Here is a 57671-nt window from a genome sequence, read left to right on the forward strand (position 1 = left end):
AGACGACGCGGCTGCTGCGCGACAGGCTCGGCTGGGACGATAGAAAACTGATCACCACCTTCCAATCACGCTTCGGGGCGCAAGAATGGCTGCAGCCCTACACCGATAAGACCGTGGAGAAACTGGCCAAGGACGGCGCCAAGTCGATCGCCATCGTCAATCCGGGGTTTTCCGTCGACTGCATCGAGACGCTGGATGAGATTGGCCGCGAAGCGGCCGAGACCTTCCACCACGCCGGCGGCAAGAACTTCGCCCACATACCATGCCTCAACGACAGCCCGGAAGGCATGGCGGTGATCGAAGCGATGGTACGGCGCGAACTGTCTGGCTGGGTCTGACACCGGAACAACACCAGCTCCGGAGCGTTGAGCAGCGCCTCCGGGGAATCCGATGCTCCGCAAACTTGACCTCAGCACTGGCCGGCCCGTCTGGTCCGCCTATCGGGCGCCCGCGGTGCCGACTGGCAGTTTGACCCGGGACGTCAAGACCGATGTGCTGATCGTCGGCATGGGCATCAGCGGCGCCATGATGGCCGAGGCGCTGACAGCCGACGCTCACGCGGTGATCTGCATCGACCGGCGTGGGCCGCTGAAAGGATCGACGGCGGCAACCACCGCGCTTGTGCAATTCGAGATCGACCAGCCGCTTTCAACCCTCTCGGGGATGATCGGCAAGAGCCAGGCACGGCAGGCCTGGCGACGCTCGCGGCTGGCCGTTTCCAATCTTGCCGCCCGCATCGCCGAACTCGGTATCAACTGCGGCATGAGCCGCACCCAATCGCTCTATCTGGCTGGCACCGTGCTCGGCCCATCGGAACTCCGGGAGGAAGCCGAGGCGCGGCAGATGGCCGGCATCGGCGCGACCTATCTTACATCGGCGCCACTGGCGGAAGCATTCGGCATCGACCGCGGTGGCGCCATCCTGAGCCATGGCAACATCGCGCTCGACCCGCGCAAGCTGACGGCAGGGCTGCTGCTCAAGGCGCTGGAGCGCAAGGCACGCTTTTACGCTCCCGTAGAAGCGACGGCGATCGAGGGCAGCGCCGATGAGGTGGTCGTGGCAACCACGGGCGGGCCCACCATCACGGCACGGCATGTTGTCCTGGCCACCGGTTACGAGCTGATCGACATCGTGCCGGCGGCCGCTCACCGGGTCATCTCGACATGGGCGATTGCGACATGTCCACAACCACGGAAGCTCTGGCCGGGCGCGGCGTTCATCTGGGAGGCGTCGGATCCCTACCTCTATGTCAGGGCAACCGCCGATGGCCGGGTCATCTGCGGCGGCGAGGACGAGGAATTCCTCGACGAGACGCGGCGCGATAAACTGATCGCCGACAAGAGCGCCTGCATTGCCGCAAAACTCGACCTGATGTTTCCGCACCTCGACGTCAGGCCCGAATTTGCCTGGACCGGCTCCTTCGGCACCACGACCACCGGCCTTCCCTACATCGGCGCTCTTCCCAGGCACCCGCGCATCCACGCCGTGATGGGTTATGGCGGCAACGGCATCACCTTCTCGCGGATCGCCGCCGAGATCGTCTCGGCTTCGATCGACGGGCTTGAAGACACGGATGCAAGCATGTTTGCCTTCAACCGCTGAGTGCATACCCACAAACAATCCCTCATCACCTGATTGTAACGCTCCTGAAACACACTTAAGTCTTTGGTGAAGCCGGTTGCGCGGGAATGGCTCGCGCGGCCTGCTTCTGAGGGAGGGCCAGATGGATTTCAGTGGTTTCGATATTGCGGTCGTTGTTCTGGTGGCGCTTGTCGTACTGGTGCTGTTCAAGGGCATCAAGACAATCCCACAAGGATACAACTATACCGTCGAACGCTTTGGTCGTTACACCAAGACACTGAGCCCCGGCCTGAACCTCATCTTTCCGTTCGTCGATCGCATCGGCGCCAAGATGAACATGATGGAACAGGTGCTCGACGTTCCGAGCCAGGAGATCATCACCCGCGACAATGCCATTGTCGGTGTCGACGGCATCGCTTTCTACCAGATCCTCAATGCGGCACAGGCCGCCTATCAGGTTGCCGGCCTGCAGAACGCCATCCTCAACCTGACGATGACCAACATCCGTACCGTCATGGGTTCGATGGACCTCGATGAGCTGTTGTCGAACCGCGACGCCATCAACGAGCGCTTGCTGCGCGTCGTCGACGAGGCCGCGCATCCGTGGGGCATCAAGATCACCCGCGTCGAGATCAAGGACATCAACCCGCCCGCCAACCTGATCGAATCGATGGGCCGCCAGATGACCGCCGAGCGCAACAAGCGCGCGCAGATCCTGGCCGCCGAAGGCCTCAAGCAGTCGCAGATCCTCGAAGCCGAGGGCCGCAAGGAAGCCGCCTTCCGCGACGCCGAGGCGCGCGAACGCTCCGCCGAGGCGGAAGCCCGCGCCACCCAGGTGGTGTCGGAAGCGATCTCCAAGGGCGACGTCCAGGCACTGAACTACTTCGTCGCCCAGAAATATACCGAAGCGCTGGGCAAGATCGGCACCGCCACCAACAGCAAGATCGTGCTGATGCCCTTCGAGGCGTCGGCGCTGATCGGCTCACTCGGCGGTATCGGCGAAATCGCCAAGGAAGTCTTTCGCAGCGAAGGCACGACCGGCGCGCAAAGGCAGGCAGCACGTCCGCCTGTCGTCAGGCCCTCCGACAACTGAGATAGGCCACTCTCATGATCGACCGCATCGTTTCTGAACTCGGGCCGTGGAACTGGATGGTTCTGGGCTTCGTGCTCCTGGTGGTAGAGGTCATCGCACCGGGTTTCTTCATGCTTTGGATCGGGATCGCCGCTCTGATCGTCGGCGCGGTGTCGCTGCTGATCTGGGATGTCGCTATCTGGACATGGCAGGTCCAGGTGTTGCTATTCCTCGTGCTGTCGCTGGTTTCAGCCTTTGTCGGCAAGAAACTCATGGGCGGACACGACCAGCCAACCGATCAGCCGCTGCTCAATCGCCGTGGCGCCCAGATGGTCGGCAGGATGGCGACGCTCGCCGAACCGATCCGCGACGGCCGTGGCCGCATCAAGCTAGGCGACACGCTGTGGCGTGTCTCCGGCCCCGATCTGCCCGCCGGCACTCAGGTGCGTGTGACAAGCGCTGCGGACACGGACCTGGAACTGACGGTGGAACAGGTCCGAGCCTCCTGATGGCGCAAGCGCACAAGGCGTTGAGATTCAGGTCAGGCCGAGGCTAGAATGATGCATTTCCGGGTCGCTCTTGCGACGAGCGGGCGGACATTGAGTCCCTGAGCATCGGGCTACGTCGGCCGAAGCCTTCGCTACCACGATCCTTCATGAGTGCTTCGGCCCGCGCAGGCCGGAAGCGCAGAAAGCCTTCGTTCGCAGGTCGGCCCCACCTGAAGATCACTACCTTAGGCAGCGCCGATGCGCAGCAGGTCGTGAAAATGCACCACGCCCAGCGGCATGTTGTTCCTGGTCACCACCAGCGCACCGACATTGTACTCGTTGAGCAGCGCGATCGCAGTGCCTGCAAGCGTCTGCGGGTCGACGGTCTTGGGTGTGCGGGTCATCACCTCGTCGACGATGACGTCGGCCAGGTTGCGGTGCAGGTTACGCGCGACATCGCCGTCGGTGATGATCCCGGCCAGTTCGCCTTTAGCGTCGACGATCAGCACGCAGCCGACCTTCTTCTGCGACAGTGTCATCACCGCTTCCGGCATCTTGGTGCCGAGCGAAGCCAGCGGCATCTGCTCGCCGACACGCATGATCTCGGAGACCATGGTCAGGTTGGCGCCGAGCTGGCCGCCGGGATGGAAGGTGCGGAAATGGTCCGGCGTGAAGCCGCGCGCCTCGAGCAGCGCTATCGCCAGTGCATCGCCGATGACCAGTTGCAGCAGCGTCGACGTCGTCGGCGCCAGGCCATGCGGGCAGGCTTCCGGGGTGCGCGGCAAAAGCAGCACGACGTCGGCCGCGCGCGCCAGCGCCGAGGTTTCGCCGGAGGTGATGGCAATGAGCGGAATGGAGAAGCGCCTGGAATAGGCGACGATGCCCATCATCTCCTTGCTCTCGCCCGACCACGAGATCGCGATGATGGCGTCGTCCCTGGCGATCATGCCGAGATCGCCATGATTGGCCTCGACGGGATGGACGAAGAAGGCCGGCGTGCCGGTCGAGGCCAGCGTCGCGGCGATCTTCGAACCGATATGGCCGCTTTTGCCGACACCGGTGACGATGAGCCGGCCCTCGATCTTCGAGATCATCTCGACGGCCTGGGCAAAGGGTGCCGCCAGTCCGTTCTCAAGCGCCTCGGCAAGGGCCGCAATCCCCGCCTGTTCGGTTGTTACCGTTCTCAGAGCCGATTCGATCGACGCTTGCCTGTCCAGAGGCTTCTTATCGAGAGAGCTCGCATGCATGGATGATGCGATTAGCGCTTTGCCGCCCGCCTGTCCAACGGAAATGGCCTCTGCATGACGGCCGGATGTGCGCGGTCGTCGGGGACGACGACAAGGATCAAAATAGAAGGCAGGATGCGGACCCGCATTGTCGCCCGCGGAAATACGCGTTTGGAGCCAGTGGCGCGCGCGGCCTCAACCCTCCGTTAACCATCCCCATTTACGGTTCGGTAAGTATGGCGCGCGTGCGCCGCGCAAGCAGTGGTGGCGATGTCCGGGGTCCAGCCAGAAAAATTGAGAGGGCGACAGGGCAACGCGATCTGCGCCTTGCTGCTGGCGACCAGCGTCCTTGCCTTGCTGCGCCCTGCGCCACTCCATGCCCAGGAAACGGAACTGCGCGGAGAAGTGTCGGAATCGGCGATCCTGTCCGACCAGCAGCGCAAGGCGAGAAACCTGGTTCTTGCCCAGCAAGCGGCGGCCAACGCTGCCGCGCAGGACAATGCGCCGGCGCGAACGTATCTGCCGGCCAGCGCCGGCGCCGTTCCTGACGACGCGGACGCCGCGAACTCGACCACCAGCGTCTTCGACCCGCCCCAGGCCAGCGACGACGCCTCCGCCGACGCACCCACGCCACCCAAGCCACGCCGCGCTTCGGCCGCCAGGCAGAATGCGGCCGACAAGGCAAAGGACAAGGTCGCCGACAGAAAGAAGAAGAAAAAGAGCACCACGGCGGCTACGGACCCAACCACCACCGCCACGACGGCCGCGACGGACGACACCGGCGATAACGCGGCGGTTCAGGAAGCGGCCAATCGCCGTGCACTCACCATCGACAGTGTGGACAAGCAGAAACTCGACGCTGGCGCCGAGCGCACGGCTGCAATCGAGGGCCTGAACAAGAAACCCGAGGACGATCCGTTCGCCGCCACCGGCGTCAAATGGGGCTCCTTCATCATCCGGCCGACCATCGAACAGGGGCTGACGGCGACGACGAACGGCGATTCGAGCAGTGTGGGCACATCGGCTCTGCTGTCCGAGACGGCGCTGCGCTTTACCGCCGCTTCCGACTGGCGTGAAAACTCCGCGACCATCGACGGCTACGGAATTTTCCGTGAAACCGTGTCGGGCTACCCGGTTCACGATGCCCAAGGCCGCATCGAAGGCCAGCTCGATGTCGACCTCGACCATGAATTGCGCGCCATCGCCAAGCTCGGCTACGAAGCCGTGCCGGAATCCGCGTCCTCGCCCGATGCCATCGCCGGCGTCAGTACCCAGCCGCTGCGGCAGACCATCGACGGCAGCATCGGCGTCGAAAAGGCCGTCGGCAAGATGCAGTACACGTTGACCGGGGCGGTCTCGCACGACTTCTACGGTGACGCCAAGCTCTCTGACGGCACTTCGCTGTCGCAGAAAGATCAGGACAACACGCTCTACACTGCAACCTTGCGCACCGGCTACGAGATTTCCCCGGCGCTCACGCCCTTCACCGAGATCGAGGTCGGCCGCCGGGCGTACGACCAGCGCATCGACAATGAAGGCTTCGAGCGCTCCTCGACGCGTCTTGGCGCCCGCGCCGGCCTTGAACTCGAACTAGGTGAGAAGCTGTCGGGCGAATTCTCGGCCGGTTGGCTCAGGGAGGCGATCGACGATAACAGCCTGGAAGCGATTTCGGGGGCCACTCTCAATGCCGACCTCAAATGGTCGCCGCAGCGCGGCACCACTATCGGCTTGACCGGCAAGACCACCGTCGAGACCACGACCACATCGGGCGAAAGCGGCGATATCCTCTACTCCGGACGCTTGACGGGCGAGCGCGTGATCCGATCCGATCTTACCGCGAATGCGGCCTTGGGCCTGGATTGGCGCGACTATGTCGGCATTGACGGCCACGACAGGATCTTGAGCGCCGAGGCCGGGCTGACCTGGTGGCTGAACCGCTATGCGGGCCTCACCAGCCGGGTAAGGACCGAAAAGCTGACCAGCAATCTGCCCGGCCGCGACTACACCGCCAACAGCATCTTCGTCGGGGTGAAAGTGCAGCGTTGAAGGCGTGCGCCAAGGCATGTCGAGGTTCAGGTCAGGCCGAGTCGAGAATGGCTGATACCGAGAACCGGAGCGGAGCGTACTTTGAGTACGTGAGCACAGTTGTACTGCGACGCAGTAGAACTGGGAATCGTACGAGCGGCCATTCGCAGGCCGGCATCACCTGAATATCGGCATACTCTAAAAGGCTGCCCCGCGCCGTTCTGATGGCTTCATCTCGTCGAGCAGCGTGCGGATGACGCCGGCCATGCTCTGGTTCATGTCGCTGCGCCACAGCGCGAAAGCGACATTGGCCTCGACGAAACCTTCCGGCGAACCGCAATCAAAGGTGCGGCCCTTATAATGGTAGCCGTAGAAGGCCTGCTGCTTCTCCAGCTTCAGCATCGCGTCGGTGAGCTGGATCTCGTTCCCGGCGCCCTTTTCCTGGCCTTCCAGAATTCCAAAGATCTCGGGCTGCAGGATGTAGCGGCCGTTGATGTATAGATTGGACGGCGCGGTACCCGACTTCGGCTTCTCGACCATTTCGGTGATGCGGAAGCCGTGATGCGTGTCTTCGCCGCGTCCGACGATGCCGTATTTATGAGCCTCCGCCGGGTCGCATTCCTGCACGGCGATGATGTTGTTGCCGGTCTCCTCGTAGAGCTCGACCATCGCCTTCGTGCAGCTCTTTTCCGACTGCATGATCATGTCGGGCAATAACAGGGCGAACGGCTCGTCGCCGACCAGTTCGCGCGCGCACCAGACCGCATGGCCAAGACCCATCGGCACCTGCTGGCGGGTGAAGCTGGTCTGTCCCGGTGCCGGCTGCAGCCGCTGCAGCCGGGCAAGCTGCTCGTCCTTGCCGCGCTGTGCCAGCGTGTCATAGAGTTCGAACTGGATATCGAAATGGTCCTCGATGACCGCCTTGTTGCGGCCCGTGACGAAGATGAAATGCTCGATGCCAGCCTCGCGCGCCTCATCGACGACATACTGGATGACTGGCCTGTCGACGACGGTCAGCATCTCCTTGGGAACAGCCTTGGTGGCCGGGAGAAACCGCGTACCGAGACCGGCGACCGGGAAAACTGCCTTGCGAACTCTCTTCATACTTTCAATTATCCGTTTGCTGGCCAGCTCCGCAATCCCCGTCCCCCGACATTTTCGCGCCGGGATTGAAGATTAGTGGGGCGGCTGAGGGAAACTCCCACCGGTTAAAGCATCGAGGTGTCTTTTCGTTCCAGGCGACGCCTATGGTAAACTAATTCCTAACCCGGTTCGGCGATGAATGGTCTTTCCTAGGACAGAGAAGGAGGAAAAGATGTCCGTTCGCAATGCCGCAAAACGTTTCGCCAGCGTCATGACGGCGGCCAGCCTTTCGCTCGCTTTGCTTGTCCCCACCGGGCCGGCCTTCGCCGACGCCGGTTTCCGGCAATGGGTCGCGGGCTTCCGTGCCACCGCCGTGGCGGGTGGCGTTTCCGGCGCCGTCTACGACCAGGCTTTCCGGGGCATCAACGAGCCCGATCCGGTGGTACTGGAGAAGGCCCGCACCCAGCCCGAATTCACCGCGCCTGCCTGGGATTATTTCGACAACCGCGTCCATGACCAGTCCGTCGCCGTCGGACGGCAGATGGCGAAGAAATGGAAGCCTTGGCTGGACAAGATCGAGGCAAGATTCGGCGTCGACCGCTACGTTCTCCTGGCCATCTGGTCGATGGAATCGAACTATGGCGAAATTCTCAAGCGCGACGACATCATGCGCAACGTCATCCGTTCGCTGGCGACTTTGGGTTATGGCGACGCGAAACGGTCGAAATACGCCCGCACCCAGCTGGTCGCGGCGCTGAAGATCCTGCAAACCGGCGATATCGACGAGAGCCACCTGATGGGCTCCTGGGCGGGCGCCATGGGCCAGACCCAGTTCATCCCGACCAGTTACCAGCATTATGCCGTCGACATGGACGGCAATGGCAAGCGCGACATCTGGAATTCCGTCCCCGATGCGCTGGCGACATCAGCCAATTTGCTCAAGAAGAATGGCTGGCAGGCCGGCAAGACCTGGGGCTACGAAGTCACCTTGCCGGCCGGCAAACTTCCCGCCGGGTCGAAGACGCTGGCGCAATGGCAGGCGCTCGGCGTGGGCCGCGCCAGCGGCAAGCCGTTCAAGAACCTCACCGACAAGGCGACGCTGAAAGTGCCGGACGGTCGTGGCGGGCCGGCCTTCCTGATGGTCAGGAATTTTTCGGTCATCAAGGCCTACAACAATGCCGACAAATACGCGCTCGCCGTCGGTCTGCTTGCCGATGAGATCGCCGGCGGCAGCGGCCTGGTCCAGGATTGGAACCGGCCTTTTACCAAGCTCAGCTTCGAGGAACGGCAGGAGTTGCAGAAGCGGCTTTCCCAGCACGGCCTTTATGACGGCAAATTCGACGGCAAGATCGGCGACGGCTCGAAGACCGCCATCATGGCTTATCAGGCCAAGGTTGGCTTGACCCAGGATGGCTATCCGAGCTTGGAAGTGCTGAAATGGCTCAGGCAGAAATAGAGCCTGACGAAGTTGAGTAGGGAGGGAGCGATTGGTTTGGCATACGCGCGTCGGGACGTTTGTTCGTCGCATGCCGGTGCTGATCCTGGCCATCGCCGTGCTCGCCATTGCCGTGGCCGGAGCCGTCCATGCCCCAGCCATGGCGCAAGAACAGCCGCAGCAGAGCCGGGGCTGGTCTTTGCGCGACCTTCTGTTTCCGCGCCGCGGCGAGCGGGTCGAGGCGCCGCAGGACATCCAGAAGGCGAAACCTAAGCCGAAGAAGAAACCTCGTGCGCCTCGCCTTACCGAGGAGCCGGCAGCGCCCGTGGTCGAAAAAGCGCCGGACGCCCGCACCGTCCTGGTGGTCGGCGACTTCATGGCGGCTGGCCTCGCCGAGGGGCTGGACGAAGCTTTCGCCGAGAATACCGGCGTCAGGATCGTTGTCCGCAGCAATGGCTCGTCAGGCTTCGTGCGCGATGATTTCTACAACTGGCCCGAACAGATCAAATCGCTGATCGACACCGAAAAACCCGCCGCGGTGGTCGTCATGCTGGGTTCGAACGACCGCCAGCAAATGAAGGTCGGCGACGTGCGCGAACAGCCCCGCTCCGAAAACTGGATCAAGGAATACGAGCGCCGCACCGATGAGCTCGGCAAGGCAATCGCCACCGCCAAGGTGCCTTTCCTGTGGGTCGGCATGCCGGCCTTCCGGGTGCCGAAGATGACCTCCGACATGCTGGCCTTCAACGACATCTACCACAAGGCGGCCGAAAGCCACGGCGGCGAATTCGTCGATGTCTGGGACGGCTTCGTCGACGAGAACGGCGCCTTCGTCACCTCTGGCCCCGACATGAACGGCCAGCCGGTGCGACTGCGCGCCGATGACGGCATCAACGTGTCCAAAGCCGGCAAGCGCAAGCTCGCCTTCTATACCGAAAAGCCGCTGCTTAAGATCCTTGGACTGGCCGCGCCGGGAAGCGTGGCACCGACGACGGCGCCGGCGGGCGCACCGGTCGAGACCCCCGCTCCGGCGGCAGCGCCTATCGTCATCGATCGCACCCAACCCATGCTGCTCAGCGATCCCGCGCTCGACGGCGGCACAGAATTGCTCGGCGCCGCCCCGCCGCCGAAGGCCAATCCGGCTCTTCCTGGCGAAAGGCTGGTGATCGAGGGCAAGGCGCCGGAGGCTTCCCCAGGTCGCGCCGACGACTTTTCCCAGCCGCCCAAGGCAAGTCCGGCGACGGCGGCAGCGTCCGACACCACCACGGCGATCAGCCCTTAACGCGGCAGGACGGTCGTCCCCATCAGCGCCTCGTCTATCGAGCGTGCCGCCTGGCGACCTTCGCGGATCGCCCAGACGACCAGCGACTGGCCGCGGCGAACGTCGCCCGCCGCGTAGAGCCGGTCGACGCTCGTACTGTAGTCGCGGTCATTGGCTTCGACATTCCTGGAACGGCGGCTGTCGGTGGTGATCTTCATTTCACCCTCGAGTTCCGCCGCAACGCCCGCCACCGCCGGGCCGGCAAAGCCGATGGCGATAAAGGCGAGATCCGCGCGGATGACGAATTCGGTGCCGGCGATCGGCTTGCGCTTGTCGTCGACCTCGCAGCACTTCACGCCCGTAAGCTGGCCTTCCTCGCCAATGAATTCGAGCGTCGCCACCTGGAATTCGCGTTCGGCGCCCTCGGCCTGCGAGGACGAGGTGCGCATCTTGGTCGCCCAGTAGGGCCAGACGGAGAGCTTGTCTTCCTTCTCGGGCGGCTGCGGACGGATGTCGAGCTGGGTGACGCGCACCGCGCCCTGGCGGAAGGCGGTGCCGACGCAGTCGGACGCGGTGTCGCCGCCACCGACGACGACGACATGCTGGCCACCGGCGATGATTGGATGCGACGGCCATGCCACCGACTGGATCGGCTCGCCGCCGACGCGGCGGTTCTGCTGCACCAGATAGGGCATCGCGTCATGCACGCCGCCAAGATCGTCGCCGGGAATGCCGGCAGCGCGCGGCGTTTCCGAACCGCCGCAATAGAGCACGGCGTCATATTCGGCGAGGAGTTCAGCCACACGCTTGTCGACGCCGACATTGACGCCGCAATGGAAGCTGACGCCCTCGCCCTGCATCTGTTCGATGCGCCGGTCGATATAGTGCTTCTCGATTTTAAAGTCGGGAATGCCGTAGCGCATCAACCCGCCGGGGCGGCTCTCGCGCTCATAGACGTGGACGTCGTGACCGGCGCGGCCAAGCTGCTGGGCGGCCGCCATGCCGGCCGGGCCGGAGCCGATGATGGCGACCCGCTTGCCGGTCTTCTTCTCCGGCGGATAGGGCCTGATATGGCCGGTCTCGTAAGCCTTGTCCGCGATCGCCTGCTCCACCGTCTTGATGGCGACCGGAATGTCCTCGAGGTTCAGCGTGCAGGCTTCCTCGCAAGGCGCGGGGCAGATGCGGCCGGTGAACTCCGGGAAATTGTTGGTCGAGTGCAGGTTGCGGATCGCGTTGTCCCAGTCCCTGTTGTAGACGAGGTCGTTCCAGTCGGGGATCTGGTTATGGATCGGGCAGCCCGTTGGCCCATGGCAGAACGGAATGCCGCAATCCATGCAGCGCGCGGCCTGTTTCTCGACCTCCTTGTCCGACATCGGCAGCGTGAATTCACGGAAATGCCGGATGCGGTCGGAGGCCGGCTGGTACTTGTGCACCTGCCGGTCGATTTCGAGAAAGCCTGTTACCTTGCCCATAGTCCAGTTCCTGCTGTCCAGATGGTGCGGTTTTCGCCGCACCCGTTAACCTCTTGAGGCAGCCGTGGCAACCTTGAGCCCGAGGTCAAACAGTCGATGAAGGGGGCCGGGAAGCCTGGGCTCCCCGGCAATTCTCAAATCTATTCGGCCGCGACGCCCATGCGCATGCGTTCCATCTCGATCAGCGCGCGGCGGTATTCGACCGGCATGATCTTGCGGAATTTCGGCCGGAAAATCGTCCAGTCGTCGAGTATCTCGCGGCCGCGCACCGAACCCGTATAGTGCACGTGGTTCGAGATCAGCTGGTAGAGCCGTTCTTCGTCATGACTGGTCATATCGCCGGACACGTCGACGCGGCCCTTGTGGTCGAGATCGCCGCCATGGTGCAGCAGCTTTTCCATCAGATCATCTTCTTCCGGGACTGGCTCCAACTCGACCATGGCCATGTTGCAGCGCTCGGCGAAATCACCTGCTTCGTCCAGCACATAGGCGACACCGCCCGACATGCCGGCGGCAAAGTTGCGGCCGGTTTTGCCGATGACGACGACGACGCCGCCCGTCATGTATTCGCAGCCATGGTCGCCGACGCCCTCGACGACGGCGGCCACGCCCGAATTGCGCACCGCGAAGCGCTCGCCGGCAACGCCGGCGAAATAGGCCTCGCCCTCGGTCGCGCCATAGAGCACCGTATTGCCGACGATGATGGAGTCGGCCGCGACGATCCTTGCCTCTTCCGGTGGCCGGATGACGATGCGCCCGCCCGACAGGCCCTTGCCGACATAGTCATTGGCGGCGCCGACGAGTTCGAACGAGATGCCACGTGCCAGGAAGGCGGCGAAGGACTGGCCGGCCGTGCCGGTGAGTTTTACCTGGATCGTGTCCTCGCGCAGGCCCTTGTGCTTGAAGCGCTTGGCGACCTCGCCCGACAGCATGGCGCCCGTCGAACGGTCGACATTGCGGATGTCGACCTCGATCTTGACCGGTTGCTTGGTCTCCAGCGCGGGCTTGGCCAGTTCGATCAGCTTGCGGTCGAGCACCTCGTCGATCGGATGCTTCTGCCGTTCGGTCCAATGCACCGCCTCATGCGGCGCATCGGGCTTGTAGAACATCTTCGAGAAATCGAGCCCGCGAGCCTTCCAGTGCTGGATCACGTCGCGCTTTTCCAGAAGGTCGGCGTCGCCGATGATCTGGTCGATATGGGTGAAGCCCATTTCGGCGAGCAGCGCCCGCACCTCTTCCGCCACGTAGAAGAAGAAGTTGATGACGTGCTCGGGCGTGCCCTTGAAGCGCTTGCGCAGCACCGGATCCTGTGTCGCGACGCCGACCGGGCAGGTGTTGAGATGGCATTTGCGCATCATGATGCAGCCGGCCGCTATCAAAGGCGCGGTCGAGAAGCCGAACTCGTCGGCGCCGAGCAGTGCGCCGATGATGACGTCGCGGCCGGTGCGCAGGCCGCCGTCGACCTGCAGCGCCACGCGCGAGCGCAGGCCATTCAGCACCAGCGTCTGGTGCGTTTCGGCAAGACCCATTTCCCACGGGCTGCCGGCATGCTTGAGCGAGGTCAGCGGCGACGCACCGGTGCCGCCATCATAGCCAGAGATGGTGATGTGGTCGGCGCGCGCCTTTGCAACGCCGGCCGCGACCGTGCCTACACCAACCTCCGACACCAGCTTGACCGAGACGTCGGCCGCCGGATTGACGTTCTTCAGATCGTAGATCAGCTGCGCCAGATCCTCGATCGAATAGATGTCATGGTGCGGCGGCGGCGAGATCAGGCCGACGCCCGGCGTCGAATGCCGAACCTTGGCGATGGTTGCGTCGACCTTGTGGCCGGGCAACTGGCCGCCCTCGCCAGGCTTGGCGCCTTGCGCGACCTTGATCTGCATCATGTCGGAGTTGACGAGATATTCCGCGGTCACGCCGAACCGTCCCGATGCGACCTGCTTGATCGCCGAACGTTCGGGGTTCTTGCCGCCACCTGGCAGCGGCAGATAGCGATCAGCCTCTTCGCCACCCTCGCCAGTGTTCGACTTGCCGCCGATCTGGTTCATGGCGCGCGCCAGCGTGGTGTGCGCTTCCCTGGAAATCGAGCCGAACGACATCGCCCCGGTCGAGAAGCGCTTGACGATGTCGGCCGCCGGCATGACGTCGTCGAGTGCGACCTTGGTGCGGCCGGTCTCATCCGCCAGCTTGATCTTGAACAGGCCGCGTATGGTCTGGGCGCGGGCCGTCTCGCTGTCGATCTGCGCCGAATAGTCCTTGAACGTCTCCCACGATCCCTGGCGCACGGCGTGCTGCAATGTGGCGACCGCGTCGGGCGACCACATATGCGCCTCGCCGCGCATGCGGAACAGATATTCGCCGCCGACCTCGAGGCTGTTGCGCAGCACCGGATCACTGCCGAAGCCGTCCGTGTGACGGCTGACGGTTTCGCCTGCGACCTCATCCAGTCCGACGCCTTCGATCAGTGTCGCGGTGCCGGTGAAGTATTGCTGCACGAAATCGGTCTTCAGCCCGATGGCATCGAAGATCTGCGCGCCGCAATAAGACTGATAGGTCGAGATGCCCATCTTGGACATCACCTTGAGGATGCCCTTGCCGATCGACTTGATGTAGCGCGACACCACCTCGTAGGCGTCGACCTCCTCGGGCAGTTCGCCGCGCTTGTGCATGTCGAGCAAGGTGTCGAAGGCGAGATAGGGATTGATCGCTTCCGCGCCGTAGCCGGCAAGGCAGCAGAAATGATGCACCTCGCGCGGCTCGCCCGATTCGACGACCAGGCCGACCGCGGTGCGCAGCCCCTTGCGAATCAGATGGTGGTGCACGGCGGCCGTCGCCAGCAACGCCGGAATGGCGATGCGGTCCGGTCCGAGCTGGCGATCGGACAGGATGATGATGTTGTAGCCGCCGGCGACTGCCGCCTCCGCCCGCTCGCACAGTCGGTCGATGGCCCCCTGCATGCCGGCAGCACCCTCGCTCGACCCGTAGGTGATGTCGATCGTCTTGGTGTCGAAGCGGTCCTCGGTATGACCGATCGAGCGGATCTTCTCGAGATCGCCATTGGTCAGGATCGGCTGGCGCACTTCGAGCCGCTTGCGGCGCGAATTGCCGACCAGGTCGAAGATGTTCGGTCGCGGCCCGATGAACGACACCAGGCTCATCACCAGCTCCTCGCGGATCGGGTCGATCGGCGGGTTGGTGACCTGGGCGAAATTCTGCTTGAAATAGGTGTAGAGCAGCTTCGACTTGTCCGACATCGCCGAGATCGGCGTGTCGGTGCCCATCGAGCCCACGGCTTCCTGGCCGGTGGTCGCCATCGGCGACATCAATAGCTTGGTGTCTTCCTGGGTGTAGCCGAACGCCTGCTGGCGATCGAGCAGGCTGACGTCCCTGCGCAGTTCGCGCGGCTCGACCGGCTTCAGATCTTCGAGGATCAGCTGCGTGTTGGCGAGCCAGGTCTTGTAGGGATGCTTCGTCGCGATCTCCGACTTGATTTCCTCGTCGGGGACGATGCGGCCCTTGGCAAGGTCGATCAAAAGCATGCGGCCGGGCTGCAGCCGCCACTTCTGGACGATCTTCTCCTCCGGCACCGGCAGCACGCCGGCCTCGGAAGCCATGATGACGCGGTCGTCATCGGTGACGATGTAGCGTGCCGGGCGCAAGCCGTTGCGGTCCAGCGTGGCGCCGATCTGGCGTCCGTCGGTGAAGGCGACCGCTGCCGGCCCGTCCCAAGGCTCCATCAACGCGGCGTGGTATTCGTAGAAGGCCTTGCGATCGGCATCCATGAGCTTGTTGCCGGCCCACGCTTCCGGGATCAGCATCATCATGGCGTGGCTGAGGCTGTAGCCGCCCTGGAACAGAAACTCGAGCGCATTGTCGAAGCAGGCGGTATCGGACTGGCCGTCATAGGAGATTGGCCAGAGCTTCGAGATGTTGTTGCCGAACAGTTCGGAATCGACCGACGCCTGGCGCGCCGCCATCCAGTTGTTGTTGCCGCGCACCGTGTTGATCTCGCCATTATGGGCGACCATGCGGTAGGGATGCGCCAGCTTCCACGACGGGAAGGTGTTGGTCGAGAAGCGCTGGTGGACGAGGATCAGCGCGGTCTCAAAACGCGGGTCCTTGAGGTCCTTGTAGTAGGCCCCGACCTGATAAGCCAGGAACATGCCCTTGTAGACGATGGTGCGCGCCGACAGCGACACGCAGTAGGCGCCGATGTCCTTGTTGTCGTTCTCGGCGTAGATGCGGCCCGATATGACCTTGCGCAGCAGATAAAGTCTTGCCTCGTATTCCTCATCGTCGGTGATGTCGGCCGTACGGCCGATGAAGACCTGGCGGTGGAACGGCTCGGATGCGACGATGTCGGGCGCCTTCGATAGCGACGAATTGTCGACCGGCACGTCACGGAAACCGAGCAGCGGCAGCCCCTCGGACTGCGCCGATTCGGCGACGATCTCTTCGATATGTGCGCGAAGGGCCGCATCCTGCGGCATGAACCAGTGTCCGACGCCGTACTGGCCTACCGGTGGCAGTTCGATACCTTGGGCCGCCATCTCCTCACGGAAAAAAAGATCCGGAAGCTGTACCAGCACGCCGGCGCCATCGCCGACCAGCGGATCGGCGCCGACTGCGCCGCGATGCGTCAGGTTCTCGAGCACGGCAAGCCCGTCCTTGACGATCTGATGCGACTTCACGCCCTTCATGTTGACGATGAAGCCGACGCCGCAGGCGTCATGCTCGTTGCGCGGATCGTAGAGGCCCTGGGCGGTCAGGCCGCCGGCAGTCGCGCGATTTTTGGTGGAGGTATTTTTGACGGCAGCCGCTTTCGTCTGCGCGGCCTGGCCGTTCGTCGCAGAGAGCGTCAATTCCGTCATTGTCCTGTCCTCCATTCCAGCCCTTCAGGCGCTGGTTTGCCTCGGCAAGCGCTTGGCTCACCCTGATCGTCGCGGCACGTCTTGCGAAATTCCTTTTCGAACCATGCGGCTTTTCGCATGCTTCGCATCTGGTATCGTACAGGCCAGCGTCCGGCCGTCCACCTGTCGCTCGCGACAACAGCCGGAGAGGCCAATATGTTACGCCAATCCGGCCTGTTTTGTGCGACAAAATAAGACAGCACTACTGTCCTAAATTTTTATGGCAGAATTCGTAAACGCGCACAAGACCGATTCACAAAAAACTTGGAGCATCCGCGACATAAAATTACCCGGAGTTCCCGAAGAACGTAAGCTTAAGTCGTCCACGCTTGCCGCCACGTTGGCTGGCTTCAACGGTTTTCCGGCGCCTGGCCCTTGCGGTCGGCGCGTTAAACCGGTCAACTCCGGCTGAATTCCCCAACACAGGCAGATACATGTTCTTCGCTTCCGACAATTGGGCAGGCGCCCATCCCAATATCGTTGCCGGCCTGTCGGCCGCGGCCGGTGGCTTTGCCACCGCCTATGGTGACAGCGCCCTCGACGAGACGGTTTATCAGCGCTTCAGTGAAATTTTTGAACGCGAGGTCGCGGTGTTCTTCGTGGCAACCGGCACCGCCGCCAATTCGCTGTCGTTGACCACCTTCAACAAGCCGGGCGGCATTTCCTTCGCTCACCGAGAATCGCATGTCATCGAGGATGAATGTGGCGCGCCGGAGTATTTTTCCGGCGGCTCGCGGCTGCACGCCGTCGACGGTCCCCTGGGCAAGATCGATCCGCCCGATCTGGACAGGGCGATCGGCCGTTTCGCAAGTGAGGTCGTCCATTGGGGCCGGCCGATGGCCGTCTCGATCACCCAGTCGACCGAGGTCGGCACCGTCTATGGTCTGGACGACATTGACGCGATCTCGGCCATCGCCAAACAGCATTCCGTGCCCCTGCACATGGATGGCGCCCGCTTTGCCAATGCGCTGGCCGCGCTCGACACCACGCCGGCCGAAATGACCTGGAAACGCGGGGTCGATGTCCTGTCCTTCGGCGGTACCAAGAATGGTTGCTGGTGCGCCGAGGCGATCGTGCTGTTCGACCTCGACCGTGCCAAGGAACTGGCCTTCCTGCGCAAGCGTGCCGCACAGCTGCTTTCGAAGTCGCGTTTCGTCGCGGCGCAGTTCGAAGCTTATTTCAAGGACGGGCTTTGGCTCGACACCGCCAGGCATGCCAATGCCATGGCCGCGCGCCTCGCAGCGGCGATCGAGGATTCGGCCACCGCCAAGCTCGCTTGGCTGCCGCAGGCTAATGAGGTGTTCGCGGTGATTAAGAAAACCGAAGCCGACAGACTGCAGGCGGCAGGCGCGGCCTTCTATGACTGGCACAGGCCGCATGGTTTTGACGGCCATATCGGCGAGGACGAACTGCTCTATCGCTTCGTCACCAGCTTTGCCACGACGACTGAGGAAGTCGACCGCTTTGGCCAGTTGATCGCCGGATAACAATCAAACTTCGGACAAAAAAGCGGCGCCTCGCGGCGCCGCTTCCGTCTCGGGAGGAGACTTTGGATTTTTATTCGGCTGTCAGGCTGCCGTCTTGGCCTCGATCTGCTTGGCCTTGGCCGGAGCCGAGGTGATCGCGATCTTGCGCGGCTTCAGCTCTTCGGGAATGTTGCGTTTGAGGTCGACGAAGAGCAGGCCGTTCTTCAGCGCGGCGCCAACGACTTCAACGTGATCGGCAAGCTGGAAGCGGCGCTCGAAAGCTCTGGAGGCAATGCCGCGATAGAGCAGTTCGGAACCCTCGCCGGTGCCCTCGTCCTTGCGCTCGCCCTTCACGGTCAGCACGTTACGGTGAGCTTCGATCGAGATTTCCTCGTCCGAGAAGCCAGCGACGGCCATCGAAATCCGGTAGGAATCCTCGCCGGTGCGCTCGATGTTATAGGGCGGATAGGTCTGCGCGCCGTCAGGCTGCGCAAGCGAATCCAGCATCGTGAAGAGACGGTCGAAGCCGACGGTCGAACGGTAAAGCGGGGAAAAATCAACGTGACGCATGAGGTGTTCTCCTGTTGAGCAACATGGTTTGCGTATGGTCGGTGCGAAACCCGCGAGCGGCGTTTCGGGAGGACCAGCGGCCCCGATTGGCGACCGCAACCCACATCTGGGGAGCGCTCGAAAGCATTTCAAGTTTCGTTTGACGGCAAAAAAGAACGAGGCGGCCAACCTTCGATGAACGGCAGATGAACCGGTGCTTCGGCGTCCGTTCAGACAGCCAGCGCTAAAGTGGCTTTCAAGATCAAGGATTGGCGGCGCCGGATTTACCGGGATGCCGCAACGAGGCCGAACCGGGTGTTAACGTCCCTTCCTCCCGGATCGACAGGGGCCGGAAGCGCGCTCAAAGCCGCTTCCGGCCTTCCCCGTCGCAGTCCTCCATAACCCGGATTTGCTTTGCTTTTGATGTGTTGGCGTCTATCACCGTAACGATGCCAGCCGCGACCGACTGGCGCGCAAGGACGCCGAGCACAAAGCGCCGAATGACGGATCTTTTCCACGACACTCCGCTCTTCCACGAAACCGAGGGCAATCCGCGACCGGAAAACGCCAAGGGCGGCTTTTTCACCACGCGCGACCGCAAGAAAATACGTTATGGCCTGTTCGCGGCGGTGGCGCGGCCGATGCGGGGCACCGTGGTGCTGCTCGGCGGCCGCAATGAGTGCATCGAGAAATATTTCGAGACCATCCGCGACCTTGCCGCACGCGGCTTTGGTGTCGCCATCCTAGACTGGCGCGGTCAGGGCGGTTCCGACAGGCTGATCCGCGATCGCCAGCGTGGCTATGTCAGGTCGTTCCGCGACTATACGGCTGACCTGGAGCAGTTCTTCGAAGAGATCGTGCTGCCGGACTGCCGCGGACCGTACTATATCCTCGCCCATTCGGCCGGCGCTGTGATCGCGCTGCTTGCCGCGCCGTCGATGGTGAACCGCGTGCGGCGCATGGTGCTGATCGCGCCGTTCCTGACATTGCCCGACCTGCCGGTCTCGATAGGGACGGTGCGCCGGATCTGTTCGTTTTTCTGCGCCCTGGGGCTCGGCTGGCTCTATGCCGCCTGGGGTCCAAGGCCGAGACACACGCTGCCCTTCGAAGCCAACAAGGTGACATCGGATCCGCAACGCTATCGCCGTAACACGCGCATTTATGAAGAATATCCCCAAATGGCGCTCGGCGGCCCGACGATCCGCTGGCTGCAGGCAGCGGCGAAGGCGTCGGCAGCCATTAGCGACCCCGACTTCATGGCCCGCATTCAGGTGCCTCTGCTGATCATTGCCGCTGGCGCCGACCAGGTCGTCTCGACCAGGGCGGTGGAGGCATATGCGAGAAATCTAAGGCTGGGTTCGCTGTTGATGATCGACGGCGCCAAGCACGAGATCCTGCAGGAAGCCGATCTCTACCGCGAACAATTCCTCGCCGCCTTCGACGCCTTCGTCCCCGGCTCGGACGACCCGACAGCCTGACAGGCCCGCGGCTCCTCCAAGGCCGGCATGGCTGAACCCCATTGTCAGGAAGAAAGACGTCGGCGGCGTTCAAGCAGGTCTACGGATACGCCCCGCGGAATTCCAGCGCTCCATAGCCCGCGCCGACCGGAAGTGACCTCAGCCGCGCAGGGCAGCCATGGCGGCGGCATGAAGCTCCGGTGTCGCGGCCGCCAGCACGTCGCCGCCATTCTCCGCCGGCCCGCCATCGAAAGTGGTGACGACCCCGCCTGCCTTCTCGATGATCGGGATCAGCGCCACGATGTCGTAGGGCTTCAAGCCGGGATCGGCGACGATGTCAACGCTCCCCGAGGCGATCATGGCGAAGGCATAGCAATCGGCGCCATAGCGGGCGAGCTGGATTTGCCGCTCGAACGCGTCATAGCGATTGCGCGCTTCGCCCTTGAACAGCGCCGGCGTTGTGGTGAACAACGTGGCCTCGGCCAGCTTCGTCGTCTTGCGGGTGGTCAGCTTGCGGGGCCCTCCCGGCCCCTCATAGTGAGATCCAGAGGCGTTGGCGTAGAACAGCTCGCCGGTGAAGGGCTGCGCCATCATGCCGGCGACCGCGTCACCATCGATCGTCAGCCCGACCAGCGTCCCCCACACCGGCAGGCCGGAGATAAAGGCGCGCGTGCCATCGATCGGATCGATCACCCAGACATGCCGGCTGGAAATGTTCTCGCTGCCATGTTCTTCGCCCAGGATGCCGTGATCGGGATACTCGGCCGATATCAGCGCCCGGATGGCGCGCTCGGCCTCGCGGTCGGCCTCCGTGACCGGATCGAAGCTGCCTTTTTCCTTGTTGGCGACCGCGCCCTGGGCGCGGAAGCGCGGCAAGGTCTCCGCTGCGGCCGCTTGCGCGATACGGCGCATGAAATCGATGCTGATGTCCAACTGATTCTCCCGCTTTGCAGCGCCCGAGCCGGGCCTGCCGCGACTTCGCCGCCAAGACAAGCTTGTTTATCGATTTATACGCCGCGATGACTGTTGCCGGAATGTCACTCCAACGTCATCGAAACGCAATTTCCACATCACTCTGAATTAAAAAAGCCTAAACGTCGCTTGACATTTGTGCGCTGCACAATACCCTCAATCTCGGACAGGGTTTCCTGTCCATGCCCTCCTTGGGCGTTTCCTCCCTAGACTTCGACCGTATCGTGCAAACGATGCGGTCTTTTTTTCAGGCCCGCTCCTGGAGCGGGCCGCCCAAAGAAGCACACAAAATCTTGGGCAGTGGCACGCATGAGACAAGGCGTGGCCTTACTCCGCGGCCAGCGGCAGGTCGATGAAATGATGGTCCGGCATCGCCATCAGGTCGGCTGAAAACCGCGTCAGATCGTCGGCCAGCGCGTCGAAGCCGGCGGCTTTCTCGAATGTCCGCTCATTCATGTAGAGCCCGCGATTGACCTCGATCTGCAGCGCATGCAAATGACGCGCCGGACGGCCGTAATGCTCGGTGATGAACCCGCCGGCATAAGGCTTGTTGTGGGCAACCGTATAGCCCATCGCGGTCAATAGGCCGATCGCGGTTTCGGTCAGGGCCGCGGTGGCCGAGATGCCGAAACGGTCGCCGATGATGAAATCCGGCCGCAGCCCGCTGTCGCCGACACGGATGCTCGCCGGCATCGAATGGCAATCGATCAGCACGGCAAAGCCGAACCGGGCGTGGGTCCTGGTCAAAAGCCGTTTCAGCGTTTCGTGATAGGGCTTGTAGACGGCCTCGATGCGGGCAACCGCCTCGGCGAGCGGCAAGCGGCCCGAATAGATGTCGAGCCCCTCGCCCACCAGCTTCGGCACGGTGCCGAGGCCGCCGGCCACGCGGGCGGAGCGGATGTTGCAGAAGGACGGCACCGGCTCGGCGAACATGCGCGGGTCGAGTTCCCAGGGCTCGCGGTTGACGTCAAGATAGGCGCGCGGGAAATTCGCCGCCAGCATCGGCGCGCCGAGCGCCACGGCGCCGCCGAACAACTCGTCGACATAGCAATCCTCCGAGCGGCGGATGGCATTGCGATCGAGCCTTGCCATGGCAAGGAAGCGTTCGGGATAGTAGCGGCCGCTATGCGGCGAGTTGAACAGGAAGGGGACGCGCTGCTCGGCGCCCGACCGGATTTCGAAGGGTGGAAAGACCGAAAAATCCTCGGCTGCCGTCTTCAATTTGAACGAACCCGAAAACACCAGTGCATCATGGCATGAAACTGCCACCTTGCTGGCCGCATGTCCAGCATTTCGGCGGTCGTGCCGCTGGGCAAATATGGGTCAGGCGCGTCCGCGTTCACTTGATGTTTACTCTCACCTCCTCATATACAGGATGGTTAACGGGCCTGCTCCACGGCAGTCTCGGGCGGGTGATTCGGACGGGATATCATGGCACGCATTCTTCTGGCGGAAGACGACGACGATATGCGCCGGTTCCTCGTCAAGGCGCTGGAGCGCGCCGGCTATCAGGTCAGCGATTTCGACAACGGCGCCAGTGCCTATGAGCGGCTGCGCGAGGAACCGTTCTCGCTGCTTCTGACCGACATCGTCATGCCGGAGATGGACGGCATCGAACTGGCGCGGCGCGCCACCGAGATCGATCCCGACCTCAAGGTAATGTTCATCACCGGTTTTGCCGCCGTGGCGCTGAACCCGGATTCCAAGGCGCCGAAAGACGCCAAGGTGCTGTCCAAGCCCTTCCACCTGCGCGATCTGGTCAACGAGGTCGAGAAGATGCTGCAGGCGGCTTGAACCGCCTTCCGCAAGCCGCCGGCGTCGGTCCACGGCCGCGGCGGGACGACGTGTTTTTCCTCTTTTCCTGCTATTGACGCGCCTGACCAAAAATGGTGTATGCGCGGCTTCGGATGGGCGTGTAGCTCAGCGGGAGAGCACTGCATTGACATTGCAGGGGTCACAGGTTCAATCCCTGTCACGCCCACCATCCTCTTAAACATCAATATGTTACGCTTAGGTTTCCGCTGGTGAGGCATCCAAGGGATGCATTTGCGTGCGCAATCCGACCTATCTCGAACTATCCAGAAACAGAATCTTCTATTTTCGCTGGCCGTTGACCAAGCTTTGCCCAGTGTATGGGACAAAACCAGCTAGCCTCAAAATATCGCTAGGTACGCGGGTCGGCTCGGAAGCCTTGTACCTAGCTCGACACCTAAGCTATGTCGGTCAAGTCCTTATGAAACGGTGGTCTGCATCCAGCATGCGGTATGACGAGATACGTGCAGCTCTCAAGAAGCACTTCCAAGACGCACTTGAACGCCGCAAAAGCGAGATGGCCGCCGGAGGCCGACTAAGACCTGAGATATTGGATGCCCTGCAGAACGGGCTCGGGTTCGCGGTTGAAGCGGTAGCGACGGGCGCTGATATCATCCCGTACGTTAGCGACGACTTGCAAGCTGTCGCTTTTGCCGAGAAGTACAGCCTTCCTGTAGGACCGGGCTCGCCTGCTTTTGAAATACTCAAAACGGAGATGCGGAAGGCGTACAGGGATTATTGCAAACAGGTTTTGGCTCACGACCAGTCCTTCGAGAGCTTCGACTTCGACGAACCTGTCATAGGCGCTACGTTTGCAAAACCCCAGCCCGGGGACAAACGCACCCTTACCGACGTAGCAACCAAGTTCATCGCAGAACAAAAAAAGGCTGAGAGTTGGGTTAGGCGAACCGAGGATCAGAAGCGATCACACCTAGATCTCTTGAATGAGATACTTGGAGCTGAGACCGATATCGCCCAAGTCACATCTCTGAATGTGCAGCGGGTCAAGGAAATCCTCTCAAGCTATCCCCGCAATCGGAACAAATCTGAAGCCACCCGAGGCCGGTCTATCGATGAGCTGGCCACGATGCGGGGTCATGAGACGCTGAGCGTCCGCACTATGAACACGTATCTCCAAACCTATTCCGGGCTGTTCTCATGGGCCAAGAGAAACAGATATGTATCCGAAAATTTGTTCGACGGAATCAGTGTCCGCGAGAACAAGAAACAAGCGGAGGCAGCCCAGAGAGGAGCCTTTTCGCAAGCTCAGATCGACCTAATGTTAGGCGAGTTGCTCAACAATCACAGAGAATTGGTTAACCTGGAGTACCAGAAATGGGGACCTTTGATCGGGCTCTACACAGGCGCTAGACTTAACGAGATATGCCAGATTGAACTCTCAGACATCAAGGAAGCTGACGGCATCTGGTATTTCGACATCAATGATGAGGGCGATAAAAAGCACCTGAAGAACACAGCCTCTCGCAGGATCGTACCCATTCATGATCAGCTTCTTAAACTCGGATTGTTGGACTTCGTAGAAGCGCTTAGGTCGCGTGGTGAGACACGGCTTTTCCCGGAATTTTCGTTGAGTGCAAAGGAGGGCTACGGGAGAGCACTCGGGAGATGGTTCAATAATCGCTTCCTCGTTCAGCTCGATATTAAATCCAAAGATTTGGTGTTCCACAGTTTCAGGCACGGCATGATCACCAAGCTTTTGCAGGCAGGTGTGGAGGAAAATTTGGCCAAGGCCATCGTTGGCCACACGAGGCAGGGCGTTACGCAGAAGCACTATTTCAAGCAGGGCTACACGCTTGCACAGATGCAGGAAGCACTGCGCAACTTCTAGCTATCCATCACCTGTTTGACGAGCGCTAGAACGTCCAGATCAATGATCTCGCCTAGTTCCAGAAGCTCCACAAGGTCAACCCTGCGTTGGCCACTCTCGATGTTCGCTATGAAAGGCTGATGTCGTCCAAACGCTTTGGCGACTTGTGCCTGAGACATGCCCTTAGAGCGACGCTGCTCTGCCAGTGCCGCCGCTATGATCAGATGACGTTTTGAGTGCAGCGACTTCGGCATGGCCCGTTGACGACAAGTTCAACAGGCGGGTAATCCGAAATTCAGATTATCCAAAAATTGGATATTTGGATCAGATATTCGCTACGATTTGGGGAAACAGACAGGGGTTACAGATGGACGTTTTGTTAGTGCTTATCGTGCTTGGAGCAGCAGTGTTCTATTTCCTCAAAGGCAACGCTCGGAGGGGTGCTGAGACAGTGAGAGCGTCGATATTCCTGACTGGCTTGGAGTCTGGTCACACAGTCGCTGAGGCCAACCTTGTGGCTAGCATGGACGCGGAGCAAATGCCGACTTCCATGATCCTCAACGCTATGGACCACGTACGGCTTTTCTACGGAGGCAAGCAGTTGCCCATGATCGCGGAAGCGTATCGAAAAGGTATGAAGCCTAAGCTTGCGATTTGGAATCAAGTCCTGATCGACATGCTTCATTCATCCGTCCCTGGACGGGGCGGCGCGAATCAAAAGGCTGACAACAGCGGCACTGATGAACGTCGCAATGCTGTCTACCAAGAGATTATGGAAGCCAACAAATTGCGAAACCAGCGGATGGGCTTCGACAAATATCTCAGCGCTGTTGTAGCTGAGGCCAAACGCTTAGACGGCAAAGCTAGCACGGACCTACATTGGATCGAACTGACTGACGATGAAGGCACAAAGCGCGCTTATGCTGACGGAATGGACCCCGAATGGCTTGCGGCGGAAATCGTGAAGCTCGGCCCGCCGCCTCCATGGCGCGTGAGCTAGCCTCGCCAGGGAAGGCCCGCAGGACTCGGTTGTTCGCTCGTCGCAGGATTGGCGCGGAACCGCCCCTAACCCCTCTCAGCGGCCCTCCCTGGTCGATTAGGAGCACAATCGCTAAAGACCCCACGCCAGCAACGCAGCTTCGGCCTGACCGGGCTCGGATTTGATGCGCAACACGGTCTGCCGAGTAAGCTTTGAAGCCTTGGCAATTGCGGATGCCCCTGCACCATTGGTGAGCATATCTCGTACCAATTGAAATTGGTCGCGGTCATAGGTCGGCTTGCGGCCTCGATACTTCACAGTCTTCGTCTTGGCATGGGCTATGCCCGCCTTCTGTGCTTCTTTCGTTGCCTCCGCTTGCGCCTGAGCGGTTGCTGCCATGAAAGCGATAAGGGCATCTCGTACTGCTTGCTGAATGGGGTCCGTGGTCGCACCATCGAACGTCATGTTGTTGATTACCGTCCTAATGGTAATACCCTTGCGCATGAACTCCCTGATCACGTCGCAGACATCTTGGTAGTTTCGGCCAAGCCGGTCGACCCATCGCACAACAAGTGTATCGCCCTTGCGTAGCATGTCATAGAGACGCTTGCCTTCTGAACGCTCCGCAAGCTTTGTGCTCAAGCCGGATGTTCCATGATCGGAAACAACCCCATCAATCTCAAAGCCGGCCCTCCTAGCCTGCGTTTCCTGATGCTCAATGGTCTGATCGGTAGTGGATACTCGGGCATATAAGATGACGGACATCGTAAGCTCCAATATGTACGCTAGGGTTATGTCCGTATATATTACTGTCCGTTGACTCTTGTCAACCCTTACGTACACCCAAATCTGAGCCGGATCGTATGTACGCTAAGGTATAGCCTAACGGACTAAGTCGATGGCTATGAGCGGGCGCAATGGGCATACCGCCCGGAGACCATGGCCTTGTTAATCCATGGTTCTAATCCATGCCCCATGGCTCTATCTGATATCCGCAGCTAACGCGCCAGCTGTCCACCATGTTCTAGCTGGTAGCGTAGCCCCCAAGGCGCAGTGGACAGCGAGCATGGATTACTAGCATTCTATTCATCTAGATATCTACCATGGTCGAACGTAGTGAGCATGGGTTATAATGGTATTCCATAGTCATGTATCCGTATCAGGTTATGATGCCTTATATATATCTACTACACATAAATTAGTTATATATCATGTACCACTTATGACTTATCATATATGCATATGTCTCATTATATAAATTCATATGTATATATCTATACCTATATATTATCCATCGTTATATATATGTATGTCTTAGATATGACTATCTATTATCTATCTCGTCCTGTTATCTAGTGTGCACTGACAACTGATACCGAACCGGCTTTAGTACTAGGCTTACCCTAGTTATCATAGCCATTATGTATCAGACTGCCTTTAGCTCCATATAGGGAGTACAAGCCACCGGCTCATAGCGCACAAAGGGGTACCAGCGCCCCATATGCCGGCTTTCCAATCCGTAGCTGACAGTCAAAATTGGATTCCCAGGTGAGGCGTGGGATTGAGAGCGTCTTAGGCATGCGCCCCATGGGGGGAATGTGCATCCTTGGTTGTATTGATATCCCCGCGAAAAATTTCGTCGTCTGTGGTCTTACCGCCTACATTCCGACTAGTGGGCTGCCGATAGTCAGCGCACTCAACTGTTAGCCTAGCTCCCTTTCCAGCTCCCGTACCACGTTAGATGACCGTGCGCCGATAGTGAACGAGAAGGCACGGCATGGGGAAGAACGGGCGGGCAGAACGTTAGTCGGTCTCGCGAAAAATTTCGCTAACTTTTTCCAGACACGATGTAGCGAAGCGTTGCGAATTCTGGGCTATCGCCATGGATCCCCGAAACACTATAGGGTACCATTTGTAGGAATCTTTTGAGGGCCGCCATTGTCCACTTTGTTGTCGTCGCTTCACACCCCGATGGGAGTTGCCGAGATATGGCACGGCTCAGCAGACCGCTACCTCGCTAACATACAACCGAACTCGGTTGATTTGATCGTCACCTCGCCTCCTTATTTCGTAGGAAAGGAGTACGACACCTCATCTAGTGTTACCGATTTCACAGGGGAGCTTAGGCTCGTATTGCCTTCGATGCTTCGCGCTTTGAAACCTGGGGGGAGCATATGCTGGCAGGTAGGAAACCATGTGCAGAATGGCCGCCTAACGCCACTGGACGCCATCATCGTAGCTGAATTGGCGGGCAGTTCCGAGCTGACTTTGCGCAACCGGCTGATCTGGACGTTCGGGCATGGCACGCACGCTACTAAACGATTCAGCGGTAGGCATGAAACGATCCTTTGGTACAGCAAAGGCGACAAGTACTTTTTCGATCTCGATGCCGCGAGAGTACCGCAACTGTACCCCGGCAAGCGTCATTACAAGGGACCTAAGAGAGGCGACTGGAGCGGAAACCCACTAGGGAAGAATCCCGGTGACGTCTGGGACGTTGGCAGCGTGTGGGACATTCCGAATGTGAAAGCCCATCACATAGAGAAGACTGGGCATCCGTGCCAATTTCCGACAGCCTTGGTAAGGCGGTTGGTTGTGGCTTTGTCCCCAAGAGGCGGCTTAGTTGTAGATCCGTATTTGGGTTCTGGGTCCACTGCCATATCTGCGTTGATAGAGCACCGAAACGTGAGTGGCTCTGACACCGAACTAAAATACTTGAAGATAGCCGAAACACGAATAAGCTCGCTAGTTGCTGGGAATGCAAACATAAGAAATGATGTACCCGCCCGAACCCCAAAACAGGGAGAGGGTGTATCGCAACGACCACCCCACTTCCGCACACTGGCAAAGGTAACTGAATGAAACAAGTCATCGCAGCCGATGCCAGTCCAGAAAAGCGACTGTTCATATCTCTCATCACCCGCGATATTCCTTTGGTAGCGGCCTTTCTTGACCTAGTTGATAATTCTGTGAACGCGGCTGTAGAGCCCGCAGCTGCGAGACTGATGACCGCCAATGACTACATAGAAATATTTGCAGATCCGACAGTTGAAGCAACAGTTAACATAGCTTTGACCGTAGACGCCAAGCGTATCGAAGTTAAGGATACCGCTGGTGGCATTTCTGCCGCGACAGCGCGGGATCATGTATTCAAATTTGGTCGATCATTGGCCGAGGCTCATGGATCTGATCGCTTGTCCGTCTATGGCATCGGACTGAAGCGTGCGATGTTCAAGCTGGGCAATCGTATCTCAATTAGATCAGATCATGTTGACGGCGGCTTTGAGTTAAAACTCGACGTCGCGAAGTGGGAAAAAGAGACCACGCTCCCATGGACGTTCGAGATCACATCTCGGGATCCTGTCGACGCAGCATCGACCGGAACTTCGATAGTGGTTACCGATCTATACGACGAGACCAGCAGGCGCATAGGAGATGGGGTATTCGTTGGCGAACTACGGGATGCAATTTCTAGGACGTATGCATTTTACTTGGCAAAATTTGTCAGCATAACAGTCAATGACACACCCGTAGATGGTGTCGCAATCGACATTGGAAGCAACCATGCATCTGAGCAATTTGCAGTAGGTGACGTCACGTGCGCCATCACGGCTGGGCTTGGTGTGCCGAGAGCCGGAGGCTTTCGTGAAAGGACGTCGGGTTGGTTTGTATTCTGTAACGGTAGAGCAGTAGTGTCCGCTGATAAAAGCGCACTGACAGGATGGGGCGGCAGCGGGTTGCCTATGTTCCAACCCAAGCACCGGCCCTTTCTCGGTACAGTGTTCTTCGTGTCTTACGATGCTGAACTGTTACCATGGAACACAACTAAGTCAGGCTTAAATGAAGATAGTGCCATATGGCAAGAAGCTAAGCGTTATATGGTCTCGGTCGGACGTCAAGTTGTGACGTTTCTCGACGGACGTTATACAGACGAAGGTACGGAGATCCCTAGCAAGGATCTGCAAACAGCTGCGGGTAATCGGCAAAACATAATTTCTGCAGCCGCACCAGAGCGGCGCGCGTTCGAAGCCCCTACACGCCCACCTCCAGTATGGACAAGAATTCAGTACGACGCGAAGATTTCCGACCTCAAGCTCATTACTAACTATCTGCGCAAGCCGTACATGAGTGGAGCCGATGTTGGCCGTCATACATTCTCGCACTTCCTCAAGAACGAGGTTGGAGAAGAATAATGGCCAGGCCGCCACGATCCACAGGCAATTTCATTTCTTATGATCTTCGGCCAGGAAAGCAGTCAGAACGAAGAATACTGATGGACCTCCTGAGACTTGCAGGCGATGGTGGGCTGAATATCTCAAGTTACCGCTATCTAGGAATGGGTGCAAATAGGTTCTATGACTTTTTACTATTGCATAAATATCTTGGTATAAGTAACATGGTCAGCCTTGAGCATGACCCGGTCATGCACAGGAGGGCAGTTTTCAATTGTCCATATACGTTTATCGCCCCACTTGGAACTGACACTACTACTTACTTGGGTGCAGATAACTCTGAAGATCCGACCGTTGTTTGGTTCGACTATGATAGCGGCCTTAGTCTTGGCGTTACGCAAGATATTGCTACGCTAGGGACAAAGCTAAAGCTCAATGATTTTTGTTTCGTCACTGTTTATGGAGGTCCCCCTCGCGTCATCGACAATGCAAATGACGCTGACAGATTGGTTTGGCTACAAGACACATTCGGGCCACTTGCCGGAAGTGTGGATATCGCCGACGCGCAAAAGGCTGAGTTTCCATCTGCCGTACACAAGGTTTTGCTAGCTGCAGTGCGGAATGCATTTGCCCAAAGGCGAGACGGTCGTTTCTTCCCTTTTTTGCAAATCGAGTATGCAGACAGCAAGCCTATGGTAACGGTCGGTGGCGCCCTTATGCCGGAGGGACAGATTATTGCGCTACGGCAAAGGATACGAGCCGCCATGCCGTTTCTTATGTCTTCTACTGATCCGAAATTCTACGAGATCAAATCACTGCACCTGACAGAACGCGAACGAGCCCTGTTTGATAGAGCGACTACTAGCCCCAGCAAACGCTCTGCCGAGCGCAATCAAATTCGACGCCTCGGGTTCAGAGACGCTGAGGTGTCAGCGTACAAAGATTTGCTACGGTATTTTCCACGCTATGTCGAAGCCATGATCTGACGCTCATTATGAATCAGAGCCAGAGTGACGACCAGATGGAGGAGAGGTGGGACATCCCGTTCCATTCCCCGCTACGAGTCCATATCACGCAAGGCTTTGCGAACCTCGGTGGACGCCCTCCTCAGTTCCACCCAAAAGCCACGGGGCGGCTTGTCCTAGTGGCTTGCGGGATTGAGAGGCCCCGTCTCGTCACCCCATCGTCCCGTCGCGTCTGACGGCCCTTCCTGGCCTTCCTGAGCGATGGTGGCTTGCATTCGGGGACGGACCCATGTCAGGTGAGACATAAAAGGGAGGCATAGTGTCTCCCTACCTCGCCGATAGCCAAGCAGCATATGGCTTTGAGACGATGGTGGATAGCCCTGTCACGCCCACCATCCAACCCAGACATTCGGACCTTGCAGCATGGCGCGCCTGTCTTGGCGCTCACCGGAAATGGACGACGGGTGATCCGATCGCGAAACGCGTTTAGACCCCCGCGACAGCACACAGGCTTTTCATCCGCGAAATGGCAAGGTCGGGGTCGGCCAGCAACCCTGCCTGGTCGGCGAGGCGAAAGACTTCGGCATAGTGGCGGATGCCGCGCGCCGACTGCATGCCGCCGACCATCGAAAAATGGTCCTGGTGGCCGTTGAGCCAGGCCATGAAGACAATGCCGGCCTTGTAATATTCAGTCGGCGCCTCGAAGATTTTTCGTGACAGCGGCACGGTCGGCGCCATCAGCGCGTCGTAGCCGGCACGATCGCCGTCAGCCAGTTTCGCCAGCGCGGCATTGGCGGCCGGCGCGATCGCGTCGAAAATGCCGAGCAGCGCATGCGAGTGCCGCTTGCCGTCTCCGGCGATCAGCTCGGGATAATTGAAGTCGTCGCCGGTGAACATCATCACGCCGTCCGGCAGCCGGTTCCTGAGCGCCACTTCCTTGCCGGCGTCGAGCAGCGATATCTTGATGCCTTCGACCTTGCCGGCATTGCGCTCCATGATGGCGATCACCGTATCGAGCGCGGTCTCGAAATCGTCACTTCCCCAATAGCCTTTCAAGGCCGGATCGAACATGTCGCCCAGCCAGTGCAGGATGACCTTGCCGGAGGCCTGGCCCAATATGCGGTCGTAAACCAGGGCGTAATCGTCCGGCCCCTTCGCCACGGCCGCCAGCGCGCGGCTGGCCATCATGATCGCCTTGCCGCCCTGGCCTTCGATGAAGGCGAACTGCTCCTCATAGGCGGCGACCACGTCGTCGACAGTCCGGGCCCTCGACGGAGCCAGATGGTCGGTTCCCGCACCCGAGGCGAGATCGGCGCCAGCGACGGTCCGCGCCTCCGCGATTGAACGGCGGATCAATTCCTGCGCATTCGTCCAATCGAAACCCATGCCGCGCTGCGACGTGTCCATCGCCTCGGCGATGCGGAAGCCGAGCCGCCATAGATGATGACGAAACGCCATCGTCCTGTCCCAATCGACAACGGGCCGCGACCATGGATCTGTCATTCCCAGCGGATCGGCGACGACATGCGCGGCGGCATAGGTGATGCGCGAAAACCGCGCGCCGATCACCGGCTGGACCGGCTGTCCGACAAGGGCGTAGGGTGTGCCGCGGCCACCCTCGCCAGGCAAGGCAATGTCCATGGATGTCTCCCTTCGCGGCTCCTATAAATGGAACGTTCCAATAAATCAACAAGCTTTGAGATTCGAGCTGGCCAAACTCGGCCAATGTTGCGCTGCACACGGAAAGCCTTGGGGAGGCTATATTTGACCACCCATGACCACTTCTCTTGATCGAGAAAAATCCTGATTGACTCATCCGTGGAACAGATATTAGAACGTTCCAATAAACCAATTGAAAAAACTGGGGAGGATATCTGGATGGCCAGCCGGGCGAAGGCGACGATCTTCGACATTGCCCGGGAAGCGGGCGTGTCCAAATCGACGGTGTCGCTCGTGCTCCAGGGCAGCGGGCTGATCCGCCCCGAAACCGCGGTCAAGGTCCGCAAGGCGATCGAGGATGTCGGCTATGTCTACAACCGCGGCGCCGCCAATCTGCGCAAGGCCCACTCCAACGTCATCGGCATGGTCATCAACGATCTCACCAACCCGTTCTTCGCCGAGCTGGCGGTCGGCATGGAACGGGTCTTCCAGTCGGCCGGCATCGTGCCCTTCATCGCCAACACGGCCGAGAATCCGGTGCGCCAGGAAGAGGTGCTGAAGTCTCTGATGGAACAGGGCGTCGCCGGGCTCATCGTTTCCCCGGCGCGCGGCACGACGCCAGGGGCGTTCCGGCGGCTGGAAATAGCCGGTCTGCCGATTGCCTTCGCCATGCGCCGGCTGCCTGAAAGCCGCATTCCGGTGATTGCTCCCGACAATCATCGGGGCGCCTATCTCGCGACCTCGCATCTGGTTGGCAAGGGGCATCGCCGCCTGGCCTTCTTTGGCGGCTCGTCCGACCTCGTCGTCTATCATGAGCGCCTGGGCGGCTTTCGCGAGGCCTGCGACACCCTCGGCATCGACGCCCGCGACGCGCTTATCATCGAAGGCGAGACCAATCGCAAGGGCGGCATGGCCTGCCTGGAAACGTCGCTCGCAATGACCGAGCCGCCAACCGCGGCCCTGTGCTTCAACGATGCCGTAGCCTTTGGCGTCATGCTGGCGCTGCGCAAGCGCGGACTTGAGCCGGGCGCGGATTTCGCTGTCGTCGGCTTCGACGACGTGGTCGAGGCCGAACATTATATGCCGCCGCTGACCAGCGTAGCGGTGGACTCCGCCGGCCTCGGCGAACGCGCGGCCCACGTCATGATCAAGATGATCCAGTCGCGCACCACGCGGGCCGAGGATCATATCGGCGCTGTCAATCTCGTGGTCAGGGAAAGCTGCGGCCCGGATCGCCGCACGCGAAAAAGGCCCGCGGCGGCGGGAACCGCGACATGAGCGTCAAATGGGGGCTGATCGGCTCCAGCACGATCGCCCGGCAATTCATGATCGACGCCATTCGCGCGCAACCCGATGGCGAAATATCAGCGGTGATGAGCTCCAACCCCGGACGCGCCATGGCCTATGCAATGGAAAATGGCATTCCAGCCGCCGTATCAAGTCTCGATGCCTTGCTCGGATCCGACATCGACGCCGTCTACATCTCGACCACCAATGAACTGCATTTCGAACAGGCGCTGGCCGCCGCCAGGGCGGGAAAGCATGTGCTGTGCGAGAAGCCGCTGGCGCTGACCAGCGATGACGCACGCAAGATGGTCGCCGCGGCCAAGGCCGCGGGCATCGTGCTCGGTACCAATCATCATCTGCGCAATGCCGGCGCGCACCGTGCCATGCGCGACGCCGTTGCCGCGGGCCGCATCGGCAACCCCATTGCCGCGCGTGTCTTCCATTCCGTCTACCTGCCCGAAAACCTGCAGGGCTGGCGCATCACCAGACCGGAGGCGGGCGGCGGGGTGGTGCTCGACATCACCGTGCACGATGCCGACACGCTGCGCTTCGTGCTTGGCGACGATCCGGTCGAGGTTTCCGCTTTCACGCAATCCGCCGGCATGGCCGGCAGCGGGCTGGAAGATGGCGCCATGTGCCTCTGGCGCTTCAAATCGGGCCTTATCGCGCAATCGCATGAGGGATTCACCACCAGGTTTGCCGACACCGGCTTCGAGGTGCACGGCTCGCGGGGCTCGCTCATCGCCCGCGATGTGATGACGCAAAAGCCGGCCGGCTCGGTCCTCTTGCGCACCGCCAGCGGCGAAGAACAGTTGAGCTTCGACCGCGAGGATCTCTACACGAGGTCGGTACGCGGGTTCCATGCCGCGGTCCGCGGCGAGGGCCAGCCTCCCGCCACCGGCGAGGACGGCATCTGGTCGCTCGCCTCGGCCGAGGCGGCATTGCAATCGGCGGCTTCCGGCAAGACCGTCAAGATCGACCCGAAACTCGCGAGCATGAATTGAGCAAGGTCGTCTCATCGGCGCACGCCGCCGGCCTGATCAAGGACGGCGTGGTCGTCTCGGTGTCCTCGTCGAGCGGCCTCGGGTGTCCGGACGCCGTGCTCGCCGCGATCGGCGAACGCTTCGATAGCGAGGGCCATCCGAAGGATATCACCACGCTGCACCCGATTGCCGCCGGCGACATGTATGGCATCAAGGGCATCGATCATCTGGCGAAGCCTGGCCTCTTGAAGCGTACGCTGTGCGGCTCCTATCCGTCAGGCCCCTCCTCCGCCGAGCCGCCGCAAATCTGGAAGATGATCGGCGACAATGCGGTTGCCGCTTATAACGTGCCGTCCGGCATCCTGTTCGACATGCACCGCGAAGCCGCGGCCAAGCGGCCGGGCGTGCTGACCAAGGTCGGCCTCGACACTTTCGCCGACCCCCGCCATCAGGGCTGCGCCATGAACGCCGCCGCCGGCGAACCCATCGTGTCGGTGCAGCAATTCGACGGCGAGGAATGGCTCTATTTCCGCGCCATCGTGCCCCAGGTCTCGATCATTCGCGCCACCACGGCGGACGAGCGCGGCAACCTGACCTACGAGCATGAGGGCGCCTATCTCGGCGGCCTCGAACAGGCGCTCGCCGCCCGCAACAATGGCGGCATCGTCATCGCGCAGGTCAAGCGCGTCGTCGAGAACGGCACGCTGAAGCCGCATGACGTGCGCGTGCCCGGCGTGCTGGTCGACCATATTGTCGTCGCGCCGGACCAGTTGCAGACGACGCTGACGCCTTACGACCCGGCGATTTCAGGTGAAATCTTCCGGCCGCTGTCGAGCTTCCGCACGCCGGAGATGAATGTTCAGAAGGTAATCGCCCGCCGTGTCGCCATGGAGCTTCGCGACGGCATGGCCGTCAACATCGGCTTCGGCATTTCGGCCAACGTGCCGCGTATTCTTCTGGAAGAAGGCCAGCACGGCAAGGTCACCTGGCTGATCGAACAGGGCGCGGTCGGCGGCGTGCCGTTGCTCGACTTCAAGTTCGGCTGCGCCTCCAACGCCGAGGCGATCATGCCCTCGCCGCACCAGTTCATCTATTTCCAGGCCGGCGGCTTCGACGCTTCGCTGCTCTCCTTCCTGCAGATCGACCGCCACGGCTCGGTCAACGTCTCCAGGCTTTCGGCGCGGCCGCATGTCACCGCAGGCGCCGGCGGCTTCGTCGACATCACCTCACGGGCGAAGAAGATCGTCTTTTCCGGCTTCTTCAATGCCGGGGCCAAGCTGTCGCTCGCCAATGGCGGCATCCGCATCGACCAGGAAGGCAAGGTCAGGAAAGTCGTCGAGGAGGTCGAGCACATCTCCTTCTCCGGCAAGCGCGCCGTCGCGCAGGGACAGGACATCACCTACGTCACCGAGCGTTGCGTCATGAAGTTGACGCCGGACGGGCTGATGGTGACGGAACTGGCGCCGGGCATCGACCTCGAGCGCGATGTGCTGGCGCAGGCCGAGATCCCGCTCAATGTAGCCAACGACCTTAAGGTGACGCCGGCGCCGCTCTACCAGGATCGGCCGATCGGCCTGTCCCTGAATGGCGGCGCCTTGCTCGGAGGCGCGCATGGCTGAGCGCCTCGTCACCTTCGAGCGGGATGGCGCGATCGGCGTTGTCACCTTGCGCCGTCCGGAAAAGTTCAACGCGCTCGATATCCCGATGCTGCGCGCGCTGGAAGCGGCGCTGGAGGAGGCGGAGAGCGCGGAGGATGTCCGTGTCGTCCTCATAAGCGGACAAGGCAAGGGGTTTTGCGCCGGCGGCGATGTCGAGGCCTGGGGGAGCATGAGCGCAGCCGATTTCCAGGTGCAATGGGTGCGCTACGGCCACCGTGTCTTCGACCGGCTGGCGCGGGTGCGGCAACCGACCATCGCCGTTCTGTCCGGCCACGCGCTCGGCGGCGGGCTGGAACTGGCTGTGGCTTGTGATTTCCGCGTCGCCGAAACGCAGGTGAAGCTCGGCTTCCCCGAGACCTCGATCGGCGTCGTCCCCGGCTGGTCCGGCACGCAACGCGCGGTGCGTCGCTTCGGAGCCCAGACGGTGCGTCGCATGGCTGTCGGTGGCGAGATTTTCCTGGCACCGGAAGCGCTTGCGCTGGGTGTCGTCGACCGCGTCGTCGAAACCGGCAAGGCGTCGGATGAAGCCAGGATCTGGGCTGAAAAAATCGCCGAACGCGGACCACTGGCGACCGAAGCCGCCAAGCTGATGATCGCGGTTGCGGAGGGCGAGGAAAGTGCCGCTGCGACAGAAGCCTTGGCCAGCGGCTTCATCGCGCTCACCGGCGATCTCAAGGCCGGCGTCGGGTCCTTCAAGACCAAGCAGAAGCCCGTGTTTTCGCGTTCCTAGGACAGAGTGGAAATCATATGAATGCACCTCTGAGGATTTCCATGCCTGCCGAGGCCTCCGTGGCCCCTAAAGCATACAAGCTTCTGATCGACGGCAAGCATGTCGATGCCCGCGATGGCCGCGTGCTGGAACGCAAGAGCCCCGGCCACGGCTTCATGGTTTCACACTATGCCCAGGCGGGTGCCGCCGAAGTGGAAGCAGCGGTGCAGGCGGCGCACAGGGCCTTCGAAACCGGCCCCTGGCCGCGCATGAAAGCGTCCGAACGCGCAGCGATCCTGCTCAAGGCCGCCGACCTGATCGAGATCCGGCTGGAAGACATCGCCCGGCTCGATGCGCTGGAATCCGGCAAGCCGATCGCCCAAGCGCGCGGCGAGATCGGCGGCGCCGTCGACATCTGGCGCTATGCCGCCTCGCTTGCCCGAACGTTGCACGGCGAAAGCTACGCCAATCTCGGCGATGCCATGCTGGGCGTCGTGCTGCGCGAGCCGATCGGCGTCGTCTCGATCATCACGCCGTGGAATTTCCCGTTCCTCATCGTCAGCCAGAAACTGCCTTTCGCGCTCGCTGCCGGCTGCACGGCCGTGGTCAAGCCAAGCGAGATGACGTCTGCCTCGACCTTCGTGCTTGGCAATATCCTCTTGGAAGCCGGCGTTCCCGCTGGCGTCGTCAATATCCTCGCCGGTCTCGGCGCCGATGTCGGCGCGCCGATGGTCAGCCATCCCCTGGTCGAGATGGTTTCGTTCACCGGTTCCACCCGTGTCGGCAAGATGACCATGGCCGCGGCCTCAAATTCCCTGAAGAAGGTTTCGATGGAACTCGGCGGCAAGAACGGTCAGATCGTCTTCCCCGATGCCGATCTCGAGGCAGCTGCCGATGCCGCGGTATTCGGCGGCTTCTTCAACGCCGGCGAGTGCTGCAATGCCGGCAGCCGGCTGATCGTGCATGAGGCGATCGCCGACGACTTCCTGGCCGCCGTGAAGGCATTGACCGCCAGGGTAACCGTGGGCGATCCGCTCGACGACCTAACCAAGGTCGGCGCGATGATTTCGTCCGACCATCTGGCCAAGGTAACGGGTTACGTCGCGGCCGCCGCGAGTGAGGGCGGCAGCATCTACAGTGGCGGCGCGCAACTCCCTTCCAATGCCGGCCAATATCTCGATCCGACGATCTTACGCAACGTCACCGAAAACATGACTGTCGCGCGCGAGGAAGTGTTCGGGCCGGTGCTCTCGGTGCTGACTTTTGAATCGATTGAAAAGGCGTTGCGTATCGCCAACAACACGCCCTATGGTCTGTCGGCGGGTGTGTGGAGCGCCAGCATCGACACCTGCATGTCGGTGGCGCGGGGCGTGCGTTCGGGGACGGTCTGGGTGAACACGTTCATGGAAGGTTATCCAGAACTGCCGTTCGGGGGCTACAAGCAGTCGGGCCTGGGCCGCGAACTCGGCAAGCGCGCTGTCGAGGACTATACCGAGGAAAAGACAATCCAGTTTCATCGCGGCCAGCGCACCGGTTGGTGGGTCGGCTGAGTTGGGAAGAACCCGGTGGGCTGCCGCCGGTCGTGTAATGCAACAAGGGAGGAAGTACATGTTGCGCAAACTGCTTATCGGAACGGCGCTCGCTTCGGGCCTGGCTTTCGCGGCCCATGCCGAGGACGTCAAGGAAGTGCAGATGCTGCATTGGTGGACGTCGGGTGGCGAAGCGGCTGCTCTCAACGTGCTCAAGGGCGATCTGGCCAAGGAAGGCTATGCCTGGAAGGACGTTCCCGTGGCCGGCGGCGGCGGCGATGCCGCCATGACCGCGCTGAAGGCGATGGTCGCGGCCGGCAACTATCCGACCGCCTCGCAGATGCTCGGCTACACTGTGCTCGACTATGCCGCTGCTGGCGTCATGGGCGACCTCACGGAGACGGCGAAGAAGGAAGGTTGGGACAAGTCGGTTCCGGCCGCCCTGCAGAAATTCTCCGTCTATGAGGGCAAGTGGGTTGCCGCTCCGGTCAACGTCCACTCCGTCAACTGGCTTTGGATCAACAAGGCGGTGATGGACAAGATCGGCGGCACCGAGCCGAAGACCTTCGACGATTTTATCGCCCTGCTCGACAAGGCCAAGGCGGCCGGGGTCACCCCGCTCGCGCTTGGTGGCCAGAACTGGCAGGAAGCGACCATGTTCGATTCCGTCGTGCTGTCGACCGGCGGACCTGAGTTCTACAAGAAGGCAATGAACGACCTCGACGATGCGTCGCTCAAGTCCGACACGATGAAGAAGTCGTTCGACAATCTCGCCAAGCTCGTCACCTATGTCGACCCGAACTTCTCTGGCCGCGACTGGAACCTCGCCACCGCCATGGTCATCAAGGGCGATGCGCTGGTGCAGGTCATGGGCGACTGGGCCAAGGGCGAGTTCCACGCCGCCAAAAAGACGCCGGGCACGGACTTCCTCTGCTACCGCTTCCCGGGCACCGACGGTTCGGTGATCTACAACTCGGACATGTTCGGCATGTTCAACGTTCCGGACGACCGCAAGGCCGCCCAGGTCGCTCTGGCCACCGCCACCTTGTCGAAGAGCTTTCAGTCGGCCTTCAACGTCGTCAAGGGTTCGGTTCCGGCCCGCACCGACGTGCCTGACACCGACTTCGACGCTTGCGGCAAGAAGGGTATCGCCGACCTGAAGAAGGCCAACGAAGGCGGCACCCTGTTCGGCTCGCTGGCCCAGGGCTATGGCGCGCCTCCGGCTGTCGCCAATGCCTATAAGGACGTCGTCTCGAAGTTTGTCCACGGTCAGATCAAGACCTCGGACGAGGCCGTGACCGAACTGGTCAAGGCGATCGACGACGCCAAGTAAGCGCCGGCCACAAAACACCTTCCCCGCTCCGGCGGGGAAGGTTTCCGGTCCGTGAGGCCGATCGGCCGGACGCCGACGGGAGGAACCCCATGAGCAGTGTAGCGACAACCCAGATCAAGCTGACACCGGAGCGGTCGCGCACCTCTGTGCGCTCGCGCCTGCAGGATGCCTTGCCCAAGATCGTGCTGGCGCCGAGCTTCGCCATCACCATCGTCTTCGTCTACGGCTTCATCCTGTGGACGATCTACCTGTCCTTCACCAACTCCAAGACCTTCCCCTCCTATGCCATTACGGGCGCGCGCGCCTATCAGCGGTTGTGGGGCTGGACCTTCGACACCGACCCGCCATCGAGTTGGTACACGTCGATCACCAACATGGGAATTTTCGGCTTTCTCTACATTTTGATCTGCCTGGCGCTCGGCCTGTTCCTGGCCATCCTGCTCGACCAGAAGATTCGCGGCGAAGGGGTTTTGCGTCCCATCTACCTCTACCCGATGGCGCTCTCCTTCATCGTCACCGGCGTTGCCTGGAAATGGTTCCTCGACCCCGGCCTCGGTCTCGAACAGACGCTGCATCAATGGGGTTGGACGAGCTTCCATTTCGACTGGATCAAGAACAAGGATTTCGTCATCTATACCGTGGTCATCGCCGGCGTCTGGCAGGCCTCCGGCTTCATCATGGCGATGTTCCTGGCCGGCCTGCGCGGCATTGACGGGGAGATCATGAAGGCGGCGCAGATCGACGGCGCCACCACCTTCCAGCTCTATCGCCGCATCGTCATTCCGCTGTTGCGGCCGATCTTCCTGTCGGCCTTCATCGTGCTCGCGCACCTTGCCATCAAATCCTACGACCTAGTCGTGGCACTGACCAGCGGCGGCCCCGGCGGCTCGGCCTGGCTGCCGTCCAACTTCATGTATGAATACACCTTCAAGCGCAACGAAATGGCCGTCGGCTCGGCCAGCGCCGTGATCATGCTGATGACCATCGTCGCCATCATCGTGCCCTATCTCTATTCGGAACTTAGGGAGAAGTCGCGATGAGCGCCGTGACCCCTCCCGTCCGCCAGGCCAGCGGCGGCATGAACGTCAAGATCGTCAACCGCATCGTGATCTACGGGCTTCTCGCGCTGTTCGCGCTGTTCTACCTGATGCCGCTATTCGTCATGCTGGTGACCTCGTTCAAGACCATGGACGATATCCAGAACGGCAACATGCTGGCGCTGCCAAAGGCGCCGACCTTCGACCCCTGGTTCAAGGCCTGGGGCGAGACCTGCGTCGGCCTCACCTGCGCCGGCATCAAGGGTTATTTCTGGAACTCCATCAAGATGGTGGTTCCGGCCGTGCTTATCTCGACCATGTTGGGCGCGCTCAATGGCTACGTGCTGACCAAATGGCGTTTCCGCGGCGCGACCCTGGTGTTCGGGCTGATGCTATTTGCCTGCTTCATCCCGTTCCAATCGGTATTGCTGCCGATGGCGACGATCCTGGGCAGCCTCGGACGGTTCGGCGTGACGCTGCAGAACACGGTCGGAACCAGCTTCGGCCTCGGCAACCCGACGGTGAACCTGGTGTTCGTCCACGTCGTCTACGGCATCGGCTTCACCACGCTGTTCTTCCGCAATTATTATGAGGCGTTCCCGACCGAACTGGTCAAGGCCGCGCAGGTCGACGGCGCCTCCTTCTTCCAGATCTTTCGGCGCATCATGCTGCCGAACTCGATGCCGATCTTCGTCGTCACCGTCATCTATCAATTCACGAACATCTGGAACGACTTCCTGTTCGCCTCCGCCTATGCCGGCACCGGGGACGCCATGCCGATGACGGTGGCGCTCAACAACGTCGTCAACACCTCGACCGGCGTCGTCGAATACAACGTCAACATGGCGGCCGCGATGATCGCGGCCCTGCCCACCCTCCTCGTCTACGTGCTCGCAGGCCGCTATTTCGTGCGTGGCCTGATGGCGGGCGCGGTCAAAGGATAACCCAATGGCTTTTCTGGAAATTGATGGTCTGAGGAAGCGTTTCGGCCAGGTCGAGATCCTGAAGGGGATCAATCTCGAGCTGGAAAAGGGCGGCTTCCTGGTGCTGGTCGGCCCTTCCGGCTGCGGCAAGTCCACTTTGCTCAATACCATTGCCGGACTGGAGACGATCACCTCTGGCGATATCCGCGTCGACGGCCGCACCATCACCGATCTGCACCCATCCAAGCGCGACATCGCCATGGTGTTCCAGAGCTACGCGCTCTACCCGAACATGACGGTCGCCGGGAACATCTCCTTCGGCATGGAGATGCGCGGCGTGCCGGCCGACGAGCGCCAGAAGGCGATCGACAAGGTGGCGAAGGTGCTTCAGATCGGCCATCTGCTGAACCGCAAGCCGAGCCAGCTGTCGGGCGGCCAGCGCCAGCGCGTCGCCATGGGCCGGGCGCTGGTGCGCGACCCCAAGCTGTTCCTGTTCGACGAGCCGCTTTCCAATCTCGACGCCAAGCTGCGCGTCGACATGCGCATCGAGATCAAGCGCCTGCACGCCACCACGGGCACGACGATCGTCTATGTCACCCACGACCAGATCGAGGCGATGACGCTGGCGACCAAGATCGCCGTCATGCGCGACGGCGAGGTGCAGCAATTCGGTACGCCGGCCGAGATCTACAACAACCCCAGCAATGTCTTCGTCGCCGACTTCATGGGTTCGCCGGCGATGAACCTGATCCCGGCGACCATCGACGGCAATGGCGGCGACCTCGCCGTCGTGCTCGATCGCGAGGCACGCCAGCCGATCACCTTGCCGATGGCCAACGCCCCTGCCGGATTGTCGGCGTTCAAGGGCAAGCCGGTCATCTTCGGCGTTCGTCCGGAGGCGCTCACCGATCCGGAAGGCGCGGAGCGCAACGCCTCGCAAATCGCCACTGCCGATTGCCATATCGAGGTGGTGGAGCCGGCTGGTTCCGACACCTTCGCCGTCACCAATCTCGGCGGCAAGGGCGTGGTTGCGCGGCTACGCGCCGATGCCAACATCCAGCCCGGTACCAACACGCCGCTCGCCTTCAACCTGACCAAGGCGGTGTTCTTCGATCCAGCGACCGAGAGCCGTATTCGCTAATGCGTGTCGCCCAAAAGTGGGTCCGGTTTTGGGGCAATGACATGCATCAGAACAAAGACCCCTAGACAATGACAACCCCGGATATCGTCATCATCGGCTCCGGCATCGGCGGCGCCACGATCGCCGCCGGCCTGGCCGGCAGCGGCGCTTCCATCTTGATGCTGGAGCGCGGCGAACCCTTGCCGGCGACCCCGCATGCGCGCGACACGCGCTCGATCTTCGTTGACGGCCACTACCGGCCGAAGGAGATGTGGCGCGAGGCCGGTGGCGCTGCATTCAACCCGGGCAATTACTACTATGTCGGCGGCAATTCGAAATTCTTCGGCGCGGTGCTGATCCGCTACCGCAAAGAGGATTTCTCCGCCATGGAGCACTTCGGCGGCGTCTCGCCGGCCTGGCCGTTTTCCTATGATGAATTCGAGCCTTGGTATTCCAGGGCAGAGCAGCTTTTCCGCGTCCGCGGCACGCTCGGCGAGGATCCGACCGAGCCGTTCCACTCGGTCCCTTATGCCTATAAGCCTGTGCCCGACGAGGCACCGATCGCCCGTGCCCGCGCCGAGCTCAAGCGGCTGGGCCTGCATCCGGCCTCGCTGCCGCTCGGCGTCGACATCGACACCTGGCTGAAGGAGGGCAGGACTGGCTGGGACGCCTTCCCCAATACTGGTCAGGGAAAGATGGACGCCCAGACCGCACCGCTGGCGGCGGCACTGAACGATCCGAACATCAAGCTCGAAACCGGCGCCTATGTCGAATATCTCGAGACTGCTCCGGACGGCAAAACCATATCGGCGGTTCATTACCGCCAGAACGGCGAGCTGAAGAAGCTGTCGCCAAAACTGGTCATCCTGTCGGCCGGCGCGGTCAATTCAGCGGTCATCCTGCTGCGCTCGCCTTCTCCCGATGGCAAAGGCCTCGCCAACCGCTCCGACCAGGTGGGTCGCAATTTCATGAACCACAATTCGAGCGCCATGCTGGCGATCGATCCGCGCCGCAGGAACGATGCCGTCTACCAGAAGACGCTGATGCTGAACGACTACTATCTCACGGGCGGCAAGGGCGGCAAACCGCTCGGCAATGTCCAGCTTCTCGGCAAGATCGACGGCAACATGCTAAAGGCCAATGTGAAACGGGTGCCGAAATTCGTGCTCGATTTCATGGCCGGCCATGCGGTCGACTGGTATCTGATGTGCGAGGACCTGCCCGACCCCGAAAGCCGCATCATGGTCGACGGTAAGGACATCGTCATGCAATGGCGGCGCTCCAACATGCAGTCGCTCGACGGGCTGACCAAGGTGATGCGCGAGAATTTTCGCGCCTGCGGTTATCCCCTGGTGCTGTCGCGCCCTTTCGACAAACGCACGCCCTCGCACCAGTGCGGCACGGTGAAAATGGGCGATCATCCGGCGACGTCGCCGCTCGATCCGTTCTGTCGCGCCTTCGAGCATAAGAACCTGTTCGTCGTCGACGCCAGTTTTCTGCCGAATTCGGCCGCCGTGAACCCTGCGCTGTCGATCGCGGCGCAGGCGCTGCGTGTCGCCGAACACATCCGCAAAGCGGACCTCGCCGCATGACCCGCCCGGCGGCCATCGTCACCGGCGGCGCGCGCGGCATCGGCCTTGCCTGCGCCGAAGCGCTGGCCGACGCCGGCTTCGACATTCTCGTGGCCGACCTTGCCGAAACAGCCGCAGGCGAGCTCGCCGCTGACATAACCGCGCGCGGCGCGAAATTTGCCTATGTCAGTTGCGACATCGCCGATCTTTCTAGCCACGCCGCCTTGGTCGAAACCGCCATGCGCGACCTCGGCCGCGTCGATTGCCTGGTCAACAATGCCGGCATCGGCGCCGTCGTGCGTGGCGATCTGCTCGACCTCAAACCCGACAATTTCGACCGCGCGCTTGGCGTCAACCTGCGAGGCACCGTATTCCTCAGCCAGGCGGTCGCCAGGGCGATGCTCCGCCAGCGCAGCGATCATCCAAAATCGATCATCACCATCACCTCGGTCAGCGCCGAGATGGCCTCGCCGGAACGCTCCGAATATTGCATCTCGAAGGCAGGGCTTTCGATGTGGGTGAAGAATCTGGCGCTCAGGCTCGCCCCGGAAAACATCGGCGTGTTCGAGCTGCGGCCGGGCATTATCCGCACCGACATGACGGCGGGCGTGACCGCCAAATATGACGCTTTGATAGACAGCGGCCTGGTGCCGGCGAAACGCTGGGGCGAAGCGTCCGACATCGGCGCCATGGTGGCCGCGCTCGCTGCCGGGAGACTGGGCTTTTCGACCGGCTCGATCATCAATGTCGACGGCGCGCTCTCCGTGCCCCGGCTATGAACGGATGAGACAATGACCGACTATATCATCGTGGGCGCCGGCCCGGCCGGCTGCGTGCTGGCCAACCGGCTGAGCGAGGATCACTCCAATTCCGTGCTGCTGCTCGAAGCCGGCGGCAAGGATTGGCACCCCTATATCCATATGCCTGCGGGCTTCGCCAAGATGACCAAGGGCATCGCCTCCTGGGGCTGGTCGACGGTGCCGCAGAGGAACATGAACGACCGCGTCTTCTGGTACACGCAGGCCAAGGTGGTTGGTGGCGGCTCCTCCATCAACGCCCAGATCTACACGCGCGGCAATGCCCGCGACTACGACGCCTGGGAGAAAGAGGAAGGGCTGGCCGGTTGGGGCTACCGCGACGTGCTGCCCTATTTCAAACGGGCCGAGAACAACCAGCGCTACGCCAACGATTTCCACGGCGACGAGGGCCCGCTCGGCGTGTCGAACCCGATTTCGCCGCTGCCGATCTGTGAGGCCTATTTCCGCGCTGGCCAGGCGATGGGCATTCCCTTCAATCCGGATTTCAACGGCGCTGCCCAAGAAGGCGTCGGCTACTATCAGCTGACCCAGAAGGATGCCCGGCGCTCCTCCGCCTCGGTCGCCTATCTCAGGCCGATCCGCGCTCGCAAGAACCTCACCGTCCGGACCGACGTACTGGTCACCCGCATCGTCGTCGAGAACGTCCGCGCCATCGGCGTCGAGGTGGTCGACAGGCCGGGCGGCGAGACAAAAATCCTGCGCGCCGACCGCGAGGTGATCGTCTCGTCCGGCGCCATCGGTTCGCCTAAGCTTTTGATGCAGTCGGGCATCGGCCCGGCCGACCACCTGAAATCGGTCGGCGTCACGCCGGTACACGACCTGCCCGGCGTCGGCTCCAACATGCAGGACCATCTCGACCTGTTCGTCATCGCCGAATGCACCGGCGACCATACCTACGACAATTATGCCAAGCTGCACCGCACAGCCTGGGCTGGCCTGCAATATCTGCTGCTGAAGAAGGGACCGGTGGCTTCCAGCCTGTTCGAGACCGGCGGCTTCTGGTACGCCGACCCGACCGCCGCCTCGCCCGATATCCAGTTTCATCTGGGTCTTGGCTCCGGCATCGAGGCTGGCGTCGAGAAGCTGAAAAACCCGGGCGTCACCTTGAACTCGGCCTTCCTGCGCCCGCGCTCGCGCGGCACGGTGCGGCTGAAAAGCGCTGATCCCACCGACCATCCGCTGATCGACCCCAACTACTGGTCCGATCCCTATGACCGCGACATGTCGCTCAAGGGCCTGCGGCTGGCGCGCGAGATCATGCGGCAGAAGGCGCTTGCCCCTTACGTGCTGCGCGAGGTGCTGCCCGGTCCGTCGCTCGCCAGCGACGATGAGCTGATCGACTATGCCTGCCGCACGTCCAAGACCGACCACCATCCCGTCGGCACCTGCCGCATGGGCAATGACGACATGGCGGTGGTGGCGCCGGACCTCAGACTGCGCGGCATCGAGGGGCTGCGCGTCTGCGATGCGTCTGTCATGCCGCGCGTGCCTTCCTCCAACACCAATGCGCCGACGATCATGGTCGGCGAAAAGGGTGCCGACCTGATCCTCGGCCGCGAGCCGCTGCCACCGGCGGTGTTTTCCGGCAACCGCGTGGCATAGGAGCAGAAAATGATCAGGCACTGTGTCTTTGTCAGGTTCCGCAACGACATCGGCGTCGATGAGCGCAAGGCCATTCACGCCGATCTCGAGGCGCTTCGCTCCGTCATCAACGGCATGGGCACCGTCCGGTTCAGCACCAATGTCAGCCCAGAGCCTTTCGCGCGAGGTTTCAGCCATGGCTTCACCATTGATTTCCGTGATGCCGCCGCCCGCGACGCTACCTCGTGCATGAGGCGCATCAGCGTGCCGGCGCCCGGCTGGTCGCGGCCCTCGAAGGCGGCACGGAGGGATTGATGGTCTTCGATCTCGATCTTACGAAAAAGTGACCGCCGGCCTTCCGAAAGCCGGCTGATCTCTGTTCTCTTTTGCCGACAGGGCGACATATCGTTCCTTTGGGGGATGCAAAGGAGGACGCCTTGAACCTCACTACCGAGCAGAAGAAAACCGTCCTGGCCTCATTCCTGGGCTGGACGCTCGATGCTTTTGATTTCTTCCTTCTGACATTCCTGCTCACCGATATTGCGACTGAATTCCAGACGGATGTCCCGGCAGTATCAAAGGCACTGTTCCTGACCTTGGCCACGCGCTTCATCGGCGCGTTCTTCTTTGGCATGCTAGCCGACAAATACGGGCGCAAGCCCATTCTCATGCTCAACATCGTCAGCTATTCGGTGATCGGCGCGCTCGCCGCCTTCTCACCCAATCTCGGCATCTTCCTGGCGCTGCGGGCCTTGTTCGGCATCGCCATGGGCGGCGAATGGGGCCTTGGCAGCTCGCTTGCCATGGAATCCGTCCCGCCGAGCGCCCGCGGCATTGTCTCGGGCATCCTGCAATGCGGTTATCCGGCCGGCTACCTGCTGGCGGCGGTGGTCTACGGCCTGCTCTACCAACAGACGATCGGCGGCTACACGATCGGCTGGCGCGCCATGTTCCTGCTCTCCTTCGTCCCGGCGCTGATCGTCCTGTTCATCCGCTCGCATGTGCCGGAATCTCCTGCCTTCGTCGAGGCACAGAAAACCGCTCGACCGGGAATGCTGGAGACCTTACAGAAGCACTGGGGCGTCGCGCTCTATGCTGTCGTGCTGATGATGTTCTTCAACTTCTTCAGCCATGGCACACAGGATCTCTACCCGACTTTTTTGAAGAAGCAACATGGCTTTGATCCGCATACGGTGAGCTGGATCACCATCGTTGCCAACATCGGCGCCATCGTCGGCGGCCTGGCATTCGGCGCGCTGTCCGAGAAGATCGGCCGTGTCAACGCCATCACCCTGGCCTGCATCATCGCCCTGCCGGCAATCCCGCTATGGGCCTACAGTTCCACGCCGTTCATGCTGGCCATCGGCGCCTTCATCATGCAGGTCGCGGTGCAGGGCGCTTGGGGTGTCATCCCCGTGCACCTCAACGAGCTTTCTCCCGGTGCGGTGCGCGCTACCTTGCCCGGCTTCATCTATCAAGCTGGCAATCTCGCCGCTTCCTATGGCGGTCCATATCAGGCCGGGATCGCCGAAGCCCCCGGCGGCAGCTATGGCTATGCGCTGGCGCTTTTTGCCGGCGTGGTCGCCGTCTGCATCATCGTCGTCATCCGCTTCAGTCCGGAGCGGCGCGGCCAGGTAATGACGGTGCTCGGCTGAGAGGTCAACCCATCCTCAGCGCGATGACGCCCGCGACAATGCTGAGCGCGGCGGCGCCGCGCCAGCCTGTCATCTTCTCGCCGAGGGCGTAGACCGAGATCATCATGGCAAACAGGATCGAAGTCTCGCGCAGCGACGCCACCGAGGCGATCGGCGCCTTGGTCATCGCCCACATGACGATCCAGTAGGCGGCGCCGGAAAGCACACCGGTGAACAGTCCCGTCTTCCAGTCGCGCGCCAGAACGGGAAGCGCCTTGGGCCCTCGGAAAACGAGGCACAGCACCAGCGCCCCAAATGCATCGCAGATGAACAGCCAGGCGGCATAGCTCTGCGCCGTTGCCGCCAGCCGCGCGCCGCTGCCGTCGGACAGCGTGTAGCTGGCGATGAAGATCGACGTGCCCAGCGCATAGCCGACGGCGCGCAGGTTCAGCTTCTCCAGATGCGCGCCACCGCGAAACGACATCACCAGCGTGCCGGCCGACAAAAGCAGGATGCCAAGGATGGCAAGCGGCGCCGGCACTTCGGCGACGACGAACATGCCGCCAATCGCGGCCAGCAGGGGTGCCGTGCCACGCGCCAGCGGGTAGGTCTGGGCGAAATCGCCGGCTTGGTAGGCTCCGATCAGGAAGGTGCGATAGCCCATGTGGAAGATCACCGAAGCGATGATGTAGGGCCAGACCTCCGCCTTCGGCACCTCGACGAAGGGCAGCACGACGAGGGCAGCAGTGCCCATGCCGAGCGTCATCAGCGTGATCGACAGGAAGCGGTCGAGATGCACCTTGACCAGGGCGTTCCAGATCGCGTGCATGGCGGCCGCGGCAAGCACCGCGAAGAAGACGAAAAGCGTCATAGGGAGCTCATCGACCTCCCCAGCCGAAGGGCGTCTCGAGATCGATGTCGACCCGGACCGGGAAGTGGTCGGAAGCCACCTCGCCGATGTCTGATCCAACCGAACGCACACGCCCGGCCAGCATGCCGCCGACGAAGCAATGGTCAAGCCGGCGCTTTGCCAGCCTGCCGTCGATGATCTTCTCATGCGTATGGAAATCCGCCACCGGCTCGCTGGCGACGGAAGCGGCATCGACGAAGCCGTCGAGATAGGCAGCACCCCGATGATAGGGCGTACCGCCGACAATTCGGCGATATTCGGCGCTGCCGGATTCCATGTTGAAATCGCCCATCCAGATCGTCGCCAGCGGATTTTCCGGCTCGACTTCCCCATGTGTCCAGTTACGCGAAGGTTCGTCGTCCGCGCCGCTCCACGGTCCGCCTTCCGATGGTGCCCGGCGGTGCTCGGTCATGAGATAATCAATCTGCTCCAGCCGCTCTTCCGCCGCGATGTGCGCGAGATGCAGCGACAGCACCCTGACCGGCCCCGCCGGCGTGCGGATCATGCATTCGAGCGCGGCGTTGCGGGTGTTGAGCGGCCGCAGTGTGCGGCGCATCGGCAGCGCGTGCAGTCGCGACCAGACGATCGGCAGCTTCGACATGACCATGGTGCCGAACTGCCGGCGGCGACTGACCAGGCGGCCGTCACGCAGCTCGCTGGCATCCATGTCGAAGGCTGGGCCGTAGACCCAGTGATAGCCAGGCAGCAATTGGGAGAGCAGCTCCGGCTGGTCATCGAAATCGCTGCGCTGCCAGTGCCGCTCGACCTCCTGCAAGGCGATGATGTCGGCGCCGGCGACAAGGCGTGCCGCACGCGAAAGATCGTAGCGTCCGTCGCTGCCGAATCCGTACTGGATGTTGTAGCTGACCAGCTTCATTGCTTATCCGGCTCACTTTTCGATGTTGGCAGTAGCGGTTCGGCTGATCGCTTGCAATGTGCAGGAGGACGGATGGGGCTTGGGCCAGCAGAGCAGCGGTCGAGACGCGGTATCTGCTAGTCGGTGGTCAGCGGCTGGAAGCGCCCTGCCGGCGATGCCGCAAGCTCCGTCCAGTCGATCTCTTCCTCCAGACGGTGATAGGCTTCGTCGCCGATGGTGCCGTCGCGGCGCAGTTCCTCCAGGGCATCGCGCTGGCTTTTGATGGCATAGAGACGCAGCCTGTCATATTCGGTCGCGGCCTGGGCGTCCTCGGGATTTTTGGCGACCTTGCGCTGGGCGGCATATTGCTCGCGCACAGCGGCTGCGGCGCTCGAGGTCTTGCCGCTCAATACATCGAGAGCAGCCTGCATCACCACGACGCGCGCCTTCGCGACCTCCCGGTCGACCGTTTCGTCGGGATCCAGTTTCAGGATGCGCAGCAGCGGCTTCAGGCTCATTCCTTGCAGCACCAGGGTGCCGAGCACGACCGTGAAGGCGGCGAGCACGATCGGATCGCGAGCAGGAAATTCGACCGGCAAGGCGAATGCCGCCGCAAGCGTTACCAGTCCGCGCATGCCGCACCAGCCGATGAGCACGCCGCCGCGAAAGGACGGCGTATCCGGCTGGTGCTCGGCGCCGCCAAAGCGGGCAAACCACCTGATGATTGCACCGCAGCCCAGCACCCAGATCAGGCGCGAAACGATGACGACCGCCAGCACTGCCGCGGCAAAGATGAACGCGTCGAGCTCTCCCGTACCGGCGAGCCGTCCGACGATCGACCGCGCCTGCAGACCCATCAGCACGAAGGCCAGCACGTTGAGCACGAACACCGCCGTCTCCCAGACCGAATAGGAACTGACACGCTTTCTCGCTGACATTCGGCGCGGCGCGGTCTGCGCGATGGTCATGGCGTAGACGACGATTGTGATGATCGCCGAGAGACCCAACCTGTCCGCCAGAATCCAGACACCGAACGTGCCGGCGAACTGCACAACGGTGCCGCTGGCGGCGTCCTCGATGCGGCTCAGCGTGGCGAGCGACAGCCGGCCGAGTACATAGCCGGCCACCAGGCTTCCAACGGTCGACAAGGCGACCATGGGCGCGGCGCTGCTCAGCAGGAACGGACCGAGTGCGGCGGCGACAGCGATACGGTAGATCAGCAGCGCGGTTGCATCGTTGAGCAGGCTCTCGCCTTGCAGGATGGTGGTGATGCGATGCGGCACCTTGAACTGTCCGAGCACGGCCGACGCCGCGACGGCATCGGGCGGCGCTACGATGGCGCCAAGGGCGACAGCTGCTGCAATCGGCAGGCCTGCCATCTTCCAGCCGAGCAGCGCAACCGCTGCGGTGGTGAAAACGACCGCCCCCAAGGCCAACAGCGCGAGCGGCAGCCGGTTGCGATTGAGGTCGCGCAACGAGGTGTCATAGGCGGCGTCGAGCAGCACGGGGGCGATGAACAAGGCCAGCGCCAGTTCCGGGTCGATTTCGATGGTGGGCATGCCGGGCAGGAAGGCGATGCCCGCGCCCGCCAGCGCCAGCAACGACGGATAGGGAACTTGCAGCCGCCGCGACAGCGCCGTCAGCGCGACTGCAATCAACAGGAGGATAAGCGTCAGTTCGAAAAGAGCCATGCTCTATCGTAGCCGCCGAACGAGGCGATTGGCAGTGCCAAAGTCATGGTCGTGAAACAACAGGGACACCTCTGGCGCGGGCCGTGTTGCTGCCGACAGCATGAGAAATCCCGATGGCTGGGGCGCGCACGTTTGGGAGCGCCTTCCGACAGCGGACTCTACCTAGTGCAGCACCAGCATATCGCTCGATGAGAACGAAATCTCGGCCTTCTCTCCGACCGCGGGCGGCGGGGTGGCGGAGTTGTTGAACGTGTCGAGCGACACCGTGTTGCCGCCGATGCCGACACGGACCCGGATAACCGAGCCGAGGAAGTGCACTTCGGAAATCTCTCCGGCCAGGCTGGAGTCGCGGCCGGGCTGGCGGCCGAGCGAAATCGCCTCGGGCCGCAGCGCCAGAGACAGCGTGTCGCCGGACTTCGAGCCGTTGAGCTTGCCTTTGAGCGAGACTTCCTGCGTGTTGACTTGCACCTTGCCGGAGGCGGCGTCGGTGACCTTGCCTTCGAGCACGTTCAGCGTGCCGACGAAATTGGCGACGAACTTGGTCGCCGGCCGGTTGTAGATCTCGAACGGCGTCGCGACCTGCTCGGCCTTGCCGCCATACATCACAGCGATGCGGTCGGAGATCGACAGCGCCTCTTCCTGGTCATGGGTGACGAAGATTGTGGTGATGCCGAGCTTCTTCTGGATCGAGCGGATTTCTTCGCGCAGGGACACGCGCACCTTGGCGTCCAGCGCCGACAGCGGCTCGTCGAGCAGCAGGAGCTTCGGCTTCGGCGCGATCGCGCGCGCCAGTGCGATGCGCTGCTGCTGGCCGCCGGAGAGCTGGTAGGGATAGCGGTCCGCCATCTGCGGCAGCCTGATCATGTCGAGCATCTCGGCGACGCGCCTGTCGGCATCGGCCTTGTTCATGCCGGCAACCTTCAGTCCGAAAGCGATGTTCTGCGCCACGGTCAGGTTCGGGAACAGCGCGTAGGCCTGGAACACCATGCCGACATTGCGCTGGTTAGGCTTCAGCCGCGTGATGTCCTTGCCGGCGACCACGATCTTGCCGGCCGATGGTTCCTCGAAGCCGGCGACCATGCGCAGCACCGTCGTCTTACCGCAGCCGGATGGCCCCAGGAACGAGACGAACTCGCCCGGCTCGACGTCGAGGCTGAAATCCTGCACCACGGTGTTGGACCCGTAGGACTTTCGCACATGCTGGATCGACAGGAATGGCTCGGCCATGGCTTTTTCTCTCAGGTCAGTTCGGGCGGTTCGCCGATTTCGGCGCGAAGCGGGACAGGATCTGGATGAGCGACATGCAGCCCCAGGTAATGGCGAAGGCGATGATGGCAAGGGCTGCCGGTTCATAGGCGCGGTTGGCGCCGACGTTTTGCAGATAAGGGCCGAAGGCCGGACGGTTGAGGAGGCTCGCCATGGTGAACTCGCCGATGACGATGGCAAAGGTCAGGAAGGCGCCCGACAGCACGGCGATCAGGACATTGGGCAGGATCACCCGGCCAATGATCGTGCCCCAGCCGGCCCCCAGGATCTGCGCTGCTTCGGTCAATGTCCGCACATCGATGGTGCGCAGCCCGGTATCGACGGCGCGATACATGTAAGGCAGAGCCAGCGTCGCATAGCCGATCACCAGGAGGGCATTCGCTCCCATATTGCTGCCCAGGAACGGCAGCGGGGAATTCGAGCCGTACATCCGGATATAGCCGAAGACGATGACGATGGCTGGAATGACCAGCGGCAACAGCGTGATGAATTCGACGATCGGCCTGAGCCGCGGCAGGCGCAGCCGGATCCAGTAGGCCGCCGGCACCACGATCAGCACGCCGAGAATGATGGTGAAGACGGCCGCTACCACCGAATACAGGAAGGTCGACTGGAAGCGAGCGTCGCCCAGCACGATCTGGTAGGCGTCGAAGGAATGGACGCCGCGGCGCATGCGCAACGAGAACTCGACAGTCGCCATCAGCGGAATGAAGAAATAGGCCGCGCCGACAATGAAGACGACCCAGGCCCAGAATTTGCCCGACTTCATTTGAGCCACCTTTCGGACCGGGTCCGGAACCAGATGTAGAAGACGTTGGCCAAGCCCGTGATGACGATCATGCCGAAGGCGATGGCATAGCCGAGCTGCGGGTTGTGCAGCACGTCGCCATTGATCTGCGAATAGAGCTTGATGGGAACGATGTTGAGTGCCGGGCCGGCAAACGCGTAAGCCGTGGCGATGGCGCCGAAGGAATTGGCGAACAACAGGATGACGGTGCCAAGGAAGCTCGGCCATATCACCGGAATGACCACCATGCGCCAATACTGCGACTGGGTGGCCCCGAGCGTGGCGGCGGCCTCGCCCCATTCCTTCTTCAAACCGTCGATGGCCGGCACGATGATGACCACCATCAGCGGAATCTGGAAGAACAGATAGACCGCGATCAGGCCCGATGTCGTGAGGAAATTGAAGCCCATCGCGTAGATGTTCACATTGAGAACGTCACGCAGAAGCGTTGTGACGATGCCGACGCGGCCGAGGGTAGCCAGGAAGGCGAAGGCCAGCGGCAAGCCGGCGAAATTCGAGGCGACACCCGAAAAAGTCAGGGTCGCCGAGCGGGTCCAGTTGGGAAGCCCGCCGCGCACGATGGCGATGGCAATCGCGAGCCCGGCGAAGGCACCGATGACGGCCGACCAGAAACTGATCTTGATCGAAACCCAATAGGAAGCGCTGATCGAGGGATCGCTGATCAGCTGCAGGATATTATCCAGCGTCAGCTGACCGTCGCCATTCTGGAAAGCGCCCAGGACGAGATAGATCGTCGGCAGGATCAGGAACATCAGGACGAAGATGAAGAAAGGCGCCACGCCAATCCACTGCATCGGAAAGCGGAAAGTGGTCGCCTCGTTCGGCGGCGCGGGCTTGGTGGTAACGGACTGATTTGAGAGCGTAAGATCGGTCATGCGCCGGCTACCGTCTTCGAGGGGAAACCGGGCGGCCTCGCGGCCGCCCGGTGGATTTCAAGCGTTACTTGACGTTGGCGCCGACAACGGCGTCCCAGTTCTTGCTGATGGTCTCCTTCGCCTTGCCCTGCTCGTCGAGCGTCGGGAAGGCGGCCGACGCGTAGGACTCCGCTGGCGGCAGCTTGGCCAGAACGTCCGCGGGGATCTTGCCGTTCTTGGCAAGATCGTTGAAACGGATCGGGTGGCAATAGCCCTTCAGCCAGCCGACCTGGCCTTCGTCGGAATAGAGATATTCCATCCACAGCTTGGCTGCATTCGGATGCGGCGCGAAGGCGCTGATCGCCTGCACATAAACACCGGCGACAACGCCGGTCTTCGGCACGATGACGTCGACGGGCGGGTTGCCCTTCAGCGTGTCGCGACCGGCGAGCGCGTTGTAATCCCAGTTGATCAGGATCGGGGTCTGGCCCTGGGCAAGCGTTGCCGGCTTGCCGACGACCGGCACGAAATTGCCGGCGGCGTTGAGCTTCTTGAAGAAGTCGAGGCCAGCGGTGCCAGCGGCCTCACCAGCAGCCGCGCCACCGGAAAGGCCCGCGGCGTAGACGGCCTGGATGGCCTGGTTCGAAGCGCGCGGATCGCCGGCAACGGCGACCGCGTTGGCGAATTCGGGCTTGAGGAGATCGGCCCAGTCCTTCGGCGACTCCTTGATCAGGTCCTTGTTCACCATGAACGAGAGCACGCCATAATAGTCGCCGTACCAGGCGCCATCGGCATCCTTGGCGCTGTCCGGGATCGAGTCCCAGGTGGACACCTTGTATGGCATCAACAGGCCATCGGCCTTGGCGGTCGGGCCGAAGGACAGGCCGACGTCGATGACATCAGGAGCCTGCGGACCCTTGTTGTCCTTGTTGGCCTTGATCGCCTCGACTTCATCGCCGGAGCCGGCGTCGGGGTTGAGTTCGTTGACGGTGATTTCCGGATACTTCGCCTTGAAGCCGGCGATGACGTCGCCGTAGCCGCACCAGTCATGCGGCAAGGCGATCGTGGTGAGCTGGCCTTCGGCCTTGGCGGCCTTGATGAGATCGTCCATCGAAGCGGCGGACGAAATCACCGACGACACCATCAGGGTCGCGGCCGAAAGGGAAAGCATTTTCCCCGTGAATTTGAACATGTGTTCTCTCCATTGAACTGACGCCGTTGGACGTCTGCGATGCGGTATCGTTTTCGTGTGACAGCCAGATGAAAGCTTTGTGAAACCGGCGCCTCGCAGCGTGAAAAGTTAACTCTTTTTAACGGACTGTAGCAATTAGCCATCACTTAATTTTCCGGCTAATCATTAATCCGCCCCTATATCGCCCCTTCCCCTCTCCTTTCCCCTCGTTTCCCGATCAACTTCCGCACCCCGGAACCGGCCTCAGACCGCCCCGGCGATGGCGTTTTCGAGCAGTGTCAGCGCCGCCTTCTTGGTCAGCTTGACCGGGTTGCCGCCGGCCGTCGGATCGACCACCGCCATGTCGGCGATCAGCCCTTTGCGCTTCTTGTCCATGTCGAGCCCCTTGATCAGGCCCGGCAGCGCGTGCGGCACCTTCAACTCCTTGCGCAGCTTGATAACGGCCTTGGCGAAGCCGTCGAAACCGCCCTTGATGCCGCAATAGGCGGCGAGCCGGGCAATACGCTCCTCGATGGAGTCGCGATTGAAGGCCAGCACATAAGGCATGAACACGGCATTGGTCATGCCATGATGGGTGTCGTAGAGCGCGCCGATCGGATGCGACAGCGAGTGGATCGCACCCAGCCCCTTCTGGAACGCCGCGGCGCCCATGGCGGCCGCGCTCATCATATGGGCGCGGGCGACGAGGTCCTTGCCATTGGCATAGGCCTTCGGCAGGTTCTCGAACACTAGGCGTATGCCTTCGACGGCAATGCCGTCGGCCATCGGATGATAGCCCGGCGCGCAATAGGCTTCGAGGCAATGGGCAAGCGCGTCCATGCCGGTGCCGGCGGTGATGAAGGAAGGCATGCCGACCGACAGCTCCGGATCCGCGATGACGATCGCGGGCAACAACTTCGGATGGAAGATGACCTTCTTGGTATGCGTCTCCTCGTTGGTGATGACACCGGCGCGGCCGACCTCCGAGCCGGTGCCGGCGGTGGTCGGCACCGCGATGATCGGCGCGATGGCGTCGGAGTTGGCGCGCGTCCACCAGTCGCCGACATCCTCGAAGTCCCAGACCGGCCTGACTTGGCCGGCCTGGAAGGCGATCAGCTTGCCGAGGTCGAGCGCCGAGCCGCCGCCGAAGGCGATGACGCCGTCATGCTTGCCCTTCTTGAACACCGCGATGCCGGCGGTGAGGTTGGACTCGACCGGGTTCGGCTTCACCTCGGAGAAGACGCCATAGGGCACCTTGGCCTCGTCGAGAATCCTGAGCGTCGAGGCGACGACCGGCAGTTTCGCCAATCCCGGATCGGTGACGAAAAGCGGCCGCTTGATGCCGGTGGCCGCGAGCACCTCCGGCAGTTCCTTGATGCGCCCGGTGCCGAAACGAACAGTGGTGGGGTAGTTCCATTTGGAGATGAGCTTGGACATTTTTGTCTTTCGAAAATTAGATGGCTTCACGCAGATGGAATGATTTCGGCCGGGTCAAATTGTCATAGCCCAGTGCCGAC

Annotated in this window: 48 protein-coding genes and 1 tRNA gene (2 of these 49 only partly in view); 30 read left to right on the plus strand and 19 right to left on the minus strand. The window is 61.6% G+C overall.

Going from position 1 to position 57671, the window contains the following annotated elements; all coding sequences use genetic code 11:
- The 4 genes from hemH to AC3CB8_RS28430 form a co-directional block, all read left to right on the plus strand.
- A protein-coding gene (hemH, locus tag AC3CB8_RS28415; RefSeq protein ID WP_023793884.1) for a ferrochelatase crosses the window boundary here: on the plus strand, positions 1-338 show its 3' portion. The gene continues 727 nt to the left of window position 1, outside the view; 338 of the gene's 1065 nt are visible here — the last part of the coding sequence; its start codon lies off the left edge, out of view; its stop codon occupies positions 336-338.
- Positions 339-390: 52 nt separating this feature from the next.
- The gene (locus tag AC3CB8_RS28420) at positions 391-1602 is read left to right on the plus strand and encodes an NAD(P)/FAD-dependent oxidoreductase (protein WP_023781280.1); all 1212 of its coding nucleotides are present in this window, start codon (positions 391-393) and stop codon (positions 1600-1602) included.
- Positions 1603-1723: 121 nt separating this feature from the next.
- Complete coding sequence (locus AC3CB8_RS28425) at positions 1724-2674, plus strand: SPFH domain-containing protein (protein ID WP_352563712.1); 951 nt, start codon at positions 1724-1726, stop codon at positions 2672-2674.
- A gap of 14 nt (positions 2675-2688) precedes the next feature.
- On the plus strand, positions 2689-3162 hold the full coding sequence (locus tag AC3CB8_RS28430; protein WP_352552664.1) for an NfeD family protein: 474 nt from the start codon (positions 2689-2691) through the stop codon (positions 3160-3162).
- A gap of 224 nt (positions 3163-3386) precedes the next feature.
- Here AC3CB8_RS28430 and AC3CB8_RS28435 read toward each other — a convergent pair whose 3' ends face one another.
- A complete protein-coding gene (locus AC3CB8_RS28435; RefSeq protein WP_352563711.1) occupies positions 3387-4388 on the minus strand; it encodes a KpsF/GutQ family sugar-phosphate isomerase in 1002 nt (333 codons plus the stop codon).
- 249 nt (positions 4389-4637) lie between these two features.
- Here AC3CB8_RS28435 and AC3CB8_RS28440 point away from each other — a divergent pair, with 249 nt between their 5' ends.
- Positions 4638-6413: an outer membrane beta-barrel protein gene (locus tag AC3CB8_RS28440; protein ID WP_352563710.1), complete on the plus strand. Its 1776-nt coding sequence runs from the start codon at positions 4638-4640 to the stop codon at positions 6411-6413.
- A gap of 177 nt (positions 6414-6590) precedes the next feature.
- On the opposite strand, the gene galU is transcribed toward AC3CB8_RS28440, so the two are convergent.
- Positions 6591-7496: a UTP--glucose-1-phosphate uridylyltransferase GalU gene (galU, locus tag AC3CB8_RS28445; protein WP_023770505.1), complete on the minus strand. Its 906-nt coding sequence runs from the start codon at positions 7494-7496 to the stop codon at positions 6591-6593.
- A gap of 211 nt (positions 7497-7707) precedes the next feature.
- On the opposite strand from galU, the gene AC3CB8_RS28450 reads away from it, so the two are divergent.
- Together AC3CB8_RS28450 and AC3CB8_RS28455 are read left to right on the plus strand one after the other, a co-directional pair.
- Complete coding sequence (locus AC3CB8_RS28450) at positions 7708-8931, plus strand: lytic murein transglycosylase (RefSeq protein ID WP_023770506.1); 1224 nt, start codon at positions 7708-7710, stop codon at positions 8929-8931.
- A 70-nt stretch (positions 8932-9001) separates the two neighbouring features.
- Complete coding sequence (locus AC3CB8_RS28455; RefSeq protein ID WP_084569478.1) at positions 9002-10192, plus strand: SGNH/GDSL hydrolase family protein; 1191 nt, start codon at positions 9002-9004, stop codon at positions 10190-10192.
- Here AC3CB8_RS28455 and AC3CB8_RS28460 read toward each other — a convergent pair.
- Both AC3CB8_RS28460 and gltB read right to left on the minus strand, forming a co-directional pair.
- On the minus strand, positions 10189-11643 hold the full coding sequence (locus tag AC3CB8_RS28460; protein ID WP_352563709.1) for a glutamate synthase subunit beta: 1455 nt from the start codon (positions 11641-11643) through the stop codon (positions 10189-10191). The two genes, AC3CB8_RS28455 and AC3CB8_RS28460, sit on opposite strands and share 4 nt — an antisense overlap.
- A 140-nt stretch (positions 11644-11783) precedes the next feature.
- Positions 11784-16517, minus strand: a complete 4734-nt coding sequence (gltB, locus tag AC3CB8_RS28465) for a glutamate synthase large subunit (protein ID WP_352563708.1) — start codon at positions 16515-16517, stop codon at positions 11784-11786.
- Between the two features lie 473 nt (positions 16518-16990).
- On the opposite strand from gltB, the gene AC3CB8_RS28470 reads away from it, so the two are divergent.
- On the plus strand, positions 16991-18043 hold the full coding sequence (locus AC3CB8_RS28470; protein WP_023770510.1) for a threonine aldolase family protein: 1053 nt from the start codon (positions 16991-16993) through the stop codon (positions 18041-18043).
- An 81-nt stretch (positions 18044-18124) separates the two neighbouring features.
- On the opposite strand, the gene AC3CB8_RS28475 is transcribed toward AC3CB8_RS28470, so the two are convergent.
- Positions 18125-18592 carry an Hsp20 family protein gene (locus tag AC3CB8_RS28475; RefSeq protein WP_013893124.1) on the minus strand — a complete coding sequence of 156 codons (468 nt, stop codon included), beginning with the start codon at positions 18590-18592 and terminating at the stop codon, positions 18125-18127.
- A gap of 479 nt (positions 18593-19071) precedes the next feature.
- Between AC3CB8_RS28475 and AC3CB8_RS28480 the strand changes: the two genes are divergently transcribed.
- Positions 19072-20049, plus strand: coding sequence for an alpha/beta fold hydrolase (locus tag AC3CB8_RS28480; RefSeq protein ID WP_023770511.1), 978 nt, complete (start codon positions 19072-19074; stop codon positions 20047-20049).
- A gap of 138 nt (positions 20050-20187) precedes the next feature.
- On the opposite strand, the gene hisN is transcribed toward AC3CB8_RS28480, so the two are convergent.
- Complete coding sequence (gene hisN, locus AC3CB8_RS28485) at positions 20188-20961, minus strand: histidinol-phosphatase (RefSeq protein WP_023770512.1); 774 nt, start codon at positions 20959-20961, stop codon at positions 20188-20190.
- A 366-nt stretch (positions 20962-21327) separates the two neighbouring features.
- Positions 21328-22269 (minus strand): N-formylglutamate amidohydrolase, encoded by a 942-nt coding sequence (locus AC3CB8_RS28490; RefSeq protein ID WP_352563707.1) that lies wholly within the window; start codon positions 22267-22269, stop codon positions 21328-21330.
- 162 nt (positions 22270-22431) lie between these two features.
- On the opposite strand from AC3CB8_RS28490, the gene cpdR reads away from it, so the two are divergent.
- From cpdR to AC3CB8_RS28505, 3 genes are all read left to right on the plus strand, one after another.
- A complete protein-coding gene (gene cpdR / locus AC3CB8_RS28495; protein WP_006199474.1) occupies positions 22432-22794 on the plus strand; it encodes a cell cycle two-component system response regulator CpdR in 363 nt (120 codons plus the stop codon).
- Between the two features lie 115 nt (positions 22795-22909).
- A tRNA-Val gene (locus AC3CB8_RS28500) sits at positions 22910-22984 on the plus strand.
- Between the two features lie 273 nt (positions 22985-23257).
- A complete protein-coding gene (locus AC3CB8_RS28505; protein ID WP_352563706.1) occupies positions 23258-24661 on the plus strand; it encodes a site-specific integrase in 1404 nt (467 codons plus the stop codon).
- Here AC3CB8_RS28505 and AC3CB8_RS28510 read toward each other — a convergent pair.
- Entirely contained in the window at positions 24658-24894 is a 237-nt protein-coding gene (locus AC3CB8_RS28510; RefSeq protein WP_352563705.1) for a helix-turn-helix domain-containing protein, read from the minus strand. The genes AC3CB8_RS28505 and AC3CB8_RS28510 overlap by 4 nt on opposite strands.
- A gap of 113 nt (positions 24895-25007) precedes the next feature.
- On the opposite strand from AC3CB8_RS28510, the gene AC3CB8_RS28515 reads away from it, so the two are divergent.
- Positions 25008-25640, plus strand: coding sequence for a hypothetical protein (locus tag AC3CB8_RS28515; RefSeq protein WP_352563704.1), 633 nt, complete (start codon positions 25008-25010; stop codon positions 25638-25640).
- A 111-nt stretch (positions 25641-25751) separates the two neighbouring features.
- Here the strand turns inward: AC3CB8_RS28515 and AC3CB8_RS28520 are convergent, their stop codons facing one another.
- Positions 25752-26384, minus strand: a complete 633-nt coding sequence (locus AC3CB8_RS28520) for a recombinase family protein (RefSeq protein WP_352563703.1) — start codon at positions 26382-26384, stop codon at positions 25752-25754.
- A 1206-nt stretch (positions 26385-27590) separates the two neighbouring features.
- On the opposite strand from AC3CB8_RS28520, the gene AC3CB8_RS28525 reads away from it, so the two are divergent.
- Genes AC3CB8_RS28525 through AC3CB8_RS28535 form a run of 3 tightly spaced genes read left to right on the plus strand, consistent with a single transcriptional unit; the run spans position 27591 to position 30777 of the window.
- A complete protein-coding gene (locus AC3CB8_RS28525; RefSeq protein ID WP_352563778.1) occupies positions 27591-28481 on the plus strand; it encodes a DNA-methyltransferase in 891 nt (296 codons plus the stop codon).
- Entirely contained in the window at positions 28478-29812 is a 1335-nt protein-coding gene (locus tag AC3CB8_RS28530; protein WP_352563702.1) for an ATP-binding protein, read from the plus strand. The genes AC3CB8_RS28525 and AC3CB8_RS28530 overlap by 4 nt, the downstream gene beginning before the upstream one ends.
- On the plus strand, positions 29812-30777 hold the full coding sequence (locus AC3CB8_RS28535; RefSeq protein WP_352563701.1) for an O-methyltransferase: 966 nt from the start codon (positions 29812-29814) through the stop codon (positions 30775-30777). Before AC3CB8_RS28530 ends, AC3CB8_RS28535 begins: the two co-directional genes overlap by 1 nt.
- A 465-nt stretch (positions 30778-31242) precedes the next feature.
- Here AC3CB8_RS28535 and AC3CB8_RS28540 read toward each other — a convergent pair whose 3' ends face one another.
- Complete coding sequence (locus AC3CB8_RS28540) at positions 31243-32397, minus strand: dihydrodipicolinate synthase family protein (protein ID WP_023781271.1); 1155 nt, start codon at positions 32395-32397, stop codon at positions 31243-31245.
- 237 nt (positions 32398-32634) lie between these two features.
- Here AC3CB8_RS28540 and AC3CB8_RS28545 point away from each other — a divergent pair, with 237 nt between their 5' ends.
- The 14 genes from AC3CB8_RS28545 to AC3CB8_RS28610 all read left to right on the plus strand — a co-directional run bounded on the left by AC3CB8_RS28545 (position 32635) and on the right by AC3CB8_RS28610 (position 48619).
- Entirely contained in the window at positions 32635-33693 is a 1059-nt protein-coding gene (locus AC3CB8_RS28545) for a LacI family DNA-binding transcriptional regulator (RefSeq protein WP_023770516.1), read from the plus strand.
- Positions 33690-34706 (plus strand): Gfo/Idh/MocA family protein, encoded by a 1017-nt coding sequence (locus AC3CB8_RS28550; RefSeq protein WP_352563700.1) that lies wholly within the window; start codon positions 33690-33692, stop codon positions 34704-34706. Before AC3CB8_RS28545 ends, AC3CB8_RS28550 begins: the two co-directional genes overlap by 4 nt.
- Entirely contained in the window at positions 34703-36304 is a 1602-nt protein-coding gene (locus tag AC3CB8_RS28555; protein WP_023793863.1) for an acyl CoA:acetate/3-ketoacid CoA transferase, read from the plus strand. The genes AC3CB8_RS28550 and AC3CB8_RS28555 overlap by 4 nt, the downstream gene beginning before the upstream one ends.
- A complete protein-coding gene (locus tag AC3CB8_RS28560; RefSeq protein WP_023781268.1) occupies positions 36297-37073 on the plus strand; it encodes an enoyl-CoA hydratase/isomerase family protein in 777 nt (258 codons plus the stop codon). Before AC3CB8_RS28555 ends, AC3CB8_RS28560 begins: the two co-directional genes overlap by 8 nt.
- Before the next feature lie 17 nt (positions 37074-37090).
- On the plus strand, positions 37091-38602 hold the full coding sequence (locus AC3CB8_RS28565; RefSeq protein ID WP_023770520.1) for an aldehyde dehydrogenase family protein: 1512 nt from the start codon (positions 37091-37093) through the stop codon (positions 38600-38602).
- A 58-nt stretch (positions 38603-38660) separates the two neighbouring features.
- Positions 38661-39914: an ABC transporter substrate-binding protein gene (locus AC3CB8_RS28570; protein WP_352546757.1), complete on the plus strand. Its 1254-nt coding sequence runs from the start codon at positions 38661-38663 to the stop codon at positions 39912-39914.
- Between the two features lie 89 nt (positions 39915-40003).
- Entirely contained in the window at positions 40004-40954 is a 951-nt protein-coding gene (locus AC3CB8_RS28575) for a carbohydrate ABC transporter permease (protein WP_015315823.1), read from the plus strand.
- Positions 40951-41895, plus strand: a complete 945-nt coding sequence (locus tag AC3CB8_RS28580; protein WP_352563699.1) for a carbohydrate ABC transporter permease — start codon at positions 40951-40953, stop codon at positions 41893-41895. The genes AC3CB8_RS28575 and AC3CB8_RS28580 overlap by 4 nt, the downstream gene beginning before the upstream one ends.
- A gap of 4 nt (positions 41896-41899) precedes the next feature.
- A complete protein-coding gene (locus AC3CB8_RS28585) occupies positions 41900-43015 on the plus strand; it encodes an ABC transporter ATP-binding protein (protein ID WP_023781265.1) in 1116 nt (371 codons plus the stop codon).
- 68 nt (positions 43016-43083) lie between these two features.
- Positions 43084-44586 carry an FAD-dependent oxidoreductase gene (locus AC3CB8_RS28590; RefSeq protein WP_352563698.1) on the plus strand — a complete coding sequence of 501 codons (1503 nt, stop codon included), beginning with the start codon at positions 43084-43086 and terminating at the stop codon, positions 44584-44586.
- Positions 44583-45344 (plus strand): 3-ketoacyl-ACP reductase, encoded by a 762-nt coding sequence (locus AC3CB8_RS28595; protein WP_023781263.1) that lies wholly within the window; start codon positions 44583-44585, stop codon positions 45342-45344. Before AC3CB8_RS28590 ends, AC3CB8_RS28595 begins: the two co-directional genes overlap by 4 nt.
- A 12-nt stretch (positions 45345-45356) precedes the next feature.
- Positions 45357-46985, plus strand: coding sequence for a GMC family oxidoreductase (locus AC3CB8_RS28600; protein ID WP_352546755.1), 1629 nt, complete (start codon positions 45357-45359; stop codon positions 46983-46985).
- A 9-nt stretch (positions 46986-46994) separates the two neighbouring features.
- Complete coding sequence (locus tag AC3CB8_RS28605; RefSeq protein WP_352563697.1) at positions 46995-47279, plus strand: Dabb family protein; 285 nt, start codon at positions 46995-46997, stop codon at positions 47277-47279.
- 122 nt (positions 47280-47401) lie between these two features.
- Positions 47402-48619: an MFS transporter gene (locus AC3CB8_RS28610; RefSeq protein WP_023770527.1), complete on the plus strand. Its 1218-nt coding sequence runs from the start codon at positions 47402-47404 to the stop codon at positions 48617-48619.
- A gap of 4 nt (positions 48620-48623) precedes the next feature.
- On the opposite strand, the gene AC3CB8_RS28615 is transcribed toward AC3CB8_RS28610, so the two are convergent.
- From AC3CB8_RS28615 to AC3CB8_RS28655, 9 genes are all read right to left on the minus strand, one after another.
- The gene (locus AC3CB8_RS28615) at positions 48624-49469 is read right to left on the minus strand and encodes an EamA family transporter (protein WP_023770528.1); all 846 of its coding nucleotides are present in this window, start codon (positions 49467-49469) and stop codon (positions 48624-48626) included.
- A 7-nt stretch (positions 49470-49476) separates the two neighbouring features.
- Complete coding sequence (locus AC3CB8_RS28620; RefSeq protein ID WP_352563696.1) at positions 49477-50385, minus strand: endonuclease/exonuclease/phosphatase family protein; 909 nt, start codon at positions 50383-50385, stop codon at positions 49477-49479.
- A gap of 116 nt (positions 50386-50501) precedes the next feature.
- Positions 50502-52055, minus strand: a complete 1554-nt coding sequence (locus AC3CB8_RS28625) for a cation:proton antiporter (RefSeq protein WP_023770531.1) — start codon at positions 52053-52055, stop codon at positions 50502-50504.
- A 162-nt stretch (positions 52056-52217) separates the two neighbouring features.
- Complete coding sequence (locus AC3CB8_RS28630; protein ID WP_352563695.1) at positions 52218-53282, minus strand: ABC transporter ATP-binding protein; 1065 nt, start codon at positions 53280-53282, stop codon at positions 52218-52220.
- Between the two features lie 16 nt (positions 53283-53298).
- Entirely contained in the window at positions 53299-54090 is a 792-nt protein-coding gene (locus AC3CB8_RS28635) for an ABC transporter permease (RefSeq protein ID WP_023770533.1), read from the minus strand.
- Positions 54087-55004 (minus strand): ABC transporter permease, encoded by a 918-nt coding sequence (locus tag AC3CB8_RS28640; protein WP_023770534.1) that lies wholly within the window; start codon positions 55002-55004, stop codon positions 54087-54089. Before AC3CB8_RS28640 ends, AC3CB8_RS28635 begins: the two co-directional genes overlap by 4 nt.
- A 64-nt stretch (positions 55005-55068) precedes the next feature.
- Entirely contained in the window at positions 55069-56175 is a 1107-nt protein-coding gene (locus AC3CB8_RS28645) for an ABC transporter substrate-binding protein (protein WP_023770535.1), read from the minus strand.
- 243 nt (positions 56176-56418) lie between these two features.
- Positions 56419-57591, minus strand: coding sequence for an iron-containing alcohol dehydrogenase (locus AC3CB8_RS28650; RefSeq protein ID WP_352563694.1), 1173 nt, complete (start codon positions 57589-57591; stop codon positions 56419-56421).
- 16 nt (positions 57592-57607) lie between these two features.
- On the minus strand, positions 57608-57671 hold the 3' portion of the coding sequence (locus AC3CB8_RS28655) for an aldehyde dehydrogenase family protein (RefSeq protein WP_352563693.1). 1325 nt of this gene lie beyond the right edge of the window; 64 of the gene's 1389 nt are visible here — the last part of the coding sequence; its start codon lies beyond the right edge, outside the window — the gene reads right to left on this strand; its stop codon occupies positions 57608-57610.

It is taken from the genome of Mesorhizobium sp. P160927 (genome assembly GCF_057766385.1).

Bases quoted from the DNA above. Each gene is read 5' to 3' on its own strand.
- AC3CB8_RS28420 (WP_023781280.1), top strand. From the start codon at position 391: ATGCTCCGCAAACTTGACCTCAGCACTGGCCGGCCCGTCTGGTCCGCC.
- AC3CB8_RS28425 (WP_352563712.1), top strand. From the start codon at position 1,724: ATGGATTTCAGTGGTTTCGATATTGCGGTCGTTGTTCTGGTGGCGCTT.
- AC3CB8_RS28430 (WP_352552664.1), top strand. From the start codon at position 2,689: ATGATCGACCGCATCGTTTCTGAACTCGGGCCGTGGAACTGGATGGTT.
- AC3CB8_RS28435 (WP_352563711.1), bottom strand. From the start codon at position 4,388: ATGCATGCGAGCTCTCTCGATAAGAAGCCTCTGGACAGGCAAGCGTCG.
- AC3CB8_RS28440 (WP_352563710.1), top strand. From the start codon at position 4,638: ATGTCCGGGGTCCAGCCAGAAAAATTGAGAGGGCGACAGGGCAACGCG.
- galU (WP_023770505.1), bottom strand. From the start codon at position 7,496: ATGAAGAGAGTTCGCAAGGCAGTTTTCCCGGTCGCCGGTCTCGGTACG.
- AC3CB8_RS28450 (WP_023770506.1), top strand. From the start codon at position 7,708: ATGTCCGTTCGCAATGCCGCAAAACGTTTCGCCAGCGTCATGACGGCG.
- AC3CB8_RS28455 (WP_084569478.1), top strand. From the start codon at position 9,002: ATGCCGGTGCTGATCCTGGCCATCGCCGTGCTCGCCATTGCCGTGGCC.
- AC3CB8_RS28460 (WP_352563709.1), bottom strand. From the start codon at position 11,643: ATGGGCAAGGTAACAGGCTTTCTCGAAATCGACCGGCAGGTGCACAAG.
- gltB (WP_352563708.1), bottom strand. From the start codon at position 16,517: ATGACGGAATTGACGCTCTCTGCGACGAACGGCCAGGCCGCGCAGACG.
- AC3CB8_RS28470 (WP_023770510.1), top strand. From the start codon at position 16,991: ATGTTCTTCGCTTCCGACAATTGGGCAGGCGCCCATCCCAATATCGTT.
- AC3CB8_RS28475 (WP_013893124.1), bottom strand. From the start codon at position 18,592: ATGCGTCACGTTGATTTTTCCCCGCTTTACCGTTCGACCGTCGGCTTC.
- AC3CB8_RS28480 (WP_023770511.1), top strand. From the start codon at position 19,072: ATGACGGATCTTTTCCACGACACTCCGCTCTTCCACGAAACCGAGGGC.
- cpdR (WP_006199474.1), top strand. From the start codon at position 22,432: ATGGCACGCATTCTTCTGGCGGAAGACGACGACGATATGCGCCGGTTC.
- AC3CB8_RS28505 (WP_352563706.1), top strand. From the start codon at position 23,258: ATGCGGTATGACGAGATACGTGCAGCTCTCAAGAAGCACTTCCAAGAC.
- AC3CB8_RS28510 (WP_352563705.1), bottom strand. From the start codon at position 24,894: ATGCCGAAGTCGCTGCACTCAAAACGTCATCTGATCATAGCGGCGGCA.
- AC3CB8_RS28515 (WP_352563704.1), top strand. From the start codon at position 25,008: ATGGACGTTTTGTTAGTGCTTATCGTGCTTGGAGCAGCAGTGTTCTAT.
- AC3CB8_RS28520 (WP_352563703.1), bottom strand. From the start codon at position 26,384: ATGTCCGTCATCTTATATGCCCGAGTATCCACTACCGATCAGACCATT.
- AC3CB8_RS28525 (WP_352563778.1), top strand. From the start codon at position 27,591: ATGGGAGTTGCCGAGATATGGCACGGCTCAGCAGACCGCTACCTCGCT.
- AC3CB8_RS28530 (WP_352563702.1), top strand. From the start codon at position 28,478: ATGAAACAAGTCATCGCAGCCGATGCCAGTCCAGAAAAGCGACTGTTC.
- AC3CB8_RS28535 (WP_352563701.1), top strand. From the start codon at position 29,812: ATGGCCAGGCCGCCACGATCCACAGGCAATTTCATTTCTTATGATCTT.
- AC3CB8_RS28540 (WP_023781271.1), bottom strand. From the start codon at position 32,397: ATGGACATTGCCTTGCCTGGCGAGGGTGGCCGCGGCACACCCTACGCC.
- AC3CB8_RS28545 (WP_023770516.1), top strand. From the start codon at position 32,635: ATGGCCAGCCGGGCGAAGGCGACGATCTTCGACATTGCCCGGGAAGCG.
- AC3CB8_RS28550 (WP_352563700.1), top strand. From the start codon at position 33,690: ATGAGCGTCAAATGGGGGCTGATCGGCTCCAGCACGATCGCCCGGCAA.
- AC3CB8_RS28560 (WP_023781268.1), top strand. From the start codon at position 36,297: ATGGCTGAGCGCCTCGTCACCTTCGAGCGGGATGGCGCGATCGGCGTT.
- AC3CB8_RS28565 (WP_023770520.1), top strand. From the start codon at position 37,091: ATGAATGCACCTCTGAGGATTTCCATGCCTGCCGAGGCCTCCGTGGCC.
- AC3CB8_RS28570 (WP_352546757.1), top strand. From the start codon at position 38,661: ATGTTGCGCAAACTGCTTATCGGAACGGCGCTCGCTTCGGGCCTGGCT.
- AC3CB8_RS28575 (WP_015315823.1), top strand. From the start codon at position 40,004: ATGAGCAGTGTAGCGACAACCCAGATCAAGCTGACACCGGAGCGGTCG.
- AC3CB8_RS28580 (WP_352563699.1), top strand. From the start codon at position 40,951: ATGAGCGCCGTGACCCCTCCCGTCCGCCAGGCCAGCGGCGGCATGAAC.
- AC3CB8_RS28585 (WP_023781265.1), top strand. From the start codon at position 41,900: ATGGCTTTTCTGGAAATTGATGGTCTGAGGAAGCGTTTCGGCCAGGTC.
- AC3CB8_RS28590 (WP_352563698.1), top strand. From the start codon at position 43,084: ATGACAACCCCGGATATCGTCATCATCGGCTCCGGCATCGGCGGCGCC.
- AC3CB8_RS28595 (WP_023781263.1), top strand. From the start codon at position 44,583: ATGACCCGCCCGGCGGCCATCGTCACCGGCGGCGCGCGCGGCATCGGC.
- AC3CB8_RS28600 (WP_352546755.1), top strand. From the start codon at position 45,357: ATGACCGACTATATCATCGTGGGCGCCGGCCCGGCCGGCTGCGTGCTG.
- AC3CB8_RS28605 (WP_352563697.1), top strand. From the start codon at position 46,995: ATGATCAGGCACTGTGTCTTTGTCAGGTTCCGCAACGACATCGGCGTC.
- AC3CB8_RS28615 (WP_023770528.1), bottom strand. From the start codon at position 49,469: ATGACGCTTTTCGTCTTCTTCGCGGTGCTTGCCGCGGCCGCCATGCAC.
- AC3CB8_RS28620 (WP_352563696.1), bottom strand. From the start codon at position 50,385: ATGAAGCTGGTCAGCTACAACATCCAGTACGGATTCGGCAGCGACGGA.
- AC3CB8_RS28625 (WP_023770531.1), bottom strand. From the start codon at position 52,055: ATGGCTCTTTTCGAACTGACGCTTATCCTCCTGTTGATTGCAGTCGCG.
- AC3CB8_RS28630 (WP_352563695.1), bottom strand. From the start codon at position 53,282: ATGGCCGAGCCATTCCTGTCGATCCAGCATGTGCGAAAGTCCTACGGG.
- AC3CB8_RS28635 (WP_023770533.1), bottom strand. From the start codon at position 54,090: ATGAAGTCGGGCAAATTCTGGGCCTGGGTCGTCTTCATTGTCGGCGCG.
- AC3CB8_RS28640 (WP_023770534.1), bottom strand. From the start codon at position 55,004: ATGACCGATCTTACGCTCTCAAATCAGTCCGTTACCACCAAGCCCGCG.
- AC3CB8_RS28645 (WP_023770535.1), bottom strand. From the start codon at position 56,175: ATGTTCAAATTCACGGGGAAAATGCTTTCCCTTTCGGCCGCGACCCTG.
- AC3CB8_RS28650 (WP_352563694.1), bottom strand. From the start codon at position 57,591: ATGTCCAAGCTCATCTCCAAATGGAACTACCCCACCACTGTTCGTTTC.